The 57,671-nt window shown below is 71.9% G+C and carries 42 protein-coding genes (2 of these 42 running past the window's edge); 20 read left to right on the top strand and 22 right to left on the bottom strand.

Annotation, left to right across the window (positions count from 1 at the left end; genetic code table 11):
* The 4 genes from POL25_RS02020 to POL25_RS02005 form a co-directional block, all read right to left on the bottom strand.
* Positions 1–1,012, bottom strand: the 5' portion of a protein-coding gene (locus POL25_RS02020) for a DUF488 family protein (protein WP_272084073.1). It extends 476 nt beyond the left edge of the window; the window shows 1,012 of its 1,488 coding nt (coding positions 1–1,012); its start codon is at positions 1,010–1,012; its stop codon lies beyond the left edge, outside the window.
* 358 nt (positions 1,013–1,370) lie between these two features.
* Positions 1,371–2,573 (bottom strand): NADH:flavin oxidoreductase, encoded by a 1,203-nt coding sequence (locus POL25_RS02015; RefSeq protein WP_272084072.1) that lies wholly within the window; start codon positions 2,571–2,573, stop codon positions 1,371–1,373.
* Complete coding sequence (locus POL25_RS02010) at positions 2,570–3,370, bottom strand: SDR family NAD(P)-dependent oxidoreductase (RefSeq protein ID WP_272084071.1); 801 nt, start codon at positions 3,368–3,370, stop codon at positions 2,570–2,572. Before POL25_RS02010 ends, POL25_RS02015 begins: the two co-directional genes overlap by 4 nt.
* A 480-nt stretch (positions 3,371–3,850) precedes the next feature.
* Complete coding sequence (locus POL25_RS02005; protein ID WP_272084070.1) at positions 3,851–4,186, bottom strand: hypothetical protein; 336 nt, start codon at positions 4,184–4,186, stop codon at positions 3,851–3,853.
* Between the two features lie 651 nt (positions 4,187–4,837).
* Between POL25_RS02005 and POL25_RS02000 the strand changes: the two genes are divergently transcribed.
* Positions 4,838–6,220, top strand: a complete 1,383-nt coding sequence (locus POL25_RS02000; protein WP_272084069.1) for a right-handed parallel beta-helix repeat-containing protein — start codon at positions 4,838–4,840, stop codon at positions 6,218–6,220.
* 52 nt (positions 6,221–6,272) lie between these two features.
* Positions 6,273–6,881, top strand: coding sequence for an SGNH/GDSL hydrolase family protein (locus tag POL25_RS01995; RefSeq protein ID WP_272084068.1), 609 nt, complete (start codon positions 6,273–6,275; stop codon positions 6,879–6,881).
* 22 nt (positions 6,882–6,903) lie between these two features.
* Here POL25_RS01995 and POL25_RS01990 read toward each other — a convergent pair whose 3' ends face one another.
* The 3 genes from POL25_RS01990 to POL25_RS01980 all read right to left on the bottom strand — a co-directional run bounded on the left by POL25_RS01990 (position 6,904) and on the right by POL25_RS01980 (position 10,355).
* Complete coding sequence (locus POL25_RS01990; protein ID WP_272084067.1) at positions 6,904–8,700, bottom strand: protein kinase domain-containing protein; 1,797 nt, start codon at positions 8,698–8,700, stop codon at positions 6,904–6,906.
* A 3-nt stretch (positions 8,701–8,703) separates the two neighbouring features.
* Entirely contained in the window at positions 8,704–9,519 is an 816-nt protein-coding gene (locus POL25_RS01985) for an alpha/beta fold hydrolase (protein WP_272084066.1), read from the bottom strand.
* Between the two features lie 296 nt (positions 9,520–9,815).
* The gene (locus POL25_RS01980; protein ID WP_272084065.1) at positions 9,816–10,355 is read right to left on the bottom strand and encodes a tetratricopeptide repeat protein; all 540 of its coding nucleotides are present in this window, start codon (positions 10,353–10,355) and stop codon (positions 9,816–9,818) included.
* A 73-nt stretch (positions 10,356–10,428) separates the two neighbouring features.
* On the opposite strand from POL25_RS01980, the gene POL25_RS01975 reads away from it, so the two are divergent.
* Both POL25_RS01975 and POL25_RS01970 read left to right on the top strand, forming a co-directional pair.
* On the top strand, positions 10,429–11,544 hold the full coding sequence (locus tag POL25_RS01975; protein WP_272084064.1) for an SGNH/GDSL hydrolase family protein: 1,116 nt from the start codon (positions 10,429–10,431) through the stop codon (positions 11,542–11,544).
* 184 nt (positions 11,545–11,728) lie between these two features.
* Complete coding sequence (locus POL25_RS01970) at positions 11,729–12,877, top strand: thaumatin family protein (protein ID WP_272084063.1); 1,149 nt, start codon at positions 11,729–11,731, stop codon at positions 12,875–12,877.
* A 63-nt stretch (positions 12,878–12,940) separates the two neighbouring features.
* Here the strand turns inward: POL25_RS01970 and POL25_RS01965 are convergent, their stop codons facing one another.
* The gene (locus POL25_RS01965) at positions 12,941–13,219 is read right to left on the bottom strand and encodes a hypothetical protein (protein ID WP_272084062.1); all 279 of its coding nucleotides are present in this window, start codon (positions 13,217–13,219) and stop codon (positions 12,941–12,943) included.
* Positions 13,220–13,382: 163 nt separating this feature from the next.
* Positions 13,383–14,174 (bottom strand): CPBP family intramembrane glutamic endopeptidase, encoded by a 792-nt coding sequence (locus POL25_RS01960; RefSeq protein WP_272084061.1) that lies wholly within the window; start codon positions 14,172–14,174, stop codon positions 13,383–13,385.
* Between the two features lie 50 nt (positions 14,175–14,224).
* Here POL25_RS01960 and POL25_RS01955 point away from each other — a divergent pair, with 50 nt between their 5' ends.
* A complete protein-coding gene (locus tag POL25_RS01955; protein ID WP_272084060.1) occupies positions 14,225–14,755 on the top strand; it encodes a helix-turn-helix domain-containing protein in 531 nt (176 codons plus the stop codon).
* Positions 14,756–14,915: 160 nt separating this feature from the next.
* Positions 14,916–15,530: an RNA polymerase sigma factor gene (locus POL25_RS01950; RefSeq protein WP_272084059.1), complete on the top strand. Its 615-nt coding sequence runs from the start codon at positions 14,916–14,918 to the stop codon at positions 15,528–15,530.
* A gap of 116 nt (positions 15,531–15,646) precedes the next feature.
* Here the strand turns inward: POL25_RS01950 and POL25_RS01945 are convergent, their stop codons facing one another.
* The 5 genes from POL25_RS01945 to POL25_RS01925 all read right to left on the bottom strand — a co-directional run bounded on the left by POL25_RS01945 (position 15,647) and on the right by POL25_RS01925 (position 23,921).
* Entirely contained in the window at positions 15,647–16,198 is a 552-nt protein-coding gene (locus tag POL25_RS01945; RefSeq protein WP_272084058.1) for a hypothetical protein, read from the bottom strand.
* Positions 16,199–16,583: 385 nt separating this feature from the next.
* Positions 16,584–17,579 carry an ADYC domain-containing protein gene (locus tag POL25_RS01940; RefSeq protein ID WP_272084057.1) on the bottom strand — a complete coding sequence of 332 codons (996 nt, stop codon included), beginning with the start codon at positions 17,577–17,579 and terminating at the stop codon, positions 16,584–16,586.
* 87 nt (positions 17,580–17,666) lie between these two features.
* Positions 17,667–20,768 (bottom strand): protein kinase domain-containing protein, encoded by a 3,102-nt coding sequence (locus tag POL25_RS01935; RefSeq protein WP_272084056.1) that lies wholly within the window; start codon positions 20,766–20,768, stop codon positions 17,667–17,669.
* Positions 20,769–21,131: 363 nt separating this feature from the next.
* Entirely contained in the window at positions 21,132–22,664 is a 1,533-nt protein-coding gene (locus POL25_RS01930; RefSeq protein ID WP_272084055.1) for an alpha/beta hydrolase, read from the bottom strand.
* A 276-nt stretch (positions 22,665–22,940) separates the two neighbouring features.
* Positions 22,941–23,921 (bottom strand): NAD(P)-dependent oxidoreductase, encoded by a 981-nt coding sequence (locus tag POL25_RS01925; protein WP_373372062.1) that lies wholly within the window; start codon positions 23,919–23,921, stop codon positions 22,941–22,943.
* A gap of 498 nt (positions 23,922–24,419) precedes the next feature.
* Here POL25_RS01925 and POL25_RS01920 point away from each other — a divergent pair, with 498 nt between their 5' ends.
* The 4 genes from POL25_RS01920 (at position 24,420) to POL25_RS01905 (ending at position 32,332) form a co-directional block, all read left to right on the top strand.
* On the top strand, positions 24,420–27,203 hold the full coding sequence (locus POL25_RS01920) for a serine/threonine-protein kinase (RefSeq protein ID WP_272084053.1): 2,784 nt from the start codon (positions 24,420–24,422) through the stop codon (positions 27,201–27,203).
* A 2-nt stretch (positions 27,204–27,205) separates the two neighbouring features.
* On the top strand, positions 27,206–28,096 hold the full coding sequence (locus tag POL25_RS01915; protein ID WP_272084052.1) for a sigma-70 family RNA polymerase sigma factor: 891 nt from the start codon (positions 27,206–27,208) through the stop codon (positions 28,094–28,096).
* A 207-nt stretch (positions 28,097–28,303) separates the two neighbouring features.
* Entirely contained in the window at positions 28,304–29,539 is a 1,236-nt protein-coding gene (locus tag POL25_RS01910; protein WP_272084051.1) for a DUF4215 domain-containing protein, read from the top strand.
* A gap of 360 nt (positions 29,540–29,899) precedes the next feature.
* Complete coding sequence (locus POL25_RS01905; RefSeq protein ID WP_272084050.1) at positions 29,900–32,332, top strand: hypothetical protein; 2,433 nt, start codon at positions 29,900–29,902, stop codon at positions 32,330–32,332.
* 156 nt (positions 32,333–32,488) lie between these two features.
* Here the strand turns inward: POL25_RS01905 and POL25_RS01900 are convergent, their stop codons facing one another.
* On the bottom strand, positions 32,489–33,871 hold the full coding sequence (locus tag POL25_RS01900) for a sigma-54-dependent transcriptional regulator (RefSeq protein ID WP_272084049.1): 1,383 nt from the start codon (positions 33,869–33,871) through the stop codon (positions 32,489–32,491).
* Positions 33,828–35,276 carry a sensor histidine kinase gene (locus POL25_RS01895; protein WP_272084048.1) on the bottom strand — a complete coding sequence of 483 codons (1,449 nt, stop codon included), beginning with the start codon at positions 35,274–35,276 and terminating at the stop codon, positions 33,828–33,830. Before POL25_RS01895 ends, POL25_RS01900 begins: the two co-directional genes overlap by 44 nt.
* Positions 35,277–35,567: 291 nt before the next feature.
* Between POL25_RS01895 and POL25_RS01890 the strand changes: the two genes are divergently transcribed.
* The 3 genes from POL25_RS01890 (at position 35,568) to POL25_RS01880 (ending at position 39,621) form a co-directional block, all read left to right on the top strand.
* Complete coding sequence (locus POL25_RS01890) at positions 35,568–36,851, top strand: KamA family radical SAM protein (RefSeq protein ID WP_272084047.1); 1,284 nt, start codon at positions 35,568–35,570, stop codon at positions 36,849–36,851.
* Between the two features lie 4 nt (positions 36,852–36,855).
* Positions 36,856–38,466, top strand: coding sequence for an asparagine synthase B (gene asnB, locus POL25_RS01885; RefSeq protein ID WP_272084046.1), 1,611 nt, complete (start codon positions 36,856–36,858; stop codon positions 38,464–38,466).
* A 114-nt stretch (positions 38,467–38,580) separates the two neighbouring features.
* Positions 38,581–39,621: a pyridoxamine 5'-phosphate oxidase family protein gene (locus POL25_RS01880; RefSeq protein WP_272084045.1), complete on the top strand. Its 1,041-nt coding sequence runs from the start codon at positions 38,581–38,583 to the stop codon at positions 39,619–39,621.
* 195 nt (positions 39,622–39,816) lie between these two features.
* Here the strand turns inward: POL25_RS01880 and POL25_RS01875 are convergent, their stop codons facing one another.
* The gene (locus POL25_RS01875; protein ID WP_272084044.1) at positions 39,817–40,992 is read right to left on the bottom strand and encodes a cytochrome P450; all 1,176 of its coding nucleotides are present in this window, start codon (positions 40,990–40,992) and stop codon (positions 39,817–39,819) included.
* Positions 40,993–41,075: 83 nt separating this feature from the next.
* On the opposite strand from POL25_RS01875, the gene POL25_RS01870 reads away from it, so the two are divergent.
* The 5 genes from POL25_RS01870 to POL25_RS01850 all read left to right on the top strand — a co-directional run bounded on the left by POL25_RS01870 (position 41,076) and on the right by POL25_RS01850 (position 46,322).
* On the top strand, positions 41,076–41,603 hold the full coding sequence (locus POL25_RS01870) for a TetR/AcrR family transcriptional regulator (protein WP_272084043.1): 528 nt from the start codon (positions 41,076–41,078) through the stop codon (positions 41,601–41,603).
* Between the two features lie 67 nt (positions 41,604–41,670).
* Positions 41,671–42,315 carry a low-density lipoprotein receptor class A repeat-containing protein gene (locus tag POL25_RS01865; RefSeq protein ID WP_272084042.1) on the top strand — a complete coding sequence of 215 codons (645 nt, stop codon included), beginning with the start codon at positions 41,671–41,673 and terminating at the stop codon, positions 42,313–42,315.
* A gap of 215 nt (positions 42,316–42,530) precedes the next feature.
* Positions 42,531–43,937: a DHA2 family efflux MFS transporter permease subunit gene (locus tag POL25_RS01860; RefSeq protein WP_272084041.1), complete on the top strand. Its 1,407-nt coding sequence runs from the start codon at positions 42,531–42,533 to the stop codon at positions 43,935–43,937.
* Positions 43,938–44,237: 300 nt separating this feature from the next.
* A complete protein-coding gene (locus POL25_RS01855) occupies positions 44,238–45,461 on the top strand; it encodes a GAF domain-containing sensor histidine kinase (RefSeq protein ID WP_272084040.1) in 1,224 nt (407 codons plus the stop codon).
* A gap of 231 nt (positions 45,462–45,692) precedes the next feature.
* Positions 45,693–46,322, top strand: a complete 630-nt coding sequence (locus tag POL25_RS01850) for a hypothetical protein (RefSeq protein ID WP_272084039.1) — start codon at positions 45,693–45,695, stop codon at positions 46,320–46,322.
* A gap of 208 nt (positions 46,323–46,530) precedes the next feature.
* Here POL25_RS01850 and POL25_RS01845 read toward each other — a convergent pair whose 3' ends face one another.
* The 3 genes from POL25_RS01845 to POL25_RS01835 form a co-directional block, all read right to left on the bottom strand.
* Entirely contained in the window at positions 46,531–48,198 is a 1,668-nt protein-coding gene (locus tag POL25_RS01845) for an ATP-binding protein (RefSeq protein WP_272084038.1), read from the bottom strand.
* 5 nt (positions 48,199–48,203) lie between these two features.
* A complete protein-coding gene (locus POL25_RS01840) occupies positions 48,204–49,718 on the bottom strand; it encodes an ATPase domain-containing protein (RefSeq protein WP_272084037.1) in 1,515 nt (504 codons plus the stop codon).
* A gap of 257 nt (positions 49,719–49,975) precedes the next feature.
* Positions 49,976–50,908: a serpin family protein gene (locus POL25_RS01835; protein ID WP_272084036.1), complete on the bottom strand. Its 933-nt coding sequence runs from the start codon at positions 50,906–50,908 to the stop codon at positions 49,976–49,978.
* A gap of 213 nt (positions 50,909–51,121) precedes the next feature.
* Between POL25_RS01835 and POL25_RS01830 the strand changes: the two genes are divergently transcribed.
* Positions 51,122–54,178 carry a serine/threonine-protein kinase gene (locus POL25_RS01830; protein WP_272084035.1) on the top strand — a complete coding sequence of 1,019 codons (3,057 nt, stop codon included), beginning with the start codon at positions 51,122–51,124 and terminating at the stop codon, positions 54,176–54,178.
* Between the two features lie 161 nt (positions 54,179–54,339).
* Here POL25_RS01830 and POL25_RS01825 read toward each other — a convergent pair whose 3' ends face one another.
* Positions 54,340–55,203 (bottom strand): sigma-70 family RNA polymerase sigma factor, encoded by an 864-nt coding sequence (locus POL25_RS01825; protein WP_272084034.1) that lies wholly within the window; start codon positions 55,201–55,203, stop codon positions 54,340–54,342.
* A gap of 193 nt (positions 55,204–55,396) precedes the next feature.
* Entirely contained in the window at positions 55,397–56,488 is a 1,092-nt protein-coding gene (locus POL25_RS01820) for a calcium-binding EGF-like domain-containing protein (RefSeq protein ID WP_272084033.1), read from the bottom strand.
* A gap of 342 nt (positions 56,489–56,830) precedes the next feature.
* Between POL25_RS01820 and POL25_RS01815 the strand changes: the two genes are divergently transcribed.
* On the top strand, positions 56,831–57,671 hold the 5' portion of the coding sequence (locus POL25_RS01815) for a PAS domain-containing protein (protein ID WP_272084032.1). It continues 272 nt past the right edge of the window; the window shows 841 of its 1,113 coding nt (coding positions 1–841); its start codon is at positions 56,831–56,833; its stop codon lies off the right edge, out of view.

Genomic DNA, 57,671 nt, shown 5'->3' with positions numbered 1-57,671 from the left:
CGACGATGGCGGCGCCGGCGTCGAGGCTGACCTGCTGGAACGGCACGACGTTGGCGAACACCTCGAACCAGTCGGCGAACCGCGGCGGCCGCATACCTCGCAGGGCGAGCGCGATGGTCCGGAGCCTGCGGTCGGCGGTGGTGAGCCGGTGCAGCGGCTCGGGGTCGATGTCGAGGCCCAGGATCTTGCGCAGGGTGGTCGCGAGCTCAGGGCGCGTGAGGACGGCAGGGTCGCCGTGACGCACCACGGGATGCAGGTCGGGAGCGTCGACGGTGCCGCGATCTTCGACCTCGATCAGCACGGCTTCGCCCGCGACGTCCAACACCCGCAGATAACGGTCCTGCTGCCAAAGATCGACGCGATTGGTCGCTCTGCGCTGGAGCACGCGCACGGTCGCCTCGAGGTGAAAGGGAGCGCGCGTGGCGAGCGGCGGCGCAGGGTAGGTGACCCGCGCGCCGTGGACCTCGGCGAACGAGGTCAGGCGGTGGGGCGTAGCGCGCGAGGCGGCCGTGATGTGCTCGACCCGCGCGCCGCGGACCGTGAGCGCGTCGGCCACGAGCGAGCGGTGGCAGCGCCAGGGCACGGCCTCGGCGCACATCAGCGCGACCGGACCGCGAACCGTCAGGTCCCGCAGCGCGGCCAGGCCAGCCGTGAATTCGTCGGTCTCCATGTAGTCGGCGTAGCCGCGGAAGCTCGGATTGCGCCACGCCGTATTGAGAGAATCCTTGTGGGCGCGGCGGAGGCCTCCGAGCTGCGGCAGCGGCACATATCGCAAGCCACGGCGGCGCAGGGCCTCGGGCAGGGTGTCAGCGTTGAATTGCGGGTTGTGCCGCGAGCGGGGGATCGTCCGGATGTCCGCCAACACGGCGATGTCAAAGGAGCGCAGCAGGGCGACCAATTCGTCGAGCGTGCGGGTCGAGTGGCCGATCGTGTAGATCGGGACGCCGCTCCAGTCGGCGGCGAGAATGGCAGGCGTCGGCTTCACCCGCCGCAATGACTCGGTCGTGAGCATGTCATCGTCGTCGACGCCGGCGGGGCCAGGCCTCGACCGGTCGACGGGTGAACTGGCTCGTTCGCTCATGACGCCCTTCGCACGTCGCCCGGGTCTATCGAAACCCATGGCACTCAATGCTGCGACAAAAGTAGCACGCGCATTCATGCGAGCCAGCCGGACGGCGGCGGCGGTCGTGCGCGTGGAGGGATCGCGCAGGCCCAAGCATCCGGGCACCGAGCGCGGCCACGGTGCTCACGGCGAAGCGCGGAGGACGCTCACTCCGTCGCGTCGGTCACGTCAAACCCCGGAGCCGCACGCGATGGAGGTCGGACGAGCGTAGCGATGCCAGCGATGTCACCGGCACCTTCAGCCGTGCTCATGCACGAATCTGCCGGTCGTCGACGCGGCGAGGGCACCGCACCCCGCCGGGCCGGTCCATCTCGGCGACGCACTGGTTGCAAGGGACGCAGCCGCTGATCGTCGCCTCGCCGGCCTGGTAACGCGCGACGAGCCCGGGATCATGGACGAGGGCGCGGGCCATCGCCATGAGCTCGAAGCCCTCGCGGCGGGCCGTGCGGAGGTGGTCGAGCGCGGTCAGGCCGCCGAGGAGCACGAGCGGCAGGTCGACCGCGCGGCGGACCTCGCGGGCGAGCGGGAGGAAATACATCGGCTCGAACGGATGGGCCCGGATCACCAGCGGTCCGAAAAGCGCCAGCGCGACTTTCTGGGGGAGGCTCCGCTCGGCGGCGATCATGGCGCGTAACGGTCGCTCGCCGCGGAACAGGTAGAAGGCGTCGCGGCTGACGAAGCCGCCCGACAGCACGAGCGCGTCGCAGCCGCGGGCCGCGAGCCAGCGCGCCAGCTCGATGCAATCCGTCAGCTCGAGCCCGCCAGGAAAGCCGTCGCGGAGGTTGACCTTGGCCAGCACCGGGAACCCGGGCGGCAGGGCAGCCCGCACCCGCTCGACGACCGCGAGCGGGAACCGGGCGCGAGCCGCCGAAGAGCCGCCGAACGCGTCGGTCCTGCGATTGGTCGCGGGGCTGAGGAACTGGCTGAGCAGGTAGCCGTGCCCGAGGTGGAGCTCGACGGCGTCAAAGCCGGCCTCGCGCGCGAGGCCGGCGGCGGTCACGAATTGGCGCGTGACCTCCTCGATGTCGTCCGGCGTCATCGCGTCGGCGAACGGGAGGCCACCGAGGGCGCCGAGCAGATTGAGGGCGCGCGACGGGCCGAACGGGCGGCGGCGGATCAGGTCGTGGTTGTTGCTGAAGAAGCCGCAGTGGCCGAGCTGCAGCGAGGCCGCGGCGCCTTCGCGGTGAACGGCGTCGGTGAGGCCGCGCAAGTCCGCGACGATCTCCTGGCGCATGTGCAGCTGGTCGCGGAACGTGCGGCCGTCGGGAGACACGGCGCAGTAGGCCACGGTCGTCATCGCCGCGCCGCCGGCCGCGATGTCGCGGTGATGACGAACGAGCGCGGGCGTCACGGCGCCGCCGGGGCTCATGCCCTCGAACGTCGCAGCCTTGATCACGCGGTTGCGCAGCGGGAGGCCGGCGAGGCGGTACGGATCGAACGGGCTGGTCATGACTCGTCACGGCGCAGCCACGGGCCGCGGCGGCGCAGCAGGTCGATGGCCCACTGCGGCGCGAGCATCGCGCGGGTGAGGCGGCCGGGGATGTGCTCGGCCTGGCCGGCGAACATCGCGGCGAGCCCGGCCTCGGCGACGGCGTCCGCGTCCATCATCACGCCGAGCCGACGCGCGCGCTCGACGGGCACGGCGGTCGCGCTGTACAGGGCGGTCGCCGTGGCCCCGGGCGCGAGACACGTGACGTTGACGCCGTGGACCGCGAGCTCGCAGCGGAGCGCGCGGGCGAAGCCGCGGAGGTACTTCTTGCTGCTGCCGTAGTAATTGATGCCGGGGAGGTCGCGCCACGCCGAGATGCTGGCGACGATGAGGATGTGGCCCCGCCCCCGTGCGCGCATGTCGCGGCCGAACAGCGTGCACAGCAGCGAGGGCGTGACGACGTGGAGCTGCAACATTGCGGCTGCGCGCCCGGGGTCGGCGTCGACGGTCTCGCCGAAGAAAAAGAAGCCGGCGTTGTTGACGAGGATGTCGACCGCCAGGCCTCGGCCCGCGACGGCGGCGTGGAGCTCGGCGGCGGCCTCCGGCCGGGCGAGGTCCTTGGCGACGGTATGCACGGCGACGCGGTGCCTCGCGCGGATCTCCGAGGCGACGGCCTCGAGCGCGTCCGGTCGCTCGCTGACGAGCACGAGCGAGTGGCCACGGGCAGCGAGACGCTCGGCGATGGCCTTGCCGATGCCGGAGCAGCCCCCGGTCACGAGGGCCACACGGTTCGCAGGGTGCGCGTCCAGCGGGCTCACGCGGGTCACTCTACAGGAACCTCGCTACGCGTCGGCAAAATTGTGCCTGCCGCCTTCGTCGATGGCCGGACCCCGCGCTCCGACGACCGACGACCGCGACCGCCGCAGTGGGACCTCGAAGGCTCGCGCTCGCAATGCGCCCGCGGTGGCCTACGGACAATGGGTGCTGTCATTTCATGGGCCGCTGGCGTGCGCAGGGGTTACGAGCCGACACTCCCGGCCACGAGCGCCTCGCCGCCGCGCTCGCGGCAGCCCGCGGCGATGCGCTCGAGCTCGTCCGCGGCGCGCCCCGACCGCGACCCGCCAGCCGCCAGCTCGCACGCGGTGGCCCTCCCGAGCCGCGCCGGTGACGACCGCGACCTTCGATGCAACCGGGCGGCTCGTCGCCCGCGGCACCGCGGTGCCAGCGAGGTCGACAGGGCCACCCGCGGCGGACCCCACCGTCGACCGCGCTTCGGCGGACTCGCTGTCAGGTCTGGTTCACTCGCCGGCCAACTCGCGCAGGCGGACCGCGTGGGCCTCGTACTCTTTGCGGACCTTGCCCGGCTTCTCGCGCTCGGCGGCGCGGTCCCACTCGTGGGCGGCCTCGCGGTAGTGACGCGCGCGCGTGTTGTCGTCGGCCGCTTCTTCGGCCTTCTGCTCGGCGACTTGCGCCTTGGCAACATAGGGATTTCGGCCGAAGCCCATGGTGTTCGCTCTCCGCCCGGGAGAGTAGCGCACCGGCTCGCGCATCACACGGCATTCTCTTGCATGCGCAAGCACCGCCGGCTGCGCGGCAAAAGTCGGGGTTGAGAAGAACTCGATGACCAGCCGCATGCGTGCCCGGCGAGAGCTCGAGCACGCCGGGGCGTCGCTCGTCCCACGGTGAGCAGGCCGCATCGCGCGAGCTGGAGTTTGTGGAGTTGGACACCAGCGAGGCGCTCGACGTCGTGTCGTTCGAGCTGCGCATGACGAGGATGTCCGGCTACCGACAATGGGTGCTGTCATTTCATGAGCCGCCCGCCGGGTGCCTGGGCCGCGAACCATCACCCCTGGCCGCGCCTCGATGCTCGCTCGGGCGCCGTGGCGATCGCTCGCCGCGAACCGGGCCCGCCCCGTGCGACCTCCGCAGGGGGAGCCTTCGTTCACATGAGGACCGCACCGCCGGGCGAAATGGGGCATGACGGACTCGCGCCCATGCGTCGATCGCGGGTGATCGGTCGATCCCTCAGGGGGACACTCGGGTGGACTTTTGCGATTCGTCGATGCGCCTGTTCTCCGCGCATGCGATCCTCGTTTGTCAGTTCGACCCATCCACGAATCCTCGTTCAGCGCCCTCTCCCCGGCGACGCGTGGGACAATGGGGTCACCGGGCCCATCCTGTCGCGCGTTGCTCCCAAACGACAGTACGAGCATTGTTGCGGACTGTGGCACCCATGGCGATTGGATATTGACATCGATCCGCCGCCTCCATAGTTTCCCGCCGCCATGTCATTGCTGGACCGAAAGAGCCATACGCGGATCTGCACCTGCATGCTCGGCGCGACGCTGCTCGCGTGCGCGTCCTCGCCGGGCAGCACCGAAGGCGGCAGCACCGGTGGCAGCAGCACCGGCGACGGCGAGACGGACACCGCCGCCACCGGCAGCAGCACGGGCGACGACAGCCTCTCGCCGACGACCACCAGCGGCGACGGCGGCACCGCCGGCCCGACCTCCTCCACCAGCGACGGCGTCACCGGCACCACCGGCACCACCGGCACCACGACCGGCGACCCGGACAGCACCAGCGACAGCGGCAGCACGACCTCGGACGGCGAAGAGGAGCCGCCGTCGACCACCTTCGACGAGCGCCTCTGCACCCTCTTCGTCGACCAGTTCACCGGCAAGGACGGCAACTCCGGCGCGGCCAAGGACCAGGCGCTCGCCACCATCAAGGCGGCCACCGGCATCGTCGCCGCGGGCGACACCGTGTGCGTGTACCCCGGCGACTACGGCGCCTTCAAGAACACCGCCCACGGGACCGCGGACGCGCGCATTCACTACGTCTCGGTCGAGCGCTGGCAGGCCAGGGTAACCGCGCCCACCATCCCGCTGCAGAACGTCGGCGACTACGTCGACATCGACGGCTTCGAGGTCACCACCACCGAGGAGAGCGTCGGCCTCGGCATCTCCAACGGCGACGGCAAGCTCGCCAACCACTGCCGGATCTTCAACAATCACGTCTATGGTTTCGTCGCCAAGACCCGCGGCGGCAGCGGCGGCGCGGGCATCCTCTCGGCCGGCTGGGTGGCCGACAAGCCGTATCAGGGCGAGGACGTCGAGATCTTCAACAACTTCGTGCACGACATCGGCAACCCCGGCGAAAACGCCGGGTTCGTCCAGGGCATCTACGTCTCGCACCCGCACGCGAAGGTCTACAACAACATCGTCTACAACGTCTCGGGCTGGGGCATCCACGGCTGGCACAACGCCAATTACGTGACCGTCTCCAACAACCTGACCTCGAACACCAACGGGATCGTGCTCGGCAACGGCGACTCGCCGTGCGGCCAGATCACCTGCGAGTTCACCGATTATTACGTGACGAACAACATCCTGTACGACGACCGCAACGGGATCCAGCTGTACGACGGGCCGAATCACCTGATCGCCAACAACAATTTCTACCTGACCGAGCCGAGCGGCGACAACGCCACCACGGACGATCCGCAGCTCGTCGGGTATGCGCTCGACCCCGGCGGAGATTTCCACCTCGGCCCGATGAGCCCGATGATCGACGCCGGCAGCCCCGAGCACGCCCCGGCCATCGATTTCGAGGGCAAGGCCCGCCCGAAGGGCGCGGCGCCGGACGTCGGCCCCTACGAGCGATGAGTCGCGGGGCGACCGCTTGCACCTCGGCCGCGACGACCTACCCTGGGGTCTCGTGGCCATCCACTACGTCGCTCTCGGGGACTCGGCAGGCGCGGGCTTCGGCGTGCCCGCCGGCGCAGGTTATGTCGACCGCATGTACGCGCGCCTGCAGCAGCGAGACCCCGCGGCGCGGCTGCTGAACCTCGCGCGCAACGGCGCCACCGCCGAGGCGTTGCGCGCCGAGCAGGTCAACGCCGCCGTGCTCGCGCGGCCGACCGTGCTCTCGCTGTTCATCGGCGGCAACGATCTCTGGCGCGGCGTGACCCCCTCGCACTACGGTCGCAACCTCGAGGCGATCGCCGATCGCCTCGACCGCGCCCGCTGCCCGGTGGTGATCGGCACGCTGCCCAACATGTCCCATGCGCCAGCCGCGGCGCTCGCCGAGCGCTTCCTCGGGATCGGCCGCGCGCAGATCGAGGAGCGGATCGTCGCCTACAACGAGCGTGTCCGCCGGCTGGCGATCGACCACAGCTACGCGCTCGTCGACCTGTTCGGCGCGCACCGCCTCGACGAGCACGCCGAGTACTTCGCGGCTGACGGCTTTCATCCGTCCGCGGCCGGCCACGCGGCGTGGTTCGAGACGATCTGGCCGACCTTCGCCGCGGTGCATTCGCAGCCGTGACCCGCAGGGCGGCGAAGCGGCGTCACGGTCCGGGGCTCGCCGTCGCTGTCGTTCGCAGCGCGAGCGCGAAGGCGTCGGCGAGCTCCCTGGCGCTGGGCCGGAGCGCGGCGTCTTCGCAGAGGCAGCGGTCGAGGGTGCGCGCGAGCGCGGAGGAGAGGCCCCGGCTCTGCAATCCGAGCGGGATGAACGTCAGGCGGCCCGGGCCGCGCGCCGCGAGGATCAGCGGCGGCTCGTCGAAGGGCGCGATCCCGGTCAGGACCTCGTGGGCCGCGACGCCGAAGCTGAAGACATCGGAGGACGGGAGCGCGAGCTTGGCGCCCCAGGCCAGCTCCGGGGCCATGTAGAGCGGCGTGCCGAGGATCGCTCCGACCTGCGTCAGCTCGCTGGGCGAGCGAGACTCGTCGACCGAGCCCGGCGAGCCGGTGGTCGAGTCGTCCGGCGTCCTGAGAAACGGTGTCGGGCTGAACGTCGGCGCGTGGGCCCTGTCACGCAGGTTCGACGAGAGCGCGCTGAACAGCGCGTCGGCCTGCTCGCCGGGCCCGGGGCTCAATGGCGGCTCGATGGTCTCGGAGGGGCCCGCGAGCAGGCGCGACACCCCGAAGTCGACCAGCTTGACGCGCCGCGGCGCGCCCTCGTCGCCCTCGATCAGCACGTTGCTCGGCTTGAGATCGCGGTGGATGACGCCGGCGTCGTGGACCGCGGCCAGGACATCCGCGATCTGGTGCAGGATGGGCAGCATGAACCCGGCGTCGCCGTAGTGGCGCCGGTGATCGGCCAGCGTCGCGCCGCGGACCAGCTCCATGATGATGTAGGCGGTGCGATCGGCCGTCACGTTGACGTCGACGATGGTGAGCAGGTTCGGGTGACGCAGGCGCGCCAGCAGCTGCGCCTCGCGGGCGAAGCGGACCAGCGCCCGGAAGTCGGGCTTGACGGCCAGGACCTTGGCGGCGAAGCGGCGGCCGTCCAGGAGCCGCTCGGCCTCGTAGACCGTGCCCATGGCGCCGCGGCCGCAGACGCCGACGATGCGATAGCGCCGGTCGAGGATGGTGCCCTCGACCAGGTGCGGCTGCTCCTCGGCCAGGCGCAGGCCAGGGCTCGACGCCGCGGCGTTCATGCTCAACTCGATCATCAGCAGCGAACGCTGCTCGATCTGGTGGCGCAGCTCGGCGTTGAGCTGCTCGACCTCGACGTTGCGCTCGATCAGCGCGTGGAACTGGCGGTGGACGTCCTGGCGCATCCGCTCGAGCGCGGCGGCCAGCTCGGCCTGACACGGCGCGGCCGCGATCGGCGTCTCGAGGTCGCCGGCGGCCAGGCGCCCCACGGCCTCCAGCAGGGTGTGCAGCTCGGCCAGCTGGCGCTCGGCCAGGGCCCGGTGCCGGCGCACCTCGTCGGTGGCGGCCTCGGCCTGCTCTCGCGCCTGCTTCAGCTCGCGCTCGTACTTGCGGCGGGTCGGCGCGCTGAGCAGGGCGATGCGCAGCAGCTCCGGCGCTCCGTGGCTGTCACACTTGACCCGCGCGTTCAGCAGCACCGGCAGCGGCTCGCCGTCGCGGCCGACGACGTCGAGGGCGATCTCGCTGACCGACCCACGCAGCCGCAGGAGCGGCGCGCAGTGGGTCTCGTAGAGCAGGGCGCCGGGTTTGGTGAGCAGCGTCGAGAAGCGCCGCTTGTCGGTCAGCTCGTCGGCGTGAAAGCCGGTCAGCGTCAGGAAGGTCCGGTTGGCGCGGACGATGACGCCGTCGGGGCGCGTCGAGACATACCCGCACGGAGCGTCCTCGTAGATCTGCTCGGGGTCGTCGTCGCGGACGTATGGCGCGGACATGGCTCAGGCCTCGACGTCGGTGGATTTCAAGAATTCGCGGATCGCCGCGACGGTCTCCTCCGGCGCGCTCAGGTTGGGACAATGGCCGGTCGCCTTCATGCGGACGAGATGGCTGTTCGCAAGCTGGTGATGCAAGTATTCACCCACCGCCTCCGGCGCGATCGCATCCTCGGCGCATTGCAGGATGAGCGACGGCACTCGCACCTTGTGAAGGTCGCCGCGGTTGTCCGAGAGAAAGGTGACCCGCGCGAAATGCCGGGCGATGTCGGGGTCGGTGCGGCAGAAGCTGCGGGTCAGCTCCTCGCCCAGCTCCGGTCGGTCCGGATTGCCCATGATCTGCGGCGCGAGCAGGCTCGACCAGGCCATGAAGTTGCTGTCGAGCAGCTCCAGCAGCTCCTCGATGTCACTCTGCGCGAAGGCGCCGACGTAGCCGTCGTCGTGGATGTAGCGGGGTGACGGCGCGACCAGGATCAGCCGCGAGAAGCGCTCGGGGGCGGCCACCGCGGCGAGCACACCGATCATGGCGCTGACGGAGTGACCCACGAACACGACATCGTGAAGGTCGAGCGCCCGGCAGATGTCGAGCACGTCCTCGGCGTAGCCGGCGAGCGTGCCGTACTTGTCGCGGTCGTACGCCCGCGGATCGGAGCCACCGGCTCCGACGTGATCGAAGAGCACGACGCGATGGTCGCGCTCGAAGGACGGCGCCACATAACGCCACATGCTCTGGTCGCAGCCGAACCCGTGCGCGAACAGCATCGGCCGGGTGCCGGAGCCCATCGTCTGCACGTGGTTTCGCGTCCGTGGGTCTGGCTTCATCGCGGTGTCCCTCCTGCTCGGCGAACTGATAGCGCCCCCGCGTCGAGGCGTCCACAGCCCGATCTCCCTGCATGCGGAGCGACGACCGACCGGTGCTGTCGACGCTCGCTCGCAGATCCTGGGCCCAGGCACATCCCAATTTCAACGGTGGCCGCACGGTCCCCGGGCGAGCCCGCGAGGATGGGCAATTCTTCATCGAGGTCCCCAGGCTGCGGGGGCCGACATGGACTTCGGAAGTGCCTCTGCGGGGCCCTGCTCGCACGCCGGCGGCGATGTGCCGCCCGCGCGCTCGTGGTTCAGGAGGGCGCGCGTTTCTGGCCTTCGCGCGTCTCTGCGCCGGATTCGGGCGGGTTTGCCGGGCGACCGGCGAGGTCGCGCTGATAGCCGGACAGGGCCCGCTCGTAGCCGTCGAACGCGCCGGGGCGCGCGGCCTCGAGGGCGCACTGGAGCATCGTCGCCAGCGCTCCGGCGCCGCGGCCCGCGGAGTCGAGGGCCAGCGCGAGGAAGGCGACGAACGGCGGATAACCCGGGTCTTCCGCGACCGCCCGGGCGAACACAGCGACGGAGTCGGCGTGGCGACCGACGTTTCGCAGCGTCGAGCCGAGGCCGACGGTGAACGGGCGCCGCTCTTCCTCCGGCACCCCGAGGTTCAGCGCCGCCTCGTAATGCACGATCGCGCGCTGCTCCTCGCCCGCGCGGTCGAGGCCGTAGGCCGCCTCGACGTGGGCCCGCGGATCGTCCGGCCGCTGGGCGACCAGGCTGCGCGCGGCCGCGAGGTGCTCCGCGTGCCGGGCTGCGTCGCGCAACGCGCGTAGTCTGGAGATATCGTCGTTCATGGCGCTCGAAGTCACGAGTACCACGGAGGCCGGCGGTGCGCCTGCGGTCCGCCGAGGCTCGTAGACTCGCGCGGTGCCGGTCCTGCGCCTTTGCGTCTGCACGCTGTTCCTCGGGCTCCTCGTCGGTTGCACGGGTGACGACCCACTCGCCAGCGCCGGCCCGAGCACCGGGGCAGTGACTTCGACCACCGGCGCCGCGACCGAAGTGAGCACATCCCCCGCGACCACCGACGCTGCGACCACCGACGCCGCGACCACCGACGCCGCGACCACCGGCGAGCCCGACGACACCACGGGCGGCCCGGCGGACGATCTCAGCCCGAAGGTCTACCCGGCGGACGATCCGCGGATCCATTACACCGGCCGGATCGATTTCGGCGATCTGGCGAGCGCGACCTTCTCGGCGCCCGGCGTGTACGTCACGGCGCGCTTTCGCGGCGTGTCGGCGGCGGTGCACCTCGAGGACCAGTTCGTCTGGGACGTAAATCGCAACTTCTACGAGGTCGTCGTCGACGGCGCCGCGGTGATGAAGCTCGCCCCCGAGAAGGGCGTGACCCGCTACGTCGTCGCCACCGGCCTGGCGAACACGACGCACACGATCACGCTGGTCAAGCGGACCGAGTCGGCGCTCGGGTGGTGCAAGTTCAAGGGCTTCGAATTCGAGGGCGAGCTCGACGAGCCGCCGCCGCGGCCGGCCCGACGCATGGCGTTCATCGGCGACTCGATCACCGTCGGCTCCGGCAACGAGGCCGCCAACAATTCGCTCGAGTGCTCGGCGGGCGCATACGGCAATGCGGGCGGGTGGGGCCAGCCCTATCACAACAACTGGCGCTCCTACGGCGCGGTCGCGGCCCGCAGCCTCGGCGCCGAATACCACGTCACCGCGGTGTCGACCGAGGCCCGATGGATGGTCGCCAGCAAGGGGCCGCGCGCGACGCCGGCGCTGGTCGCCGCGGTCGAGCAGCACGCGCGCGCGGCAGCGCTGGACCGGCTCGCCGAGGTGTCGCGCCCGCGGCGGGAGCCCGCGAGCGAGGATGAATGGTGGGAGTTCAGCGAAGCGGCCGCGCGGATCGTCCCCGGGGCCGAGCTCTCGCGGTTCGGCGGGGTCCGCCGGACCTTGCGCCTCCGGGCCGCCGACCCGACCTGGATCGCACACATGGCCCCGCTGGGCGATTGGTGCCTGGGCTGAGCCCATTCGCCGGGTCGCTGCCACGAGCGGCTCGCGGGCCGCGAGGGTGGGGACCGGGCAATCACCATAGTCGAGAATCGCGTGATTGTCCCATCGGTGCCGGCCCGTCCGCCTGGGTCCGGTAGCGATTTCGCCATTCGCCCATGCGGCTTCTCGCCATCGGTCGTGCGTGTTAGCGTGACCCATGCGGTCCGATTTGTTGTTCATCTTCGCGCTCGTCCTCGGCTGCGGGAGCCCGGGCACCCAGACCTCGAACGCGAGCGAGACCGGCGGCGAGACGGAGCCCGGACCGCAGACCACGAGCTCGAGCGGTCCGACCTCGACCGCGAGCGAGACCACCAGCGAGGCCACCGGCGAGCCGGAGCCCACCACGAGCACCGGCCCCGGGACCACCAGCACGAGCTCCAGCACCGGGCCCACGAGCACGAGCGAGACCACCGGCGAGCCCGAGCCCGAGCAGACGGCGCGCCTGCGGGTCGTCAACGGCTGCGATCAGCCGATGTGGGTGCTGTCCCAGGTGGGCGCGGGCGGCGGCAACCTCGACGCCGCCAACCAGATCCTCCTCGCCGCGCAGGGCGACTACGTCGATTACCCGATCCCCGACATCGGCCTGGCCGCGACCCGCTTCTGGCCCGGCCTCGGCTGCGACGACACCGGCAACGGCTGCGCCATCGGCCAGAGCGGTGGCCCGGCGGAGCAGGGCTTCAATTGCCCCGCCGAGGGCTGCGCGCCGCCGATCGACTCCAAGTTCGAGGGCACCTTCGGTTGCCTGCCGGGTGTCGCGCCGGCCGACTGTCAAGACAACCCGTCCGCGCCCGGCATGAAGCTGCCCGCGAGCGACGGCTGGGACACCAGCATGGTCGACGGCTACACCGTCCCGTACGAGGTCGAATTGCTCGACGACTGCCCGGGCGGCCCCGAAGGCGGGGCGATCGATTGCAGCGAGCTGCGCATGTCCGACTGCCCGAGCGGCGAGGACATCTCGACGGACCAGCAATTCCCCGCGCTGTCCGCCGTCGACCTGCGCGCCGCTCACCCGACCACGCAGGAGCCTGCCGGCTGCTACTCGCCGTGCGGCAAGCTCACCTATGTCAATTGGGACAACGCGCCGATCTACGCCCCGGCCGCCGCGGAGGCGGAATACTACTGCTGCCCGACGCCGCCGATCGACGTCGAGGAGTGCCGCCAGGGCCCCGTGGTCGATACCCAGTACGTCGGGCTCATCCACGACAAATGCAAGCAGGTGTACTCGTACGCGTACGACGACGGGATCGGCAACTGGTCGTGCCCGGCGGGCACTCGCTACCGGGTCACCTTCTACTGCCCGCAGTGAAGCCGCGATGGCTCCCGGCCGACGCGACGAGTGGAGCCTCGCGGCCGTTCGCGCGGCCTGCCGTCAGGGCGCGGGCCGCTTGAAGCAGATCACGAGGTCGTCGGTGTTGCTGGCGTAGAGGGAGAGCGCGGCGAGCTCGAAGCCCTGGGCGCCTGCCGCCTGGGCGCGCTCGTTCGCCTCTTCGTCGCCGTCGACGTGTTCGCAGTATTGTTGCCACCGTGTGGCCGCCGGGTTCGCCGGGAACGCCGGCTGAGCCTGGGCGCCGCGCATGGCGTTGGCGCTGCATCCGAGGATGATGCCGGCGAGGACGAGGGCGATGGATCTCCACGAGGTGGGCTGCATATTCGCGTGCAGGGTCTCATGCGAACGAGCGCATGTCGACCCGGACGGCCCGTCGCCCGAGCTTCGCGGCGCTGGGCCCGATCGCGGGACGCGGATTTCAGCCCCGCGATGACCGTGACTGGGAATGGACGGCATCATGGTGCCGGGCGAGCTGCGCGTCGGGTCATGCCATCAGCGCCGGCGCGGCCACATGCAGCACGAGGTCGGCGGCGAAGTGCATCACGATCGCGTGCTCGAGGCCGTGGCGCACGTAAGCGGCGCCGAACATCACGCCGAGGACCCCGTTGAGCGCCAGCGTGCGGGCCACCACGAGGACAGTCAGCGGCCACACCTGCGCTGCCGCGGGCAGGTGCAGCGCGCCGAACAGCAGCGCGGAGCCGGCGACCCCGACGGCGAGCGCGGCCCGCCGCCCGAGCCACCGCGCCAGCGCCCACGCGAGCAGCGTGGCCATGCCGAGGCGGGTCATCACTTCCTCGGCGATGCCGCCGTAGAAGCTGGCCCAAAAGCCATCCCAGGGCGACGGCTGCGGCAGGGCTCCGGCGAGCGGCGGGGGCATCGACGGGATGAAGGCCAGATCGATCGCCGCGGCCAGGAGCCCGGCACCCAGACCGTAAAGCACCATCCGCCCGAGCGAGCGCGGTAGCGGCGGTCGTTCGCCGCGCAACCGGGCTTCGAGCCACGGGCTGCCGACACCGATCCGCCGCCCCGCCGCCGTGCCGGCCCAGGCCAACAGGAACGCCTGCAACCCGGCCTGAGCCACGAAGACGGCGGTGAGGACCGGCTCCGACATCGCCGACGTCTCGGGCAGCAACTTGAGGATGTAGGGCACGACCGTGACCGCCGCGAGCGCCGACAGCGCCGCCCACACCAGCGCCACACGCCAGGCTGGCGGCTGATTCGGATGGACAAATGTTCTCATTTTTGAGAACATTGCCGGGCGTGGCGAGGAACGCAAGCAAAAATCAGGGGCGGACGAGCCCTGGCGGCGCGCGAGAGCGCGCGGACGTGCTGCTCCACCCGCTCCGGCTGCGGATCGTCGAGACGGTGGCGGCCGCGGCCCGGCCGGTGACCGCGGCCACGCTGCTCGGAGAGCTGCCCGACGTCGCTCCGGCGACCCTCTACCGCCACCTCAACCTGCTGGCGCGCTCGGGCGTGCTGCAGGTGGTCGGCGAGCAGGCCAAACGCGGCGGGGTCGAGCGGAGCTACACGCTTCACGAGGGGGCCACCCACCTGGACGAGGCGGCCGCCCGCGAGCTCACCCCCGGCGATCACACCCGCGGCTTCGCGGCTTTCACCGCCCACCTGCTCGACGCGTGGGGCCGGTATGTCCAGCGCGCCGCGACGTCGTCGGGGTCGGTCGATCTGGCGGCCGACGGCGCCGGCTTTCGCTCGACCCTGCTGCACCTGGACGACGCGGAATTCGGCGAGCTGGTCGCGGCGCTTCAGGCGGCCTTGCGGCCGTTCGTCGAACGCGGCCCGGCGCCCGGCAAGCGCGCCCGCCTGTTGTCGACGATCGTCTTCCCGTTCGAACGCTGAATCGACCGCGACCGCTCGAGGGGCGATTGATAGTTGTCTCCCGGGATGAAACGCCAAAGGCGCGAGCGATCGAAGCGGCGGCAGGAGCCGCGTAGCATGACGTTCGGCAGCGGGGCGGCGCTTGGCAAATTCGGGCTCGTCGAGGTAGCATGAAGTTCCGATGTCCGACGACCGCACGTTGCTCACGGCCTGGCAGGGGGGCGACGAACGGGCCGGACGGACCCTCGTGGGGCGCCACTACGAGGCCGTGGCTCGCTTCTTCGCCACCAAGGATCGAGCCGCGGCGCCGGACCTGATCCAGCAGACGCTGGTGAAGCTGGTGGAGTCGGTGCCGCGGATCTCGCAGGACTGCAACGTCCGCGCGTATGTGCTGGGCATCGCCCGCCATGTGCTCTACGACCACTTCCGCGCGGTCTATCGCGCCCCGGCGCAGCTCGACTTCAGCGAGCGCTCGCTCGCCGATCTGCAGCCGGGGCCGAGCAGCGTGCTCGCGCGCGAGCAACAGACGCGGCTGCTGTTGCAGGCGCTGCGGCAGATCCCGCTCGAGAGCCAGTTGCTGGTCGAGCTCTATTTCTGGGAGGCGCTCACGGCCCGCGAGGTCGCCGAGCTCCTGGCGGTGCCCGAGGGCACGGTGCGGACCCGCCTGCGCCGGGCCCGACAACTGCTCGAGCAGGCGCTGGCACGACTGGCCGAGTCGCCCGGACTGCTGGCGAGCACGCTGGCAGACCTCGACGGCTGGGCCCTGCGAGTCCGCGAGGAGCTGCGCTCACCGTGAGCCCGGAGCGACGCGCCCGCGGACGGTGATTCCGCAGCTTCACGCGGATCGAGGGGCCCATGGAGGTGGGCCGCCACGGTCAGGCGGGCGAGGCCCGACCGTGGTGCGCCGAGCGTTCAGCCGACGGTGGCCAGCGCCAGATCGAAGCCGTGGAACGCGACATTCGAGCTGGTCGAGTCCCGCGAGATCGTCACCTTCACGAAGAACAGCGCGTCGGTGCTCGTATTGGTGGTCACGGCCGAGGACAGCGTATTGCTGGTCGTGACGCTGCTCGTGTTGGAGTTGACGCCGGCGGTCATCGGCCAGATGTTGTTCGACCCCTCGGTGCGGTAATACAGCTGCGCCGTCACCTGCGAGCCCGCGGCCGTCCCGTCCGGATCGCGGTACCACAGGCGGAGATAGTCGATCTCGAAGGGGCTGAAGCCGGTATACGGCTTGTCCGTCGCCACCGGGCACCAGAGCGTCATGGTGCCCGTCTCGGTGCCCGAGAGGATCCACGAGCCGTTGGAGAGCTGGAGGCTGGCGTCGTCGTCAGGGGTCTCGGGGCTGCACGCGGACGCGGGGACGCGGTTGGTGAGGTCGGCAGCCGCTGCTTCGGACGCGAAGCCCGGGGCTGCAGTGACGAGCGTGGCGGCGGCGAGCGAGAGGCACAGGGAATGGATTTTCATGGTGTTCATCACTTTCAGGGACAATATTTGTCCCGCATGCATCGTATCGATTGATGATTATGGTTATGGAGGATTGGGCCCAGCCTCGCGGTCGGCCGGGTCACGCCGATCGATTTTATGATGAGAGCGCCTGGATCCCAACTGGGGGGAGGATCCGGCTCGGCGACCGCGCGGCCCGTTTCGTGGCGCTCACGCGGTGATAGGGAGCAAGGCTCGCGGTGAAGATGCGTGAGGAGGTCCGGTCGGCCACGGAGCCTCCTCGAGGATCATGGCTGGTGGGTGCTCTTCCCCGATGCGCGTCCATACGGCGCTCCGCTCCGGGGCGCATCGATTCGGCAGACCTCGGCCGAATTCGCTGGAGACGACGTGCCGCGGCCCGGGCTTGCTACGGGATCGGGATCAGCCACGGGTTGCGCGACCAGATCACGCCCTGATTGTTGAAGAGCGTCTGGGTCTGCGCCGGCGTGCCGCACAGCGGCGGCTTCACGCCGAGGGGGCATTCGATCTCGTCGTAATCGTACACGCGCGGGTGGGCGCCGATGCACAGGGCCCCGTTCTGGCCCCACACCGCGTCGGTGGTCAGGCCGCCGCCCGCGCCGATGTTCCAGAGGTCTTGATAGTGGATGTTCGTCTTGTCCTGGGTCCACGAATGACCGTCGCCGCAGTAGTCGGCGAGGATGAAGCGCAGGGAGATCTCGAAGTTGGCGAGCCCGAGTTCGAAGGGCCGGAAGCCGAAGTTGAAGCCCTTGCCCTCGAGGGTGGCCTTCCCGGCCGCGCCGTGCAGGCACGCGAAATACACCGTGTTCGCGCGCGCGAACACGTCGCCGGTCGCGGTGTCGATGTCGAGGTCGTCGTGGACGATCGCCAGTTGTTCGCCGTTGACCTGGTCTTTGAGGCACGCGGGCGTGTCGTCGCCGGGGTCGGGGCCGTCGTCGTCCCACTTCAGGCCGTAGAGCCAGTGGGAGTCGCCCGCGGGTGGCGGCTGCACCGCAGAGATGGTGAGGTACCGCGGCTTGCCGTCGAAGGTCAGCGTGAACCGGGCGCCGAGGAGTTGCTGCCCCCAGAGCCTGATCGTGCCGAAGTGGGGGTTGGGGATGTCGGCCCAGAGCTCGCCTTCGAAGGCTCCGAAGCCGGCGGCGGTGTAGCCAGCCACCACGAGGCTTTCCACCTTGATACCCCTGTAGTCGTTGCCCAGCGTGTCGAGCGGCGAGATGGGATAGAGGCTGCCCATCCACTCGGTGTTGCCCGACGCCGGCGGGCAGTTGGGTGCGCAGCGGAGCTCGACCTCCTCTTCGGGTTGGAAGGCGGCGAGGTCCTGCGAATCGCAGGCAGCGACGAGGGACAGCGAAGCGGCGAAGAGAAGCTTATCGGCGGCGAGCATGGGTCGAAGTCTCCTTGAGCAGGTCCGCGCCCGGGCACTCGGCGGTCCGCGCGGTCTGTGCCGCTCCTTATCGGTGGGTCGGCGGTTTCAATTGGCCCGCCCGGTCGAATTCTTGAATTCCTGGCGGAGGAAGCCTTCCACGGCCTCTGCTTCGGGTTCGAAGCCGGGCGCGTGGCGGCGCAACGTGGCCAGGGCGCCGCGCGCGAGCGATTCGGCGCGAGGCCGTTCGCCCGCGGGTCCTTTCATCAGCGCCCGTGCCATGGCGAACTCGAGCCGCGCCAACCAGGGATTGTGGGGCTCGGCGGTCGCGGCGAGGTCACGGTGGGCCGTCTCGAACTGCTCGCGCGCCTCGGTGACACGCCCCGCGGCGAGCAGGAGGTCGCCGACCTCGAGCCGGAGCTCGGCCATCATCACGACGTGATGTCGCTGCGGGGTGGCGAGCAGCTGCGCCAGCGCGCGCGAGGCCAGCTCGAGGGCCGCGACGCGGTCGCCCGCGGCGCGCAAGGCGGTGGCGATCCGGATGTCTGTGGCCGCGAGGAGGTAGGGCATCGGGCTCGGCGCGCCCGCGTGGAGGACTCGCGCGCGCCGGAATGCGGCCAGCGCCCCGCCGGCGTCGCCGCGCTGCAGCGAGAGCCGCCCGCTCGCGTCGTGAATCCAGGCGGCGTGCGCCGGGCTGGGCCCCGCCTCGAAGACCGCGAGGCCCGCCTGGAGCTCCGCCGTGGCCTCCTCGGAGCGTCCCAGGCCTTCGAGGGCCGCCGCGCGCTGCATGAACAGGTTGACGAGGATCGGGTTGCCCTCGAGGTCGTGCGCGGCCCGGATCGCGGCAGCCTGGTCGGTGTACGCCAGGGCCCCTGCATGGGCGCCGCGCCGGTTGCTCAGGTCCGCGAGCTGCAAGAAACAGTTCAACAGGACCTCGGACGACGGGCCGTGGACGCGCACCAGCGACGCGATCGCCGCTCGCATGCCGGCCAGGGCCGCGTCGTAGCGGCCGGCGTGGAGCTCGACCGCGGCGAGGCCCAACCTGGCCAGCGCGACCCTGGGGTGGTCGGTGCCGAGCGCTCCCTCGTCGCGCTCGAGGCTGCGGGCGAGGTAGCCCCGCGCGCCGCGAAGATCGCCGAGCGCGAGCGACACCATGCCCACATTGGTGAGCGTCACCCCGTATTCGAAGTCGAGGTCGCCGAGCCTCTCCTTGGTCGCCAGGGCCGCGAGCATGCTCTCTTGCGCCTCGCTGTGCCGATCGAGGGCGTAGTAGGTCATGCCGGTGTTGTTGAGCAGCAGCCAGCGGAGCTGATCGTCCCCCGACCACTCGACCAGCGCTCGCGCCAGCGGCACGTCCTGGAGCGCCTCCTTGCCCCTGCCGGTCTGGCCCTGGACGAAGATCCGGCGGGCGAACGCCTCCGCCGCGACGGCCAGGTGACCCGCGCGCAGCGAGGTCTCCAGCGCCTGCGTCAGCGCCTCGACGGCGGCGCCGTAGCGCAGCGCGGTCAGCTCGACGGTGCCGAGCGACAGCCGGGCCTCGGCTTCCAGCGGCGCGTACGCCTTGACCTCTTGCGAGGCGAGCACCGGCGCGACCAGGGCGCGCGCGTCTTCGTGGCGTCCCAGCGCCTCGTAGGCGTCGGCCTGCGCCAGGGCGCCGCGGTGCACCTCGACCGCGCGGGCGACCGCCGGGTCCTCCGGGGGCGGCACGGCGGCCGCGAGCGCCTCGGTGTCGCCGCAGGCGGCGAGCGGGGGCAGGGCCGACGTTGCCTGCGCCATGTTCTCGAGGTCGGCGGGTCGCGCCTCGGCGAGCGCCGAGACCATCGTGGCGAGCGCGACGCGGCGGCGGACCAGGCACGCGGTCCGCAGGTCGTAGTGGCGATCGGACTCGAGCGCGTCGAAGTGCGCCCGGCACGAGGCGGCGCGCATGGCCGTCCAATCGTGGGCGTAGGCGTCGAGCGTCGGCGCGACGCGCTGCCAGGTGGCTTCGGCGTAGGGCAGCCCGGTCGCCTGGATCGCGGTCGTGATCGCGGCCTGGCGCTCGTCGCTCCACACCTCGGCGAGCTCGTGTGCGACCCCCGAGCACGGCGGCTCCGCCTCCGCGCCGCGACTCGCCAGGACCCAGGTCGCGGCCGAAGCGGCGAGCACGAGCCCGCCGACGGCCAGCCAGCGGCGCCGGGCGCCCGCCGGGTCGGCCGCGAGCGCCTCCAGCAGCCCGGCGAACGAGGGGTGACGGGCTTCCGGGCGCGCCGCCAGCCCGCGCATCAGCAGGCGACGGATCCGCAGCGGGACCGGCGACCCGGGCGGCGGCTCGCGGACGTGGCCGGCGAGCACCGCCCGGCGCAGCGCCTCCAGAGTCGACCCGCCGAACGGATGCTGGCCGTAGAGCGCCTCGTAGAGCGCGACGCAAAAGCTGAACTGGTCGCTGCGCTCGTCGGCCGGGATCCCGAGGTGCTGCTCCGGGGCCATGTACGTCGGCGTGCCCATCACGGCCCCGGTCTGGGTCAGCCGCTCGCAGGTCGTCGCGGCCTCGCGCTCGTGATCGTCCGCGGTCGTCGCTACGCGGTCGTCCTGCGGCGCCGCGCAGGCGAGGCCGAAGTCGAGGACCTTGACCACGCCGTCGCTGCGCACGATCACGTTCTGCGGCTTGAAGTCGCGGTGGACCAGCCCGGCGCGGTGAGCCGCGACCAGCCCAGCGCCGGCCTGGACGAACGGCCCGAGCAGATCGTGCCAGCGGGCCCCGCCGGTGCGCGCGCGACAGGCCGCGAGCCAGGCGTCCAGCGGCTGCCCGCGCACGAACTCCATGGCGATGAAGACCTGCCCCTCGTGTTCGCCGACCTCGTGGACCGTGATCACGTTGGTGTGCGACAGCTGGGCCATCAGCCGGGCCTCGCGCAGCATGCGGGCGCGGAGCCGGTCGGGCTGCGCGGTCGCCTGGGCGCGCAATACCTTGATCGCGACCTTGCGATCGAGGTCCTCGTCGTAGGCGGCGAACACCACCCCCATGCCGCCCTCGCCCAGCAATTGCAGGAGCGAGAAGCGGCCGATCCGCGGCGGGCCGGCCTCGCGGACGAACAGGCGCGAGAGGATGAGCTCCTTGAGGTGCGGGCCGCCGAGGTCGTGCTCGGGTCGCGGCCCCGGCGGCTGGCCGAGGGTGCTGCGGCTCGCCCAGGCCGACGGGGAGCCGAGCGGCGGCTCCAGAGTGCTTCGCATCGCCCAGCCGGGCTCGAGCTCCGCAGCGGTCGAGGTCGAGCCGCTCGCGCCCGGCGGCGACGGAGGTCCGTGGCCGTCCTCCGGCGCGCGGCCTGGCCCGACTCTCGGCGTGTCGCCCCGCTGCGGCCCACGGACCATGCGCATCGGTGTTACTTGGGCGCCGACCCGCGCGCAACCACGACGGAGCGCCGCCCCGAGGTCCAGGAAACGACCCGCCAGCTCCGCCCACCCCCGCCGGCGCGCCCGGCGGTCGCGATTTCGATCCTCGGTCATGGTGCGCATCGTCGTCTCGGCTGTGAAAGGATCATCGTCTCGCCAGGCCAAAAACCGGGACAATGAAAGGACCTCAGGGACTCGTGCGATTCAGGGCAGATCGTCGTCGCCGCTGAATTCGAGGCTGTCGAGGAGGTAGGTCTTTTCGACCGACCGGCCGCGGAAGATCAGGCGCACGCGATCGATGTCGTCGTGCGCGCCGAATTCGGCCAGCGGGATCCGCACCGTGCCGAGGTGGTGGAATAACCCGCTCGGCCAGCAGGCGGCGCCCGGACCGTACGGGATCTGCGACGGCGGGCACATCTCCATCGGCGTGGCGATCGTGCCGTGGTCGCCGACGATCTGCTCCGCCGACCAGACGTTGTCATTGCTGATCTGGAACCGCAGGTAGCTCGAGGCCGAGCCGTCGACCTGGGCGATGCGGAAGGACAGCCACGCGAAATCGGCGGTGTCGCGGTGCTCCTCGGGGATAAACCAGGTGATCGAGCTGCCCTCGGCGTTGCCGGACATCTCGAGCGCGAGGGTCTCGCCCTGGAACGCGTCGCCGGCGGCCTCGAGGTCGAAGATCGAGGTCACGGCGTTGCTCACGGTGACCGCGCCGTCCATCGCCGAGGCGCCGACGAGGCCGTCCTCGAAGTTGTCGACCACGTCGCGCTGGACGCCGTCGCTGTACTGGGTGACGACGCGCTCGGGCCAGCCGTACGGGATGGCATCGCCGCGAATGTATGCTTCGTACCAGGTCCAGTTGTTGCGCACGTGCGCGGCCAGGAACGCGAGGAGGTAGCCCTTGCTGACGTGCGCCTGCGCGTGGAGGCCGAGCGACTGCGAGAAGCGGTGGTGATGCCCGCCCTCGATCAGCTTCATCACCTTCGTCAGCCCTGACGGGCCCGCCGGCGGGATGGCGCCCTCGGTGCCGGCGAGGTCGTACACCTCGAAATTGGCGTCGGGCTCGACGTCGGAGTCCTCGGCGGCCTGCAGGATGAGCAGCGCGGGGGTCATGTCGGCCTCGACCTGCATGTCGGCGCGGCCGTTGCCCGAGAGGCTGACGACCGCGCGCACGGTCCATGGATCGGCGCCGCCCTTGAGCTGGTCGGCGACGTAGCGCGCGAGCTTGCCGCCCTTGCTGTGGCCGACGAGCGCGAGCCGCGTCGGGTCGATGAAGCCGGCCAGGGCCCACTCGTCGAGCAAGGCGTCCAGGAAGCCCTCGACCGCCAGGGCGGCATCACCGTACGCGGTGACGGTGTCGTTGGACGCGATCTCGGCGGTGCTGACGACGATGAAGCCGTTGGCCGCGAGATGGTCGAGCAGGTAATCGTAGGAGTCGTGAGGATAGCCCGTCCCGTGCATCACGAGCACGAGCGGGCTGTTCGGCACGGTGGTCAGGCAATTGCCCAGACCCCGCGGGTAGCGGATCACCGCCTCGGTGCCGTCGAAGGTGTCGGCGTCGACGCAGGGCACGTGGGTGGTGACGGTCGCCGGGTCGCTCGGAAGCAGGACGGGCCGCAGCGCGATCGCGTCGTCCTCGTCGGCGAACGAGTCCTCGAGTTCGCCGCAGCCCGCTGTCAGCGCGACGGTGCAGAGGAGAGAGGATAGGAGGGATGAGGGTGATTTCGTGAAGAGCATGGTCGCGCGCCGACCTCGTGGTTCGGCACCTCGACCGCGGAGTCGGAGACGGCGGGCGTTTCAATTCACCAGGACGTGAAAAAGATCGGCGCGGGGTCTGCGAGGGCGGGTGCGAGGGCCGGACGACGCGGGCTCGCGCCGGATCTGCGAAGTCGAGGCCGGGCTCGCGCAGCAGGCGGGGCTCGCCGCCGTGGGGAGGCCCGGCAGCGATCGTGAGCCGGGCCCCGGCGGGCGTATCGGTGTGGCGCGCCCGCGGGGCACGGCGCTCAGGATCGATCAGCGCCGGGTCGAGCCCTGGAGCGCGTTGAACACGGCGGCCATTTCATCGGTGCCGTGACCGAGCTGCAACGCCCGTTCGAAGTAGGTCAGGGCCAGCTCGGGGAGCCGCCCGTCGAGGTCGTTCTCCCGGTTGAGGCGCACGATGTGGCGGAGGGCGTTCGTATGAATGTCCAGCGTGCAATCGGTGCCCTTGAAGTTGCCGGTGGACAGCATCTTCTTGCACATGTCGGCGGTGATCGAGATGAGCGGCATGATCGCCTGGAACTTCTCGAAGTAAGCGTCGAGCGGGAACTCCTCCGACGCGCAGATCGCCGCGCCCTGCAGGACCGCCAGGGTGGCGCCGTAGTAGCTGCCCAGCAGGGCGCAGTCGAGCGCTGCCGCGGCCCCGATCGGCTCGCCGACGTGCGAGGTGGCGCCGCCGATGACCCGCAGCGTCGACTGGTGGCGCTCGTAAAGGTCCCTGGGGCCGGAGTAGAACACCGCCGTCCCCTCACCGCCGATGTAGCTGGGGTACGCCAGGATGCAACCGTCGAGGTAGTCGATCCCGAGGCTCGCGGCCCACGTGGCCCCGCTGCGGGCGTCGCTTGGCGTGCCGCTCGTCAGCTGGACCAGCGTGCGGCCCTTCGCGGCCGCCGCCACGAGGGGCGTGCGGAGGACCTGGTCGCACGCCGCGTAATCAGCCAGCGAGAGGATCGTCAGGTCGCTCGCGCCGCACGCCTGCTCGGGCGTCGCGGCCACGCTCGCCCGGCCCTGAAACGGCTCCGCTTTGCCAGGGCTCCGGTTCCATACGGTGACTGGATGACCAGCGTCGATGTAGGCGCGCGCCAGGGCGGCGCCCATTTGACCCAAGCCGAGAATGGAGACAGTCGCTTTGTGTGTCATGCGTGATTCTCTCTCTCTTCTTTCGCTGCCACGCGGGTATGCGCGCGCGCCGTGACCACGATTGTGCTGAACGACGAAGGCGTGACGACGCGCCACCCGCGAAGGGTAGCGCGGCGCTCGAGCGGGTCTAAGGGAGAATTTCGTCGATGCGACGGTGCAGAGGAGAGAAGGGATGAGGGAGCATGGCGTGGTCGCGCGCCGACGTCGTGGTTCGGCACGTCGACCGCGGGGTCGGAGCGGCGGGGGTTTCAATTCGAGGTAACATGAAAAGATCGGTGAGGGCCGCACGACGCGGGCTCACGCGCGATGCGCCGAAGTCGAGGCTGGGCGCGGCCGGCCTCGCGCGAGCAGGCGGGGATCGCCTCGGCCTCACCGCCCGTGGGGTGCACCCACCGGCGCCGCCTGCCGAGCTCCATGCTCGCCTCGTGGAGGCCGGAGCATGCGGCCGGGGTTCGTCGGAGCGGCCGCGGGCGCCCGGGAGGCGTGAGGGAACTGCCCGAGCACGCGCACCGCTGGAAGCGGTCCCGCGAGCGGACCCTTCGGCGCGCGAGGTAGCGATGGTCGACCTCGCGCGGCCTCGGTATAGGTATGCCCGTGCCCGCGGGGTGCATCGACGAGCAGCGCGCGCAGGCCTTCGTGGGCGCCACGCTCGCGGAGCCTGCGCGACTCGAGATCGAGGACCACGTCGACGAGTGCGCGTCGTGTCGGCGGCTGCTGGCGGCCATGATCCGCCTGCACTCGAGCCCGGCGCACGAGGGAGCCCGCAGCCTCGTCGGCGCGCAGATCGGCCGCTATCAGGTCCGCGCGGCGATCGGGCGCGGAGCCATGGGCGAGGTGTTCCGGGGCGACGATCTCGAGCTCGCGCGGCCGGTCGCGCTGAAGCGCCTGCACGCCAGGGTCGCCGAGGTCGCGGGCGGCCGCGCGTATCTCATCCGTGAGGCCCGCGCCGCGGCGCAGCTCCAGCACCCGAACGTCGTCGCGGTGCACGAGATCGTCGACGTGAGAGGCGAGACCTTCCTCGTCATGGAATGGATCGAAGGCGCGACCCTGCGGGCCTGGTTGCGCGAGCGAGCGCGGGGCTGGCGAGAGATCGTGCAGGTCGTCGCCGCCGCCGGTCGTGGCCTCGCGGCCGCCCACGCCGGAGGGCTCCTGCACCGCGACTTCAAGCCCGAGAACATCCTCGTCGATCGGGAGGGACGCCCTCGCGTGGCCGACTTCGGGCTGGCGCGCCCGATCGACGCGCCGATGAGCACGGGGCTGCCCGTCCCGGTCTACGCCCTCCATGCCACGACCGGCGCGCTCACCGGGACCCCCGCCTATCTCGCGCCCGAGCTGACCGGCATGCTCCTGCCGTCAGCGGGAGAGACGGGCACGCCCGTGGTTCGTGGTCACGACGCGCGCACCGATCAATACGCGTTTGCGATCACCCTGTACGAGGCGCTGCATGACAGCCACCCGTTCGCGGGCAGCTCGCCCGAGGCGATGTGGCGCGAGATGGCGGGCGGACGGATCCGCCGTGGTGCGCGACGGATCCCCGCGTGGCTCGATCGCGCCGTGCGACGCGGCCTCGCCGTCGACCCGGCGCGGCGGTGGCCCGATCTGGCGACCATGCTCGACGCGCTCGAGCGGGGCGTTCGTCGCACGCGTCGCAGGGTGATCTCGACGGCCGCGGCCGCGATCGTGGCGGGGGCGATCGGCGTGGGGCTGCTCGCTCCCCTCGCGCGACCTGAAGCGCCGTGCGGTGATGACCTCGTCGATACCGTGTGGCACGCGGAGGCGCAGGCGACCCTGGCGCGGCGGTTCACCGCGGCCGCGCCCGAGCGCAGCGCAGCGACGATCACCGCGATCACCGCGCAGATCGGGCAGTGGAGCGACGCGTGGCGGCTCCTGCGACGATCGGCCTGCGTGGCCGGGCCGGCCCGCGCGGCGCGGTCGAGCTGCCTCGACCGACAGCTCGGAGAGCTCCGCGCCCAGCTGGCGGTGTGGGAGCAGGCCGACGCCAGCGTCGTCGATCATGCGACCGCCGCCGTCGCCGCTTTGCCGAGCCCGGCCGAGTGCGTCGACGCTCGTGACACGACCTCGCCGGGGTCGGCCTCGCTGCTCGCGTCCACCGCGAAGATCGACGCGCTCCAGCGGTCGGGGCGCTGGGAGGAGGCGTTGGTGCACGCGCCCGAGGTGCTCGCGCAAGCCGAGCGCACGACCTCGCCAGGGCCGAGGGCCGCGGCCCTGCTGGCGGTCGCGCGGATCGAGCTCGATGCCCACGCGCGCACCGCAGCGCGCGACCACGCGAGGGCGGCAGCCCGCGCGGCGAGCCACGCGCGAGAGGACGACCTCCTGGTGGCGGCGCTGATGCTCGAGGCCCTGGTCCTGATCGACGATCATCGCGCCGCCGATGCCCTCGTCGTCTGCGACGCCGTCGAGGCGTTCGCAGCGCGGGGCTTGCCTCGCAGCGAGGGCATCGAGCTGTTGCGCGCCGATGCCCTGCTCCAGCTCGGGCGGACCGACGAGGCGATCGTGCATTATCGCCGGGGCATCGCGCGGCTCGAGCTCGCGGCCGGGCGCGATCCGTCGCGTCGCGTCGCCCTCGCCAGCGCCGTCGCTGCGCTCGGCACGGCGCTCGGCAGGCTCGATCGGATCGCCGAGGGGGCGGCCGAGCTCCGGCGTGCGCTCGAGATCGAGGAGGCCGCGCTCGGGCCCATGCATCCCACGGTCGGCCAGACGCTGCACGACCTGGCGCGTCTCGAGCGCGCGAGCGGCGAGCTCGAGGACGCCGAGCGTCACTTCGATCGCACGCGGAAGATCTTCGCCGCCGTCCATGGCGAGGCTTCGTTCGAGGTCGTGGTGGCGGACACCGCGTTGGCCGATCTGGCGTCGAGGTGGGGCGACCTCGAGCGCGCCCAGCGGCTGGCCGAGCGAGCGCTCGCTACGCTCGCGGGTACTCGCCTCGACGAGCCGGGGCTGCAGTCCCAGCTGGAGAATCAACTCGGCCTGGTCGAGCAGGAGCGAGAGCGCTGCTCGGCCGCGATCCCCCACTACGAGCGCGCGCTGGCCCTCTCGCTGCGCGCCGCGGAGCCGCCCGACCAGCAAGCGCTCGGGTACGTCAACCTCGCCACGTGCCTGTCCGACGTCGGCCGTGACGCCGAGGCGCGGAGCGCCGCCGAGCAGGCGCTCGCCGCCTGGACGCGCGCGCACGTCGAGCCGCCGGAGCGCGCCATGGCGTGGGGGATCCTGGCCGACATCGAGGCACGCGGCGGCGATCGCCGTCGCGCCGTCGCGCTCGCGGGCAAGGCGATGGCGGCGCTCGGCGACCGCGAGGACGAGCCCTACGCGGCGATGCGCGCCGTCCTTCACGAGCAGCTCCAGCGGTGGTCGGGTTGACGATGCACGCGCTCGCCCTGCAGCTCGCCGCGCGCACCGGGCACACGCTCGCTGCCACGGACGTCGCCGAGCTCGCCGCTCAGCTCGAGGCCGCCACAGCGGCCACGCGCGCGAAGTGGCCGGAGCTGGCGATCCGCGACGAGCACTGGTCAAGCGCCCTCGCGCCGCGACTCGACGGCGAGCCCGACCTCGTCGCCGCGTTCGCCGAGCTCGCCGCGTCCGACGTGTACCTCGTGGGCGCGTGCCTCGCGGGTGACAAGCCGGCGCTGGCGATCCTCGAGCGCATGACCCGCGCCACGGCCACCCACGTGGTCGCCCGGCTCGGCGGTCGTTTTTCGGTCGAGGACCTCGTGCAGGAGCTGCTGATGAAGCTCGTCGTCGGCGAGTCGCGCAAGCTCGCGGGCTACGGAGGGCGAGGCGCGCTGGCGGCGTGGCTGCGGATCTGCGCCGTGCGCACCGCGATCAGCCTCGGGCGCAAGCGCCAGGAGCTCGCCGTCGAGGACGAGACGCTCGAGGCGATCGCCGACGAGGGCGACGACCAGGCGCTCGCGTTCCTCAAGGCCAGCTACCGCGACGCGTTCAAGCGGGCGTTCGCGGCCGCCCTCGCCGACCTCAGCAAGCGGGGTCGCACGCTGCTCCGGCTGCAGATCCACGATCAGCTCACGCTCGAGGAGATCGGCGCGTTCTACCGGGTGTCGCGCGCGACGGCGGCGCGCTGGCTCGCCGAGGCCCGGGGCGACCTCGTGAAGCGGACCCGCACGCGCCTGATGACTTCCCTCGGTCTGCCGGCCGAGGAGCTCGGCCAGCTGATGCGGCTGGTCGCCTCGAACCTCTACGGGACGCTGCCTGGGCTGCTCCGCCAGACCCGCGGCGGGGACGACCCGGGGCCGTAGGTCAGGGCGCCCAAAGATTTCGTGAGACGGTCGGGCTCCTCGCTGCGTCCTTGCGGTGAGCGCCCGTCCGGCGCGTGGCTCGTCCATCCTTTCTCACCACCCCGGAGCCGTGCGATCACGGACAGCCCGGGTGTCCTGCAGCCCACCATGTCCAGCAACTTCCTCCTTCGCTCGTTTGCCCTCGTCGCATCGCCCTCTGCTCCGCGAATGCAGAGACACCGGAGCGGTGTGGCGCTCGGCGGCGTGATGCTCCTGGCCGTCAGCGGGGCCTGCGGAGACGGCGATGCGGGCACCGAGGGTCTCTCTCCGTCGACCACGACGACCGAGGCCACCGCCACGACGTCGACCACGACGAGCTCGACGGGCGTGCCGACCGCGACCTCGGGGATCGACACCGACCCGGAGAGCCCGACGACGGGCGACCCGTTCACCTCCACCTCGACCCCTGACCCCGCCAGCCCGGTCTGCGGCGACGGCAAACTCGACGACGGCGAAGCGTGCGACGACGGCAACGCCGACGACACGGACGCCTGCACCAGCGCCTGCGAGCACGCGACCTGCGGCGACGGCCTCCTCGGCCCGGGCGAGCAGTGCGACGATGGCAATGCGATCGACGACGACGCGTGCAGCAACCTGTGCGCCCCCGCGAGCTGCGGCGACGGCCTCGTCCAGCCCGGCGAGGACTGCGACGACGGCGACATGGACGACACCGACGCGTGCCTGTCCACCTGCAAGGCCGCGAGCTGCGGCGACGGCCAGGTCCGCGACGGCGCCGAGGACTGCGACGACGCCAACGCGGTCGACACCGACGCGTGCACCATCGCCTGCAAACACGCCGAGTGCGGCGACGGCCTGGTCTGGGCCGGCGCCGAGGCGTGCGACGACGGCAACGGGGCCGATGGCGACGGCTGCGAGAGCGACTGCAGCGTCACCGCGGCGCAGAAGCTCGTCTTCGTCACCAGCCAGATGTACACCGGCAACCTCGGCGGCCTCGCCGGCGGCGACGCCAGGTGCCAGCAGCTCGCCGACGCCGCCGGTTTGCCAGGGACCTACCTGGCGTGGCTCAGCGACGTCGCCGCCTCGCCCGCCTCGCGCATGACCCACGCCGACGTGCCCTACGTGCTGCCCAACGGCACCAAGGTCGCCGACGACTGGGCCGACCTCACCGACAATTCGCTCGACGCTCCCATCAATGTCACCGAGCTCGGCGGCCCGGCGCCGATCGGCGACACCATCTGCGCCGGTGGTGGTTATGCCACCGTCTACACCGGGACCTCCGCCGACGGCACGCTGTCGTGGATCCACGACACGTGCGAGAATTGGCAGTCGGAGACCGCGAATGCGTACTGGGGCCACGCCGACGCGGTCAACCAAAGCTGGACGAAGTGGTGCACGAGCGGAAAATGCTCGTGGAAATCGGCGCTCTACTGCGTGCAGCAGTGAGCGGGGCAGAGATTCGTCCTGTCATCCGACCACGTAGACGTGGGCGGAGGCGCGACGCCATCCGCTCTCCAGCGCCTTGAGCGCACGGGAGGATGCACCGAGTCGGTCCACGCATTGACTCGCGGCCGGCGACGGCCGCCACACCACCGCCGCCATCGCCCGCGCGCGATTCCGCGGCGCGGCGGGCCCGCGACGGTGAATATGCACACCCGGATTCGTGCATGCCACGCCTCGCGTCTGCGCGATTCGGCTCGCCGGCGCGCCGTGGCCCCCGCGCCGGCGATTTTTTTACCCGACCGCGGGAAGACGGCGGCGAATCGACGTTGTCGCGGCGGCCCCCGAGCGGGTCGAGGAGTCGACATGCGACGACGAATTGCGAGCAGTGGGTGGAGCGGCGTCGCGCTGCTCCTGGCGTGGACCGTGAGCGCGCGCGCCGAGGCGGCGCCGGCGAGCCTGGGCGAACAGGTGCAGCAGATGGAGGCGCTCGACCGCCAGATCGCCGGGTCGTTGCGCGGCTTCCCCGGCGCCAGGCCGATGACCGACGCCGTCAGGAAGCGCGTCAAGACCTACCGCTCGCTCGCGCGTCGGACCGTGCCCGAGGTCGCGCTGCAGGGCGACGCGGCGATGCAGCGGGCCGTCACCGGCCTCGACTTCTCGGCGCTGCTGCAGGGCGCGGCGCGCTACCGGCCGTGGGCGACCGAGCGGCTCGAGCTGCGCGACCGCGCCGAGTGCCGGGCCGAGGTCGGGCTCGGCCGCCACTTCGCGCGCTACGCCGCCGCGCTGGCGACGAAGGACGAGCTCGCGGCGATGCTCGTGCTGAGCGAGTACCAGAACGCGCTCAACTGCCTCACCGCCTGGCAGGTCGCCGCCTGGACCGACATCCTCGGCCACGCGCTGCGCCAGTACGAGGCGAGCCTGCAGGGCGACGGCTTCGGCAAGTCGGGCCTCGCCAACTTTCGCGTGGCCGTGTTCAACCTCGTGCTGCTCACGGTCGACCTGGCCAAGCACGCCGGCCCGAACGCCGCGCACCGGTGGGCCCAGGCGGTCGCCCCCGAGGTCGCCGCGGCGCTCGCGGGCGACAAGCAGAGCGTGTACCTGTTCGACCCGCTCCGCGGCGAGATGATCGGCCGGCGCGCCGACGTGGTCGACCTGCGCCTCGTCGAGCTGCTGCGCGACCGCAACATCGGCGCCGGCGCGTGCGGCTTCTCGGAGATGCTGGCGACGGCCGAGGCCGGCGGCAGCCCGGCCTGCGGCCGCGGGCTCGGCTGCGCGACGGGCGAGACGAAGCTGCCGGGCGGCCGCGGCGACCACACGCCCTTCGGCCTCAAGAGCGACGCCCTGCGGGCCAGCAACTGCTCGGGCGCGGGCGGCAGCGGCGGCGGCAAGGGCAAGGGGGGCGGCGGCGGCGGAGCGTCCGCCGGCGGCGGGAGTGGGCCCGGGCCCTTCGGCGCGACCGGCAAGGGCACCTCGATCGGGAGCTGCGCCGCCACGGCCGCCGTGGTCGCCTCGTGGCAGATGACCACGAGCGCCTGCACCCTGGCGCAGGCGATGAGCAAGAAGAGCTTCGAGGTCGGCAAGCTGCCGCAGGGCAAGGACCTGCCGGTGCGCGGGTTCTACGGCGAGGGCGGCTGCGGCGATCCCCGGACCGTCGGCGACCAACCGGCGGGCCCCGAGAGCAGCAGCGGCACCGTCGACGAGACCGAGCTCGACTTCGCGACGGCCCGCAAGCGCTCGGCCGACTGGCTGCGCACCAAGGAGGGCGAGAAGTACGTCGTCAAGGCCGCGCAGGACACCATCTCGGCGGCCGAGTCCCGCGAGCGCCTCAACCACGCCATCGACGGCTCGAAGTTCCCCAAGGAGCGCGCGGATTACTACCAGGGGCTGCGCGAGCGCGTCGCCAAGGACGGCAAGATCCTGGCCGAGGCCGCGGCCAGAGCGGTCGAGACCGCGTCGCTCGACCGGATCGCCGGCAAGGATGTCCACGGCGCGGCCGGGATCACCGACGACGCCACCAATCGGATCACCATCGACCGCGACGTGCACCCCGACGTCGGCACGATGCAGTCGACGCTCGAGCACGAGGCGGTGCACGTCGTCGCCAATACGATGAACGCGATGTACGCGGCCGAGCTCACCCAGGGCGACGTGCGGGTCCGCTTCAACGAGGCCGACGGGCACGCGGCCACCCGCGCGTCGCTGCGCGGGGGCTACGTCGAGCGCTACCTCGACCTCGTCGGCGAGGAGGCCGAGGCCGAGCAGCGGCGGCGGACGCAGGGCAAGGGCGGGCGCAACCGCCGGCCGGGGATCGATGGGCCGGGTCGCTGCGGCGCGGCGGCGGCGGCGGTCGCCGAGTTCATGGCCTGCCGCCCTGGCACGGACAAGCCGCTGCCGAAGAGCGGCGGGCTCACCCCCTCCCCGGGGCTCACGCCGCCCGCGGAGGGCCCGAGCACCGCCTCGGGGCAGGCATTCATGAGCTGCCTGCACGCCGCGGGGGTGGGCGTCGCCGTCGGCGACGCCGGCACGCTGCAGGCGCGGGCGCAGGCGACGTCCCCGACCGGCTGCGCGGCCATGAAGTGCAGCGACGGCGCGGCGAAGATGACCGGTGGGTCGGGCTGCCGCTGCACCGCCGCCGACGGCCTCATCCTGCCCGACCTCTTCTCGGCCCACCTGTGCCAGCACAGCGACGCGTGCGTGCGCCAGCCCGTGCTCGGCGGCGACGCGCCGAAATTCGACGCCCGGGCCATCCAGGCCCTCCAGGAGTGGGCCGGGCTCGCCCCGCCGCCGAAGCCCTGAGACCCGCACGGGCAGGCCGCGAGCGGCTCCGCAGGGGCCGCCGCGCGCGGCGCATCACGGCCCGGGAGCGAGACCTGCTCGTGGAGCTGCGCGCCGCCTGCGACGAGCAGAACATTCAGCCTGACCGATCGACCATGCACGCCGCTCGCGGCGCCGTCATTCTTTCATGTCGAGGTCCGCAGGCTCCTGCGCGCTGAGCAGCCGCCCCAGGGTCTTGACGTCGATGCCGAGGCGGCGGGCTGCGTGCGCGCGGATGCCGTCGACCTGCTCCAGCACCCAGGTGGCGTATCGGCGCTGCATCTCTCGCATCGGCACGATCGCGTCGAACGCCGGGTGCGCGTCCGGGGGCGTGTTGAAGCTGCGAGGCAGGTCGGCCACCTCGATCGTCGCCCCGTGACCGAGCAGGATCAGACGCTCGATGGTGTGGGACAGCTCGCGGACGTTGCCGGGCCACGGGTGGGCGAGGAGCCGCTCGAGGGCCGCGAGAGAGAAGCTGCGGACCGGGCTGTCGGGGTAGCGCGCCCGGGCCTTGTCGAGGAAATGGTCGATGAGCTCCGGCAGGTCCCCGGTGCGCTCGCGCAGCGGCGGCAGCTCGAGCACGACGAGGTTGAGGCGGTACAGCAGATCCTCGCGGAACCGCCCGTCGCGGACGGCCTGCTCGAGGTCGCGGTTGGTGGCGGCGAGGATCCGGACGTCGATCGGCCGCTCCTTTGTGCCGCCGATCGGGCGGACCGCGCCGCGCTCGATCACGTGCAGCAGCTTGGCCTGCATCGGCAGCACCATCTCGCCGATCTCGTCGAGCAGGATGCTGCCGCCGTCGGCGGCAGAGAACAGACCGGCGGAGCTGGAGGTGGCCCCGCTGAACGCCCCACGCACGTGACCGAACAGCTCGCTCTCCAGCAAGTTCTCGGGCAGCGCGGCGCAGTTCAGGGCGACCAACGGCGCCGAGGCGCGACCGCTGCGCTGGTGGATGGTGGAGGCGACCAGGGTCTTGCCGGTGCCGGTCTCGCCGGTGATGAGGACCGGCGCCGACGTCCCGGCGACGCGGTCGATGATGCGGAACAGCTCCTGCATCGCCGCGCTGCCGCCGAGCAGGCCGGGCGGCCCCGGCTGGACGCGCAGGGCGTGGCGCAGCACCTCGGCCTCACGGCGGAGCTGGGCGTCCTCGAAGGCGCGACGGACGAAGATGAGGAGCTCGTCGACGCGGAACGGCTTCGCCAGGTAGTGGAAGGCGCCGCGGCGCACGGCCTCGATCGCGGTGTCGAGCGCGCTGTAGGCCGTCATCACGATCACGGGCAGCTGCGGGTTGAGGGCCCGCGCCTGGGCCAGCAGCGTGAGCCCGTCGGCCCCGGTCATGCGCAGGTCGGTCACCATCACGTCGAAGTTCGCCTCCGCGAGGTGCACCAGCGCCGCCTCGGCCGAGCGCGCCGCCGCGACCTCGAAGCCCTTCTCCGTCAATCCGTCGCTGAGGGCCTCGAGCATGTCGAGGTCGTCGTCAACCAGCAGGATGCGCGTCTTGTGCTTCGTCGGCGAGAGCATCGTCGGACATGGGTTCGGCCGGCAAGCGTAGCACGGCGTTCGTTCCGCCGCCGGAGCGCTCGTCGAGCCGGAGCTCGCCTCGGTGCATGCGCATGACCTCGCTGGCGATCGCCAGGCCGAGGCCCGTGCCCTCCGCCTTGGTGCTGAAGAACGGCTGCATGCGGCCGCGGATGGCCGGATCGATGCCTCCGCCGCGATCGCTGACCACGATCTCGAGCTGCGAGTCGCTCCGCGACGCGCCGAGTTCGACCTCTCCGCGCACGCGCGACGCGTCGCACGCGTTGAGCAGCAGGTTCGTCAACGCGTGCTCGAGCAGCCGCGCGTCGCCGTAGATCCACGGCAGCCCGGACAGCGACTGGACGCGCAGCGAGACGCCGGCGCGCTCGAACCGGTGCTCGACGCGGGCGACCGCGCTGCGGAGGACGTCGTCGGCCGGGAACCGCTCGTGCAGCGGGGCCGCGCCGCGGGCGATCGCCAGGAAGCCGCGCGCGCTCTCCCGGATCTTCGCCACCTGCTCGGTGATCGCCCGCGCGCCGCGGCGCGCACGATCGTCGTCGGCGTTGTTCTCGAGCTGCTCGGCGCGCATGGCGATCACGCCGAGCGGGGTCGACAGCTCGTGGGCGATGCCGGCGGCGAACGTCAACATGGTCGCGGCGCGGCCTTCGCGGGCGAGCTGGACCTCCTGCTGGGCCCGCATCGACTCGCGCGCCAGCATGCGCTCGAAGGCCCGCTCCTGGCGCTGCGTGCGGAGGAGGACCAACCCGAAGCCGAGCACCACGAGGCTGGCGAGGCTGACCATGACGATGGTCCGGGCGTAGCGACGGGCCTCGCGTGCGCGCTGGCGTTCGGTCGAGCTGACGACGGCGACGATCCACTCGCCGAACCGCGGATCGTCGACGCGGGACAGGCCGGCGACCGCGAGCTCCTCGGGCAGCCCGAGGCGATGCGCCTCGCTCGGGGTCAGCCACGCGCTGCTCTCGCCCGCCGTCGCGGCGTGGGCCACGCTCGGGATGTCCACGCGCACACCGTCGATGGTCCGCGGGTCCCCCGTCGCGGTCGCCCACACCAGCAGGCGGTGATCGGCGTCGTTGGCGATCGCGTCCTCGTGGAGCAGTTGGCGCGGCTCGATCACCAGCGAGGTGTCCTCGAAGCGCCACGCGCCGCCCTCGGCGTGACCGGCGCCCGCGGGCTCGTCGCCGCCGAGCGACGACAGGCCGGCCCTGAACTCCGACGCCAGCACCTCCGCCAGCACGCGCGGCTCGCGAGAGCTCTCGATGCGCGTCGTCGACACCAGCGAACGCTCGTCCATCACCCCGAGAGCGGCGATGACGCCGATTGCGAGCACCATCGCGGTCGTCAGCAAGCCCGTACGCCAGCGCTTGGAGCCGAGCGGGGACGCGTTCATGGCGGCCAAGAGAAGCACGGTCCGCGCCAATTGGGAAACCGCGCCAGGACGGCGGGGAGCGCGGACAGGGCGGGCATATTGCCGGGCCGCCGGGAAAATTTCCCAGGGTCGCGCGACCCTCGCCGCGGCGCGTCCCCGACGCTCGACGATCCAGGCTGCTCCCGCCCGCGGCGTGGTCTCGAGACCCTTGGCACACCGCTTGCTCCGGGTCCTGTCCGCGCGGACCGCCGCGCGCACGGAGGCCTCGTGCTTGATTCCACACCGCCACGACCCACGTATGCTCCGATCACGTTGCGCGACCTGGCGACGATCCCCCAGATCGCCGCGCTGCCCGCCGACACTCGCCTGCAGTTGACCGCAGTGGCCCGCGTCCTGCCGTTCCGGGTCAACCGATACGTCCTCGAAGAGCTCATCGATTGGCGGCGCGTCCCCGACGACCCGATCTATCAATTGACGTTTCCCCAGCCCGAGATGCTGGACGCCGGCGATCTGCAGGTCGTCGCCGATCTGCTGCGCGCCGAGGCGCCGGGCAGCGAGATCGAGGCGGCGGTGCGGCGGATCCAGCGCGGCCTCAACCCGCATCCGGCCGGGCAGATCACCCTCAACGTGCCGACGATGGACGGCCGGGCGGTGCGAGGGATGCAGCACAAGTACCGCGAGACCGTGCTGTTCTTCCCGGCGCAGGGACAGACGTGCCACGCGTACTGTACGTACTGCTTCCGCTGGCCGCAGTTCGTCGGCCTCGACGATCTCAAGTTCGCCGCGCGAGAGGCCGAACAGCTGGTGGAGTACCTGCGCCGCCACCCGGAGGTGACGGACGTGCTCATCACGGGCGGTGACCCGCTGGTGATGCGCACGGCGGCGCTGCGCCGCACGATCGAGCCGCTGCTCGAGGCCCGACTGCCCGGGCTGACCACCATCCGGATCGGCACCAAGGCGCTGGCGTACTGGCCGTACCGGTTCACCAGCGACGCGGACGCGGACGACCTCTTGCGGCTGTTCGAGGAGGTGAACGAGCGAGGCATGCACCTGGCATTGATGGCTCATTCGTCGCACCCGCGCGAGTTCGAGACGTCGGCCGCGATCGCGGCGATTCGGCGCGTGCGCTCGACGGGCGCGGTGATCCGCTGCCAGGCGCCGCTGATCCGCCGGGTCAACGACGATCCGGGCGTATGGGCGCAGTTGTGGCGGGCGCAGGTGGGGCTGGGCGCGGTGCCGTATTACATGTTCATCGAGCGCGACACCGGCCCGAAGGAGTACTTCAAGGTCCCGCTCGCGCGGGCGCTGGCCATCTTCACCGACGCGCAGCGGCATGTGTCGGGCCTCTGTCGCACCGCCCGCGGCCCGTCCATGTCGGCCACCCCGGGGAAGGTCGCCATCGACGGCGTGGTCGAGTCTGACGGGAAGCTGTGCTTCTCGCTGCGGATGCTGCAGGGGCGCGATCCGGCGTGGGTGGGCCGCACCTTCCTCGCCGAGTACGACGAGCGCGCGGCCTGGCTCGACGAGCTGCGCCCGGCCGGCGGTGAGCCGGAATTCTTCTACCAGCGAGCGCTGCGCGACGCGCAACGGAGGTGACGACATGTGCGGAATCATTGCAGTATTCGGCAACGTCGACGGCCACGTCGCGGCCGCCGCGGAGTCGGCGGCGACGCGGCTGGCCCATCGAGGCCCCGACGGCAGCGGCTTGTGGATGCGCCTCGGCAGCGCGGTGCTCTGCCACCGACGACTCGCCATCATGGACCCCGCGCAGGGCAAGCAGCCGATCCTCGGGCGTGACGGCGCCGCGGTGATCCACAACGGCGAGATCTACAACTTCCGCGCGCTCGCTCGGGAGCTCGCCGGCTCGGGACGTCAGTGCGTCAGCGGCTCGGACAGCGAGGTCCTCGCGCATCTCTACGAGGAGCGGGGGGAGGCGTGCGTCGAGGCGCTGGACGGGATCTTCGCCTTCGCCGCCGTGCATGGCGACGATTGGCTCGTCGCCCGCGACCCGATCGGCATCAAGCCGCTCTACTACGGCCGCGACCGCGCCGGCAACCTGTGGTTCGCGTCGGAGCTCAAGGCGCTGATCGACAATTGCGTGTCGTTCGAGGTGTTCCCGCCCGGCCACCTCATGACGCGCAGCGGCGGCCTGCGTCGCTGGTACGCGCCCGCCTGGCTGCGCGGCGAGGGGGGCGAGGTCGGCGATCCGTCTCGGCTGCGCCAGCGGCTGAGCGACGCGGTCGAGAAGCGGCTGATGAGCGACGTGCCGCTCGGGTTGCTGCTGTCGGGGGGGCTCGACTCGAGCCTGATCGCCGCGCTCGCTACCCGGCTCGTGCGCGCCCGCGATCCTCGCGCGGAGGTCCATAGCTTCGCCATCGGCGTCGACAAGGACGCGCCCGACCTGTGCGCGGCCCGGCAGGTCGCCCAATTCCTCGGCACCACGCACCACGAGGTGTTGTTCCGCGTGGAGGATGGGATCGCCGCGCTCGACGACATCATCCGCCACGTCGAATCGTATGACATCCCCACGATTCGGGCCAGCATCCCGATGTATTTCCTGAGCCGCTATATCCGCGACCAGGGCGTGAAGGTCGTGCTATCAGGCGAGGGCTCCGACGAGATCTTCGGCGGCTATCTCTATTTCTATTACGCCGAAGATCCGGAGGAGCTGCGCCGCGAGACGATCGCGCGCGTCGCCAACCTCCACCTCAGCGACGTCCTGCGCGCCGACAAGAGCACGATGGCGCACGGGGTGGAGGCGCGGGTCCCGTTCCTCGACCTCTCCTTCCTCGACCTGGCGATGTCGCTGTCGCCCGAGCTCAAGCAGCCGCGGAGCGCGAGCCCCGGCGTCGAGGGGCGGGTCGAGAAGTGGCTGCTGCGCCAGGCTTTCGCCGACGAGGCCGATCCGCTGCTCCCCGCGTCGGTGCTGTGGCGACAGAAGGAGCAGTTCTCCGACGGCGTCGGCTACGGCTGGGTCGACGCGTTGCGGACGCACGCCGAGCGCGTGGTGACCCCGAGCGAGCTGGCGCGAGCCGCGGAGCGGTTCCCGTACGCCACGCCCGCCACCGCGGAGGCGTACGTCTACCGCGAGCGCTTCGAGGCGCTGTTCCCCGGCGAACACGCGGCGCGGTGCATCGTCCGGTGGACGCCGCGCTGGCAGGCCGACAGCGATACCTCGGGACGCGCCAACCCGTTTCATCGCGGCCCATGACCGCGCGAGCCCAGGACTGGGCGGCGTCGCTGAGGCCGTCGAGGCCCATGCGGCTCGACGCGCGGGCGAGCGCGCGTTGCTCGGCGCGCTCGCCCGGCGCACACTCGGGGGTGCATGGAGCGGATCACCTCGGTCGAAGGCCTCGAGCGCGTCGTCGGTTCGCGTCCGCTCGGTTCGCTGATGAAGTCGATCGACGCGCTCGACGACAACTGCGTGCGGCTGATCGCCGCGTGCACCTTCGTGGTCGTCGGCTTCGTCGACGACGAGGGCCGGCCGCGCACGACGGCGCTCGGCGGACCTGCGGGCTTCGTCGAGGTGCTGGACGCCGGGCGGCTGCGTCTGCCGCTGCACGAGCCGATCGCGCCGAGCTCGCAGGTCGGCTGCGGGCTGCTGCTGCTCATCCCCGGCCTCGGCGAGACCTTGCGGGTCAACGGGGTCGGCCGGCGCGACGGAGACGCGCTGCTGCTGGAGGTCGAGGAGGCGTTCGCCCATTGCGCCAAGGCGCTGCTGCGCTCGTCGCTGTGGGGCGAGGCCGCGGCGGGCGACGATGGCGGCCCGCTCGGCGAGGCGCAGCGCGGGCCGCTGGCGGACGCGGAGGTGCTGGCGTTCCTGGCCCGCGCACCGCTGGTGACGCTGAGCTCGTGGGACGCCGCTGGGGCGGCCGACGTGAGCCCCAAGGGCGACCCCGCGGGCTTTCTCCGGATCGTCGGCGACAGCGGCCTGGCGGTCCCCGAGCGCCCGGGCAATCGCCGCACCGATACGTTTCACAACGTGATCGAGCAGTCGCGGGTGGCCTTGCTGGCATTGGTGCCGGGCGACGGCCGCGTGCTCGAGGCGAGCGGGTCGGCCTGGCTCACCGCCGATCCACCGCTGCTGACGAGCATGCGCGTCGCCGGCAAGACGCCGAAGCTGGCGCTGGTGCTCGCGGTGACGGCGGTCCGCCTGGCCGAGAGCCCAGCGATCGTGGCGTCGGGGCTGTGGGACCGCTCGCGCCACGCGGACCGGGCGGCGCTGCCCGAGATGAGCCGGGTGTTCGTCGAGCACGTCAAGCGCAACAAGGAGCGCGGGCTGGCGGCGAAGCTGCTGCGCAAGCTGGCGTCGCCGTGGGTGATGAACGCGGCGCTCGCCCACGACTACGAGAAGAATCTCTATTGAGGGGGCGCGGACCGACCTGTCCGAAGCGACAGGCCATGTCTCGAGAGACTGGTTAATTTCGGGTAGCGAGGGTCGAATTTCGAAGGACGTCGTCCTCGACATGTCCCGAGGGACATGTAAAGCCCGAGACACGCGAGTCGCTCTCCGAAGGATGATGCGCGATCGACATGTCCCGGGGGACATGACACGCCCGGCTCACGCCGGGTCGCAGGTCACGACCGCGTCGCGCAGCTCGTAGCTGAGCAGCATCTCTGACCAGCCGACGTCCGGGGCGCGGGCGAGGCGGACGCCGGGGACGCGCAGCAGGGCGTCGAGGAACATGCGGGTCTCGTGGAGCGCGACCTGCTTGCCGGGGCAGTGGTGGGCGCCGGCGCCGAAGCTGAGGTAGGCGCCGTTGGTCTTCATGCGCTGGGCCCGGTCGGGATCGAGGGTGCGCGGGCATGGGCCAACGGCGGCCTCGTCCTCGTGGATCGCCCGCAGGTCGAGCGCATACTTGTGCCTGTCCGCGCCGGCGGCGTCGCCGTCGCGGCGGTAGAGCAGCGAGGCGATCGGCTCGAGGCGGAGGATCTCGTTGAGGATGGCGAACTGACGCGCCTCGTCGCCGGCGAGGAAGTCGGCGCGCAGCTCCGGCCGATCGAACAGGTGCCAGGCGCACATGACGATGAACTCGCGCGTGGTCACCATGCCGGCGGCGGCGTAGGTCATGCACTCGGTGAGGATGGCCCGCTGCGTGGCGCCCCGGGCCAGCAGCTCGGAGAGGAGGTCGTCCTTTGGCGCCTTGCGACGGGACCGCAGGGCAGGGGTGATGTCGTGGACGTAGAAGCCGAGCATGGCCCGGCCCTTGCGCAGGCCGGCGGCGACCCTGCCGAGCAGGTTGATGCGGTGGTGCCAGCCGGCGGACAGCATCATCGAGAGCCGGCGCGCCATCTTCGGCATGTCGCTGTCGGTGAGCCCGACGATGTTGGCCGCGACCGCGACCGTGAGCTCGAAGCTGATGACGTCGAGCTGGGCCCGGCCGTCGCGCCGGAGCTGCCCGAGCAGCCGCGCCGTCTCGCGCTCGATGATCGCGTGGTAGCGGCTGGTGATCGCCTTGGGCGTGAAGAAGCGGGCGATGCTGGTGCGCTTGTCCCGGTGCGGCGCGCCGTCGAGGAAGAACACCGGGGCCTTGTCCGGGTCGCTGGTGTCGACGAACTCCGCGCCGGCGCCGCCCTGCAGCAGGTCGCGGTCGAGCAGGACCTCGCGCGCCCGCTCAAAGGCGCGGATATGCTCGGCGCCGCTCTCGATCTTCATCCGCCGGGTGACGACGGCCGCGCTCTTGCTGTCGTTGCGGGTGGAATTGAAGGGACATTTCGCAGCAGAATCCACGCTCATCGCCAGCCAGCTCCCCGTCTCGGGTTATGAGACACACTGTATCATAAATGGTCTCCGACGCCTCAGCAACCGATGCCCGGCAGGTGCGCACCCGCGCCAAGCTGCTGCGCGCGATGCTCGCGCTGCTCGAACGCGAGCCGTTCGAGGCCATCACGGTGCGCGCGCTGGCGGCCGAGGCGGGGGTCGGCTACGCGACCTTCTTCCGCCACTACCCGGACAAGGAGGCGCTGCTCGACGACCTCGCGGCCGACGAGATCGCCGGGCTGCTGGGGGCCGCGATGCCGCTGTTTTCGGCCGAGAACACGGGCCGCGCCTGCGTCGCGCTGTTCGAGTTCGTGTCGCGGCGGCGGGCGCTGTGGCGGGCGCTGCTGACGGGCGGGGCGGCGCCGCGGCTGCGCGAGCAGTTCGTGGGCCAGGCGCGCGCCCTGGCGGCGGATTTCGGGGCGCCGGCGACGGGCGACAGCCCGATCGATCTGCGGGTCACGTTCGCGACCTCGGCGACGATCGAGATCATCGGCTGGTGGTTGCGCCAGCCGGAGCCGCTGCCGATCGAGACGATCGCGGGGAGCCTCGATCGGCTGGTCATCACGCCGACCGTCGCGGAGCGCTAGCGTGCCGGGGCCGCGAGCCTCGAGCTACGATGGCGCCATGACCCGGTCGTATGGATTGATTTGCGCTGTGGCGACATGCCTGGGCGTCGCGGCCTGTCCCGGTTCGACGAAGCAGGAGCCCACCACGGAGGGCCCGGGCGATTCGACGACGACGACGAGCGCGGGCGGCAGCGACGGCACCACCGCCGACGCGCCGACCACCGACGGCTCCACGAGCACCACCGGCGGGGCGATGGCGCGGGCCTGTGATCGCTACGCTGCGGCCGCGCGCGCTGGCGTCGAGCAATACTGTCCGTGCGCCGTCGAGTTCGGGTTCGACCCCGACGTGGCGACCTGCGAGGAAGGGCGCGACCCCGACAGTGACGGGTATGTCGCCTGCCTGTGCGAGCTCGAGGCGGCGGAGCCGATGCACGCGGCGTACGTGGATTGCCGGACGGCCGCCGAGCTCGCCTATCACGAGTGCATGGCGCCCGTCACGTGCGAGCAATACGACACCCAGCCCGAGTGGGACTGCTCCGGCGCGTTCTCCGGCGCGTACAGTGCCTGCGGCAAGCAGTTCCCGGCCGCCACGGTAGCGATCGAGGGGCAATGCGAGGACTCGCCGCCCTTCACCTGCGAATCCGGCGATGTCGTGCCGGGGACGTTCATCTGCGACGGCGAGGCGGATTGCGCGGACATGTCCGACGAAGCCGAGACGCTGTGCCAGTTCTGAGGTGAGCCGCGGCCGGTCCGCACGAGCGGGCGCGAGCGCAGCGTGCGGCCTCTCGGGCTGCGCGACCGTGAGGCGTGCGGCGGGCCTCACGCGGACGAGGCCCGCGGGCGTGACTGCGCGTGCGCGTGACGCACGACGCGGGCGCGTGACGGCGGGGCGGCTGTGCTGGTATGGGGACGGCCCGCCCGATGCAGCCGCCGCCCGAAGAGCCGCGCGTGACCCGCTTCTGGCCGTTCATGTTCGCCCTGTTCGTCGGGTCGTTCATGTCGGTGCTCAGCTCGAGCACGATCACGATCGCCATCCCCGAGCTGCAGCGCTACTTCGGCGCCGAGCTGTCGCTGCTGCAGTGGACGCTGACCGGCTTCATGCTGGCGATGGGGACCAGCGCGCCGCTGACCGGCTACCTCGGCGGGCGCTTCAGCTTCAAGCGGCTGTACGTGGCGAGCCTGGTCGGCTTCACGCTGACTTCGGTGCTGTGCGGGATGGCCTGGGACACGCGCTCGCTGGTGGCGTTTCGCTTCGTCCAGGGGGCGTTCTGCGGCGCCATCATGCCGGTGACGATGACGCTCATCTACCAGCTTTTGCCGCGCGAACGGCAGGCGCTGGCGGCCAGCCTGTGGAGCCTTTCGGCCAGCCTGGCGCCGGCGTTCGGGCCGACGTTCGCCGGCTGGCTGATCACGCTGGCCGACTGGCGCTGGCTGTTCTTCATCAATGTGCCGCTCGGCGTGCTCGCGGTGGCGCTGGCCAACCGGACCATCCCGTACTACCGCCTGCAGGCGCCGCAGGCGTTCGACCTGCCGGGGCTCGTCACGGTGATCACGGGCACGCTGGCGCTGCTGATCGCGCTGAGCCAGGGGCGCGAGTGGGGCTGGACGAATGGCAGCACCGTGGGGCTGCTGCTGCTCGGGACGCTGTCGCTGGTGGGGTTCGTGGTCCGCGAGCTGCGCACGCGCCACCCGCTGCTCGACCTGCGGGTGCTGACGAATCGCCGCTATCTGGTGACGCTGATCGTGGCGTCCATCATCACGATCAGCCTGTACTCGGGCGCGTTCCTGGTGCCGGTGTTCCTGCAGACGGTGCAGGGGGTGACGCCGCTGGCGACCGGGCTGATCCTGCTGCCGGCGTCGCTGGCGATGGCGCTGCTGATGCCGGTGGTCGGGCGCGTGTACGGCCGGATCGGTCCGCGCGCGCTGATGACGGCCGGGGTGCTGATGATCGCGGGCGGCACGTTCGCCCTGAGCCGCCTGACGCCCGAGGTGTCGCAGACCTACGTGCTGCTGTGGATGCTGGTGCGCAACGTGGGCATCTCGCTGGCGATGATGCCGGCCAGCAACGCGGGGATGGAGGAGATCCCGCGCGAGCTCAGCGGCCACGCGTCGTCGATCAGCAACTGGCTGCGCAACGTGTTCGGGGCGTTCTCGATCGCCATCTTCACGTCGCTGCTGGCGCTGTTCTCGGCCCGGGCGGCCGAGTCGCTGGCGGGGCAAGGGGTGACGGAGCCCGGGAGGATCGCCGAGCTGTCGCTGGTGGCCGGCATCAACGATGTGTACCTGGTGGCGACGATCGTGGCGCTGGTGGCAGTGCCGCTGAGCCTGGCGATCCGCAAGGCTCCCGCGCGGTGAAGTCATTGCGCCAGTGACTGACTCGGGGTCGCCGCAGGGGGGCGCGGAGCGGGTGGCAGTCACCGCGGTCCGGGGACCGACGCGATCGGCTGCGCTCGAGATCACGTCGCCGCGGGCTCGACCCGGGTGTGCGCGAGAATGATGGCTGTCGGCGGGACGATGACAGCGTCGACGCCGGTCGAAACGATGTTCGTCGATGGACCGGCGCGGGCTCCCGGGGCGCGTACGGCGGGCTGTGCGCTGGTGCGGCCGAGGCGCCGCAGCGCGGGCTTGCGCGGCCTCTGTTAGTGTTCTCGACTGGTGAACGCTCCATTCGAGTCCCCTCGTAGCGACAGCATGGACGCCACGCTGGCGGCGGATATCGCCGCCGTGGCGGCCATCCCCATGGTGGCGCCGATCTTGCGCGTCATCGCCGACGTCACGGGGATGCGCTTCGTCTGCGTCGCGCGCGTGACCGAGGACTCGTGGGCCGCCTGCGCGGTGCTCGATCGCATCAAAGTCGGCATCAAGCCCGGCGACCCGCTCGACGTGACGACGACGCTGTGTCGCAAGGTACGGACCCAGCAGGCGCCGGTGGTCATCAATCACGCCTCCCTCGACCCTGAATATTGCGATCACCCGACACCGAAGCTTTACAACATCGAGAGCTACCTGTCGTTCCCGCTCTACCGGGCCGACGGCAGCTATTTCGGCAGCCTGTGCGCCATCGATCCGCTGCCCCGCACGGTGTCGGATCCGGCGATCCTGCGAACCATGTCGATGTTCGCCCAGCTCATCTCGCTGCAGATCGACGGCGAGAAGCGGCACGCCGGGGCCCGCACGCCGGTGCAGCACGAGCGCGAGACCGCCGAGCTGCGCGAGCAATTCATCGCGGTGCTCGGCCACGACGTTCGCACGCCGCTGGCGTCGATCGTGACGGGCGCCGAGCTGCTGCGGCGGATGGCGCTGGCCCCGGAGTCGATGCAGGTGGTCGAGCGGATCGGCCGCAGCGCCGGGCAGGTCGCGGCGCGGATCGACGATGTCCTCGACTTCACCCGCGGGCGCATGGGCGGCGAGATGGCGGTCGAGCGCCGCGCGAGCGGGCAGCTGCGAGCCGAGCTGTACCAGGTCATCGCCGAGCTGCAGAGCGCGCACGCCGAGCGGTCGGTCCAGGCCCGCATCGAGGTGCCCGTGCCGGTGATGTGTGACAGCCGGCGCCTGGCCCAGCTGCTGGCGAACCTGCTGAAGAACGCGCTGGTCCACGGGGCCCCCGACCAACCGGTCGATGTGCTGGCGTTCGCCGACGAGGCGAGGTTCGTGCTGTCGGTGACCAATCGCGGGCCGGCGATCCCGGACGACGAGCAGGTGCGGCTGTTTCAGCCGTTCCGTCGCGGGGCCCGCAAGCGGCCGGGAGAGGGCCTCGGGCTCGGGCTCTACATCGCCGCCGAGATCGCGCGGTCGCACGGGGGGCGGCTCGACGTGCACTCGGACGAGGAGTCGACCTGCTTCACGTTCACGATGCCGACGGCGAGCGGGGCCGGCTGACCGCCGGCGCTGTGGGCAATGACTGCGCGAGAGAATGCCAGGTCATGGACAGGACCGCGGGGCGAGCGAGCCCGGCTGGAAACCCAATGGATTCGGATCGGGATAGCGCTATCGGCGCATACCTGCGGCGAGCCGCGAATGGAACGGCAAATTCCCCCGCCGCGGGCCCCACGGGGGTCGTCGGCGGGGCGGGCGATTGCCAGTCCGTACATACCCGCCACAGTTCGGCGCATGAACCAGGTTTCCGAGGAGCAGGCGACGGACGTTCGCGCCTGGCTGGGCAATCTTTCGCGTGAGCTGTTCCAGACCGAGCAATCGGCGCAGCGTCACCCCATCATCGAAGCGGAGCGCCTGGGCGATGTCCCGCCGGCGCGGATCTTCCGAGCGATCGCCGCGCACGCCGAGTCGGCGCTGGCGGAGCTGCCGGGGCTGATCGAGCGCCACGAGCTGCCGGTCAGCACGGGCGGCCGCGCGGTGGGCTCGGCGTTCTCGGTGGTCCGCAATCAGGTCGCGGACCTGTTCCTCAGCCTCGAGCGCTCGTATCGCGGCACGCTGCTGGGCGTGCGCCACGGGATCGATCTGGTGACGCTGTTCGAGCAGGTGGCCCGCCGCGACGGCGCGGTCGAACTCGCCGACTGGTGCGTCGCCTGGCTCGAGCGGCGGCAGGCGCTGGTGGTCGAGGCCGAGCACGCGCTCGAGTGGTTCGCGGCGCATCCGGAGCGGGCGCTCGAGGCGGCGACGCACCGGCCGCTGGCGCGAGCGTTCCGGGCCGCGGTGGCGGGCATCGAGCACATCGCCGAGTACACGCGCCGGTCGACGCGGCCGCGCGCGCCGGTCACCGCCGCGGAGTCGCGGCACTGACAGTGGCGCGCGCGACTGTCCGGGCCGCGGAGTCGCGGCATTGACGGCCGCGCGCGCGATTGTTTGTGTTGCGGAGTCGCGGCATTGATGGTCGCGCGCGCCGGTCCGTGCCGTGGAGTCGCGGCATTGACGGTCGCGCGCGCCGGTCCGTGCCTCGGAGTCGCGTCTCGGACAATCGCGCGAGCGCCGGCGCCTCACGCCGCGGCGTTCAGCGGTCGGCGAGGGCGCCGGCGACGACGCGGGCCATCGCGGCGATGTCGAACGGCTTGCTCAAGAAATGCCGGGTGTCGATCAGCCGCTCGACCTCCTGCATGTCGGCGTAGCCGCTGGCGACCACCACCGGCATCGCCGCGCCGCGCCCCCGCGCGGCCAGGATGAACTCGGCGCCGTTCATGCCGGGCATGGCGTAGTCGACGAACAGCAGGTCCGGCATGCCCTGCTCGAGGCTGACCAGGCCATCCTCGGCGCTGGCGACCGCGCACACGCCGTAGCCGAGCGAATGCAGGCCCTCGACCACCGCGCGCCGGACCTCCTCGTCGTCCTCGACCACGAGGATCTGGAAGCGCCGGGCCGGCCGCTGCGAGCCCGAAGTCGGCTCGGGGCGCGTATCGACCTCGTCGGGCTTGGCTTGCAGCGGCAGCAGGATCTCGACCGTCGTGCCCGCCCCGGGCGCGCTCCGGACCCGCGCCGTGCCGCCCGACTGCTTGGCGAACCCGTAGACCTGCGACAGCCCCAGGCCGGTGCCCTTGCCGACCGGCTTGGTGGTGAAGAACGGCTCGAAGATCTTGCCGAGCAGGTCGGCCGGGATGCCGACGCCGTCGTCGCGCACCGAGATCACGACGTAGCTGCCGGTCGGCAGCTCGGTGCCCGCGCCGTCGCTCGCGCCCGCGTGCACGTGGAGCTGGCCGCCGCCCGGCATCGCGTCGCGGGCGTTCATGCTCAGGTTGAGCACCGCCATCTCGAGCTGGTTGGCGTCGACGAACGCGTGCAGCTCTTCGGGGCCGGTCGTCATCTCGAGGTTGATGTTCGAGCCGAGCGCGAGGGTCAGCAGGTCGCGCATGTCGAGCAGGACGGCGCGGATGTCGTTGGTGCGCGGCAGCATGGACCGCCGGCGCGCGAACGCCAGCAGCTGGCCGGTGAGGCGGGCGCCGCGGCTCACCGCGTCCTTGGCCCGCTGGTTGGTGGCGTGGATGTTCTCGTCCTCGGTCATGAGGTCGACGAGGTCGAGGTTCATGCTCACGACGTGGAGCAGGTTGTTGAAGTCGTGGGCGATGCCGCCGGTGAGCTGGCCGAGCGCCTCCATCTTCTGCGACTGGGTCAGGGCCGACTGGGCCCGCTCGCGCTCGGCGATCTCGGCGGTCAGGCGGTCGTTGGCGCTGGCGAGCGCCGCGGTGCGCTGGGCGATCCGCGTCTCGAGCAGGGCGTTGGCCTGATCGACCTCGGCCCGCGCCGCGGCCAGCTCGCTCCAGTGCGAGCGCATCGCGTACTGCCGCTGGCGCGCGCGCACGGCCGACTTGGCGGCGCTGACCAGGGTCTCGGCGTTGAGCGGCCGCTCGAGCAGGACGAGGTTGCCGAGCTCGCGCAGGGCCGCCGATGCGCCGGCGGTGCGGCCCCGGGCGTGGCCCACGGCGAGGATGATGAACGGGAAGTCGGACCACGCCGGCTGCCGCGCCAGCCAGTCGCGCAGGCCGACGTGCGACCCCGCGCCCATGGCCTCTTCGGTGAGGATGGCGCACGCGGCCCCCTCGTCGAGCCGCGTCAACAGCTCGCCCTGGTCCGCGCACACCGCGACCTCCAGGGCGCCCGACCGCAGCACCCCCGTCACGACCTCGGCGTCGCGCCCCCGGGGTGTGTAGATGAGGACGCGCTGCTCCAACCCGCTCAACCCTTGGCCGCGCCCTTGCCGTCGCGGTCGGCCAGCAGCGGACGCACGCCGTCGTAGTGGGGGACGCCGCCGAGCACGCCCTGGAAGTCGAGCAAGATGTCGCCGATCTCGATGCCGCGGGCCGTCAGCCGGAACTCGCGGATCGTCGACTCGTGGGGGTTGGTGCGGCTCTTGGTGACAGACATCGCCTTGAGCAGCCGCCCGCGCGCCTCGAAGTAGCGGAACAGCAGCATCGAATCGCTGAGATAACTGAGGTCGACGTCCGTGCGGCCCTCGCCGAGCACGCCGTGCTGGCCCAGGATGAGGAGCGTGATGACCCCCTTCTGGTTGAGGTAGGCGAGCAGCTCGTGCATCTGCAACACCAGGAAGCGGCTGCCCGGCATGGCGTGCAAGTAAGCGTTGAGGCTGTCGATGACCACCGTCTGCGCGCCGGCCTCGACGGCCTCGCGCACCCGGTGGGCGAACTCCCCGGCCGACATCTCCGCCGGGTCGAGCTGGACCAGCTCGAGCGTCCCGGACTCGATGTACTTGCCGACTTCGATGCCCAGCGCCGTCGCCCGCTTCAGCATGATCGACAGGCTCTCGTCGAAGAGATAGAAGGCGCACCGCTCGCCGCGCTCGAGGGCCGCCTGGACGCAGGCGAGCGCGGTGGTGGTCTTGCCGGCGCCGGCCGGCCCGCTGAACAGGACGCTCGTCCCGCGGCTGAGGCCGCCGCCGAGGAGGCTGTCGAGACCCCGGTTGCCGCTCGAGACCATGGTGTGCTCGACGCCGGCGCGGTGCTCCGAGGCCACGAGCCGCGGGTAGACCTCGATGCCGCCGGTGCGGATCTCGTAGTCGTGATCGCCGCCGCGATACTTGAGGCCCCGCAGCTTGCTCACCCGCAGGCAGCGGCGCTCGGGCCCGTACTGGTGGGTGTGCTGCTCGAGGCCGAGGACGCCGTGGGCGATGCTGTGCAGCTGCAAGTCCTGCTGCGCGCTGGTCCGGTCGTCGAGCATGATGACGGTGCACTGCTTGCGGGCGAAGATGTGCTTGAGCGCGAGGATCTGCCGGCGATAGCGCAGCGGATCTTGGGCCAGCATCCGCATCTCGGACAGGCTGTCGAACACGACCCGCGTCGGCTGCTCCCGCTCGATCGCCCGGAGCACGCCGTCGACGGTCTCCCCGAGCTCGACCTCGGACGGGTGGAGGATCGTCTGCGCCGCGTCGGGGCTCAGATGGTCGGGCGAGAGCAGCTCGAACACGCGGATGCCGTCGAGCGACCAGCCATGCGAGGCGGCGACGATCTCGAGCTCGCTGCGTGTCTCGGACAGGGTGATGTAGAGCCCGACCTCGCCGCGGTCCCGGCCTTCGAGCAGGAACTGCAGGCCGAAAGTGGTCTTTCCCGAGCCCGGCGCCCCCTCGAAGAGGTACAGGTGATCCCGCGGGAGACCCCCGCCGAGGATGTCGTCGAGGCCGGAGATCCCGGTCGGCGCGCGCGGCTGCGAGAAGGCTGTGGGGACGGTTCGGCTCATACGACCAAGCGGGTGGTACTCGCTGTATGATGCGTTCGGCAACGCGAGCAACCCCGGTTCTTCGTCACGCTGCACGTCCTCGACAGTGAGCGGACGTCCCGCGTGGCGGCATGCGTTCGCGGGCATCGCGCTGGCAAGCGAACCGGGATCCTCACGTGCCGAGGCGGGAAATGCCCCACGTTCCGCGGCCGTGGGTGAGGTGGGCGCTGGCCTGCAGGCGCGGGGCGACGATAATTCCGGCAGCAAGAACGATCGATTCATCCACGCGTCGTCGGCCGCGCGGACGCGAGCGAGGGACGCATCGCCGTGACCGCGACGCGCCCCCGCTGGCGGGCCGCGAGGCTCAGAGCGCGGTCGGGTCGAGCACGCGGCCGAAGAACAGCAGGCTGTCGGTCTTGCGGTCGCGGACGGCGAACAGGAACGGCCGGTCGGCGGTGAAGGTCGCCTCGGGCCAGACGCCGCCGTCGGAGTCCTCGACCGTCGAGGGCTTCGACGTAGGCGTCGAAGGTGCCGGCGTCGGGGAGGATGAAGGCCATCGACAGCGATTCGCCGCGCAGGGGCAGCTCGAGGGCCTCGAAGCCGGCGCCCTTGTGGTACCAGGCGTCCTCGGTGGCGACGCGCATCATCGCCACGTCGACCGCGACGCCGTCGGCGCGGGTGAACGGCACGCCCTCCTGGACCTCGTCGAACGCGAACTTCCACGGCGCCTTGAGGTACATCGCGTTGATCAGGACGCCGGTGACCGTGGGGTAGATCGACATCGGCGGCAGGAGCTCGAGGATCTTTTCATGGGTCTCGCCCGCGACCCATTGATTGATGGCGAGGCGCGCGCCTTCGGGGTCGCCGCCGATGTCGAGCAGGCGCAGGCCGCTGCCGTAATGGACCGCGAGGACGTCGAGGAATTCGGCGAGCCATTGGACCTCGAGGCGGCCGAACATCTGCTGGACCGATGACAACTGGACCGAGTCGTCGCCGTCGACCTCGCCCGAGGGCGGCAGGTCGCGGGAATTGAGCTCGAGGTCGATCTTGTTGAAGGCGGTGTCCAGCCGCGGCCTGTCGAGGCTGAAGCGCAGGGCGCCCTGGATCTCGGTCTCGCTGATGGTGCGCGCGCCCTCGCGGAGCATGCCGAAGGCGAGCCATGGGGCCTTCGCCCGGTCAGGCGGCGACGGAGGTCGTGGCAAGGGCGACATCGTCGCGCAGGGTGGTGACAATGAGAGGCGTGGCGAATGCATGGAGGAGAGAGGGCGCTGTCATTCGCCGACAGGGGATTCGTCGCAGCGTGGCGATCGCTCGATTCGCGCGCCGGGGGGCCCGGCAGGGAGCGAGGTGGCGCGCGGGGTCGGGCGAGACGGGGATCGCCGGCCTCGACGGCGGCGGCGGGCGTGCACTATCCTCCGGCGCGGGTGCCTGCGAGCGCGCGACATGCCGGGGCGGGCCCGGGCGGCCCGGGAGGGGCGGGGGCTTGCCTCGACGAGACGGCGCTGGCGCAGTTCGTCGAGGGGGCCGGCAGCGAGGGGTCGCGCGCGGCGGTCGAGCGCCACATCGACGCGTGCCCGGACTGCTTCGAGCTGGTCACCCGCTACGCCCAGGCGTACCTGAGCCACGGCGAGGAGGGCGAGGCGGAGGCCGTGGCCGCGGCGCCGCTGCTGCGCGGCGACAGCGTCGGCCGCTACGTGGTGCTCGACTGCGTCGGCATGGGCAGCATGGGCACGGTCTACTCGGCGTTCGACCCCGAGCTCGATCGCCGGGTCGCGCTCAAGCTGCTGCGGGTCCGCCCGCAGGCCGACGCCGGCTGGCGGGTGCTGCAGCCGCGGCTGCTGCGTGAGGCGCGGGCGCTGGCCCAGCTGTCGCACCCGAACGTGGTGACGATCCACGACGTCGGGGCGCTGACGCAGCGGGTGTTCATCGCCACGGAGCTGGTCGAGGGCTGCACGCTGCGCGCGTGGCTGGGGCAGCAGCCCCGCGGCTGGCGCGAGGTGATCGAGGTGTTCCTGGCGGCGGGCGAGGGCCTGGCGGCGGCGCACGCGGCGGGGATCGTGCATCGCGACTTCAAGCCGGACAATGTGCTGGTGGGGGCCGACGGGCGGGTGCGGGTGGCGGATTTCGGGATGGCGCGGGTGTTCTCGGCCGCCGATGCGCCGCCGGTAGCGACCGACGATCCCGACGCGCTGGCGGTCACGGGGGCGCTGGTCGGCACGCCGGCCTACATGGCGCCGGAGCAGCTCGAGGGGCGGCCGGTCGACGCGCGCAGCGATCAGTTCAGCTACTGCGTGGCGCTGTACGAGGCGGTGTGCGGGGTGCGGCCGTTCGCCGGCGGGACGCTGACCGAGCTGGCGGAGCAGGTGCGCCGCGGGCAGCTGCGACCGCCGCCGCCGGAGCGCATGCCGGCGTGGCTGGCGGCGATCGTGATCCGGGGGCTGGCGGTCCAGCCGGCGCAGCGCCACGCCGACATGCGGGCGCTGCTGGACGCGCTGCGGGCCACGCCGCGCCGGTTGAGCCGCCGGCGCTGGCTGATGGCCGGGGCGCTGGTGCTGGTGGCGACGGCGGTGGGCGGCTATGCGGTGGCCCAGCAGCTGGCGCCGGCGGCCGAGTCGCGGCTGTGTCGGGGGGCGCAGGACAAGCTGCAGGGGGTCTGGGACGGGCCGACGCGGGCGGCCGCGCAGGCGGCGTTCGAGGCGGTGCGGGCGCCCTACGCGGCCGGGGCGTGGGCGGTGGTGCGGGCGCGGCTCAACGCCTACGCGGCGGCCTGGACGACGGCCCACACCGACAACTGCCTGGCCACGCGGGCCCGCGGCGAACAGTCCGAGGCGGCGATGGACCTGCGGGGCGCGTGCCTCGACCGCCGGCTCGACGGGTTGCGCGCGCTCACCGGGCTGCTGGTGAGCGCCGACGCCGAGGTCGTGCTGGCGGCGCCGGCGATGGCCCAGGCGCTCGGCGGACCCGAGACCTGCGGCGACGTGGCGGCGCTGCAGGCCCGCGGAAGGCCCGATCCGGGCCGGCCCGAGACCGCGGCGCTGCAAGCCGAGGTGGCCACCGCCCGGGCGCTGCGCCAGGCCGGCAAGCTGGCGCAGGCCCGCAGCCACGCCGAGGCCGCCCACGCGCGCGCGGAAGAGCTCGGGCTGACGTGGCCGGCCGCGGAGGCGCAGGTCGAGTCAGGGCGGGCCCAGGCCGAGCTGCGCGAGGATCTGGCGGCGGCCGAGCAGACGCTGGTCGACGCGGTGTGGGCGGCCGAGGCGAGCGGCGACGTCGAGGCGGCGGCCGACGGGTGGACCGAGCTGGTCGAGGTGCGCCGGGCCCGGGCCGCGTACCCGGCGGCCGAGGAGGCGGCCCGGCGCGCCGACGCTGCCGTGCACCGAGTGGCCGACCCGGCCCGCGCGGCCCTGCTGGCGGCCCGCGTCGGTCAGCTCCACAGCACCCGCGGGCAGTTCGAGGCGGCCCTCGCCAGCCACCGGGCGGCCCTGGCCGGGTTCGCGGCGCTGGGCCCTTCGCACGTGGCCGACGCGGCGCGGGCGCAGAACGACATCGGCGTGGCGCTGCAGAACCTGGGTCAGCCCGAGGCGGCGCTGGTGCCCCTCGGTGAGGCCGCGGCGGCGCTCGAGCGCGCGTTCGGGGCCGACCACCCGGACGTCGCGGCGGTCCGCAACAACACCGCCTCGGCGCTCAGCCGGCTCGGTCGCCGCACCGAGGCGGTGGCGATGTTCCGCCAGGTGCTGGCGGCCCGCGAGCGGGCGTTCGGCCGCGGCCACCCGCGCACGCTCACCGCCCTGCAGAACATCGCCGCGGTCCAGGGCGAGCTCGGGGTGTACGGCGAGGCCCACGACCTGCACCGCCAGGCGCTGGCGATCCAGGAGCGCACGCTCGGCCCGGACCACCCCGACATCGGCGTGACGCTCGGCAACCTGGCGCTGACGCTGCGCGAGCTCGGGGCCCGCACCCAGACGCGCGCGCTGCTCGAGCGCGCGGTCCGGCTGCAGGAGCGCGGCTTCGGGCCCGACCACCCGGCGCTGGCGACGTCGCTGATCTCGCTGGCGGGCGAGCAGAAGCACGCGGGCGAGCTCGAGGCGGCGCTGGCGGGGTACGAGCGGGCGCTGGCGATCCGCGTCAAGCGCCTCGGGCCGGACCACGAGCTGGTCGGGCGGGCCATGAAGCGCGTCGGCGACTGCCAGGCGCGCCTCGGCCGGACGGACGAGGCGATCGCCAGCTTCGAGCGGGCGCTGACGATCGTGGCCCGCGGCTCCGATCCGTTCGGCCTGCTCGAGGCGCGCATGTCCCTCGCCGGCGTGCTGTGGTCACGACCGAGCGAGCGCGCCAGAGCGGCCCAGACGATGGCCGAGCTGCGCGAGCAGCTGCGGACGATGAAGGACCCGAGCCCGCAGGCCCGCGCGGGGGTCGAGGCGTGGTTCGCCGCCCACCCGGAGGCGGAGGCGCTGATCGGGCCGGCCGCGGCGGCGCCGGGGTGAAGCGGCGTCGTGAGGCTCTCGCGCGTCCGCGAGCCCGAAGCCGCGAAGGAGAGAGGGCTTCGACGGGCATGTCCCGAGGGGCATGCTTCGAGGGACATGACCCTCGGGGCATGTCTTCGAGGACCGGTCCGCGAGGACATGTCCTCGAGGACCTGTCCGGCTCAGCCCGACAGCAGCCGCTGGACGCTGACCTCGAGCATGCTGTCGATGAGGCGCATGATGCTGGCGTACTCGCCCTCGCTCAGCCGCAGGCGCGCGCGCAGTTGGTCGCGGGTGCCGGCCAGCAGGGCCTCGCGGCTGCGGGCGATCCAGCGGGCGGCGGTGGCCCGGTGCACGCCGTGGAGGGCGCCGATCTGGTCGATGCTGAGCTGATCGACCAGGTGGTGGCGCAGGGCGTTGCGCGCGCGCGGGTCGAGCTCGGCCAGGGCGGCCGCGAAGGCGTCGCGGAAGGCGTCGCGGTAGTGCTGCTTGAGGTAGTCGAGCTCGGGGTCGGTGGTGGTCGCCAGCGCCTCGAGCTCGGCGGTCGGCTCGGCCGGCTCGGCGACGATCCGGCGCGCCTGGGTCCGCTCGAGGTCGATGCCCGCGCGCACGACGGTGACGCGGACCCACGCCCGCAGGCCGCCCTGGCCGCCGAATTCGGCCAGCCGCGGCGGCTGCTCGCCGCGCGGGGCGAGCAGCTTCTCGAGCACGAGCTGGACCATGTCGTCGGCCGCCGGCCCGCCCCGGCGCGCGCGCGAGGCCGCGGCGACGCTGACCTTGACGAACCGCTCGGTAAAGGCGGCGATGGCCCGCCGGTCGCCGAGGACGCAGGCGCAGGCGAGGTAGAGGTCCTCGAGCGCCATCGCCTCGAGGGCCGCGGCCGGGTCGACCTCGGGCACGCGCGCGGCGAGGTAGTCGCGGAACAGCGCCGGCGTGACTTCGAGGCCGGGCCAGGCCGCCGCGCCGCGGATCACGGCGCGGTCGAGGGCGGCCGCGAGGTCGCGCGCGCCGGCTGGCTCCGGCGGACTGGACGGGGGCGTGGACACGGCGCGAGCGGCATCCTGCCACAAGTCCGCGTCCAGGGGAGCGCCGGGGCGAGGCCCGCGCTGCCCGGGTGACGGGCCGCGTCGACGAAGCTCGCGCTCGAGCGGGACGTGAAGGTCGCCGACGCGAGCGCCTCGCCGACGCCGGACCTCCCCGGCCGCGTGGCGCGGGGATCCGCCCGAGCTGCGCGTCGGGCTATTGCTTGACGACCTCGATCGAGTAGCCGCCGTTGCTGGCGCCGATGTTGCGGGCGACCACGAAGAACACGCCGGGCTGGGTGGTGACCACCGCGGACTCGACCTGGCCGATGCCGAACATGTTGGCGGTGCCGAACTCGGAGGCGTCGGCCTGATAGAAGTCGAGCTGGATGTCGTCGTCCGGGTCGGGGGTGGCGTAGACGGCGTAGTCGCCGGCGATGACGATGTTGACCAGGAACACGTCGGCGTCGGTCTTGGTCTGGAACACGCGCGCGACCTTGTCGCCGGCCTGCAGGACCACGTCGTCCTTGTCGGCGCCGAAGGTGAGGTCGCCGGCGCAGGCGTATTGGGCGTTGCCGACCTCGACGCACAGACCGGTCACGCCCTGGGCGCCGCAGTCGTTGGCGACTTCCTGGGTGCAGGTGACGGTGCACATGTCGAACTCGCCGGCGAGGCACAGGCCGGTCGCACACTCTTCACCGGCCACGCAGCTCTCGCCGAATTGCTTGCTGCCGTTGCAGGTGAAGCCGTCGCCGGTGAAGCCGTCGTTGCAAGTGCACTTGTAGCCGCCGTCCTGGTTGGCGCAGGCGGCGTTCGGGCTGCACATGTCACGGTCTTCGGTGCACTCGTCGATGTCGCTGCAGGTGAAGCCGTTGCCCTTGTAGCCGTCGTTGCAGGCGCAGTCGTAGCCGCCCGGGGTGTTGTTGCAGGTGGCGTCGACGGCACAATCGTTCTTGCCGGCGCACTCGTCGAGGTCGGTGCAGGTCTGGCCGTCGCCCTCGAAGCCCTCGTCGCACACGCAGGTGTCGCCGCGACAGCTGGCCCCGTCGCCGCAGGCGTCGCACGGATCGACGCCCATGGTGGTGGTCGTGGTGGTGGGATCGTCGGGCGTGCCGGTGGTGGTGTCGTCGTCGTCGCCGGTGGTGGTGCCGTCGTCGCCGGTGGTGGTCTGCGGCGCGGTGTCGCTGGTCGGGCCGGTGTCGGTGGCGGTGGCGGTGGTGGTGGCAGTGAGGGGGTTCTCGCCGTCGCCGCAGGCGGCGAGCGCGAGGACGAGCGACAGGGACGAGAGGGGGCGCGATGCGAAGTTCATCTCGCGGAGGAAGGACGACACCTTCGGGCCCAGGTCGCAGCGAAGATCGCAGAGAAAATGCGGGTCCGCAGATGCGGAGCCCGGGCGCGCGCGCGAACACGCCGGGCTCGGGCCGAGCGGCCGAAATGAGGGCAGGTCGCCGGGGCCCGGGTCAGAGGGATGGGTAAACCTGTCCGATCGGCCATGCCGGCGGCGGTGATGCGCGCGATGGATCGTGGATGTCCCAAAGGACATGTTCGAGCGCGGCCGTCCCATGTGCGCCGACCCGCACGCACACCGGCGACATGTCCCGCGCTCGAGAAGTCCTTGGAAACCCCGTTCCCACGGCGTTACCCTGGCGCCGTGGATGATCGCAGCGACGCCGGGCCCCTCGTCACCGTCGAGGTGGACGCAGCTCTTCGCATCACCGGCTGGAACCGCCGCGCCGCGCGAGTGTTCGGGATCGACGCAGCCCTGGCGATCGGGCGCCCGATCGCCGAGGTGCTGCCGGTGGCCGGCGATCCTGCGGCCTGGAGCGGGGCGCTGAGCGACGTCGAGGAGCCGCAGATCCGCGTGCTCGAGCGCCCCGAGGGCCCGCTGCACTTCGAGGCCTGGTCGCAGGTGATACGAGACGGCGACGGCCGGGTCGTCGGGGCGACGCTGTGCGGCCACGACGTGACCGCGCGCCAGCGCGAGGCCCGGCGCCTCGGGGTCGATTCGCGGCTGCTCGCGGCGCTGCTCGAGAACCTCGACCTCGCGGTGTGGGCGATCGACAAGCAGGCCAATTTCGTGCTGCAGCGGGGCAAGGCGCTGCAGACCGCCGGCCTCCGCCCCGATCATTTCGCCGGCCAGAACTACTTCGACGTGTACGGCGACCTCGAGAACGTCGAAGACATCCGGCGGGCGATCGCCGGCGAGGCCACGCATGCGCTGCCAGCCGAGGTCTACGGGATCCACTGGCTCGGCTGGAACCTGCCGACGCCGAGCGACGCGGAGCTGTCGCTGATCTCGATCGCGCTCGACGTCACCGCCAGCAAGCGCACCGAGCTCGAGCTGCGGGCCAAGCTCGAGCTGATCGAGCGCCAGCAGGACGTCATCCGCCAGCTCTCGACGCCGATCATCGAGGTGTGGGACGGCGTGCTGTCGCTGCCGATCATCGGCCTGGTCGACACCGTGCGCACGGCGGAGATCATGGACAACCTGC

This window comes from Nannocystis bainbridge, assembly GCF_028368995.1.
Lineage (GTDB): Bacteria > Myxococcota_A > Polyangia > Nannocystales > Nannocystaceae > Nannocystis > Nannocystis bainbridge.
Note: the sequence above shows the minus strand (reverse complement) of the source record. Positions and strands in the feature narration are given on the sequence as shown.

Coding starts and splice junctions, on each gene's coding strand:
- POL25_RS01900 (WP_272084049.1), bottom strand. CDS start 33,871: ATGCTCTCGCCGACGAAGCACAAGACGCGCATCCTGCTGGTTGACGAC.
- POL25_RS01905 (WP_272084050.1), top strand. CDS start 29,900: ATGCGACGACGAATTGCGAGCAGTGGGTGGAGCGGCGTCGCGCTGCTC.
- POL25_RS01985 (WP_272084066.1), bottom strand. CDS start 9,519: ATGAAGCCAGACCCACGGACGCGAAACCACGTGCAGACGATGGGCTCC.
- POL25_RS01895 (WP_272084048.1), bottom strand. CDS start 35,276: ATGAACGCGTCCCCGCTCGGCTCCAAGCGCTGGCGTACGGGCTTGCTG.
- POL25_RS01980 (WP_272084065.1), bottom strand. CDS start 10,355: ATGAACGACGATATCTCCAGACTACGCGCGTTGCGCGACGCAGCCCGG.
- POL25_RS02005 (WP_272084070.1), bottom strand. CDS start 4,186: ATGCGGCTGGTCATCGAGTTCTTCTCAACCCCGACTTTTGCCGCGCAG.
- POL25_RS01910 (WP_272084051.1), top strand. CDS start 28,304: ATGCAGAGACACCGGAGCGGTGTGGCGCTCGGCGGCGTGATGCTCCTG.
- POL25_RS01970 (WP_272084063.1), top strand. CDS start 11,729: ATGCGGTCCGATTTGTTGTTCATCTTCGCGCTCGTCCTCGGCTGCGGG.
- POL25_RS01950 (WP_272084059.1), top strand. CDS start 14,916: ATGTCCGACGACCGCACGTTGCTCACGGCCTGGCAGGGGGGCGACGAA.
- POL25_RS01820 (WP_272084033.1), bottom strand. CDS start 56,488: ATGAACTTCGCATCGCGCCCCCTCTCGTCCCTGTCGCTCGTCCTCGCG.
- POL25_RS01990 (WP_272084067.1), bottom strand. CDS start 8,700: ATGTCCGCGCCATACGTCCGCGACGACGACCCCGAGCAGATCTACGAG.
- POL25_RS01930 (WP_272084055.1), bottom strand. CDS start 22,664: ATGCTCTTCACGAAATCACCCTCATCCCTCCTATCCTCTCTCCTCTGC.
- POL25_RS01935 (WP_272084056.1), bottom strand. CDS start 20,768: ATGCGAAGCACTCTGGAGCCGCCGCTCGGCTCCCCGTCGGCCTGGGCG.
- POL25_RS01835 (WP_272084036.1), bottom strand. CDS start 50,908: ATGTCGCCCTTGCCACGACCTCCGTCGCCGCCTGACCGGGCGAAGGCC.
- POL25_RS01840 (WP_272084037.1), bottom strand. CDS start 49,718: ATGAGCCGAACCGTCCCCACAGCCTTCTCGCAGCCGCGCGCGCCGACC.
- POL25_RS02000 (WP_272084069.1), top strand. CDS start 4,838: ATGTCATTGCTGGACCGAAAGAGCCATACGCGGATCTGCACCTGCATG.
- POL25_RS01940 (WP_272084057.1), bottom strand. CDS start 17,579: ATGCTCGCCGCCGATAAGCTTCTCTTCGCCGCTTCGCTGTCCCTCGTC.
- POL25_RS01965 (WP_272084062.1), bottom strand. CDS start 13,219: ATGCAGCCCACCTCGTGGAGATCCATCGCCCTCGTCCTCGCCGGCATC.
- POL25_RS02015 (WP_272084072.1), bottom strand. CDS start 2,573: ATGACCAGCCCGTTCGATCCGTACCGCCTCGCCGGCCTCCCGCTGCGC.
- POL25_RS01875 (WP_272084044.1), bottom strand. CDS start 40,992: ATGAGCGTGGATTCTGCTGCGAAATGTCCCTTCAATTCCACCCGCAAC.
- POL25_RS01945 (WP_272084058.1), bottom strand. CDS start 16,198: ATGAAAATCCATTCCCTGTGCCTCTCGCTCGCCGCCGCCACGCTCGTC.
- asnB (WP_272084046.1), top strand. CDS start 36,856: ATGTGCGGAATCATTGCAGTATTCGGCAACGTCGACGGCCACGTCGCG.
- POL25_RS01850 (WP_272084039.1), top strand. CDS start 45,693: ATGAACCAGGTTTCCGAGGAGCAGGCGACGGACGTTCGCGCCTGGCTG.
- POL25_RS01915 (WP_272084052.1), top strand. CDS start 27,206: ATGCACGCGCTCGCCCTGCAGCTCGCCGCGCGCACCGGGCACACGCTC.
- POL25_RS01880 (WP_272084045.1), top strand. CDS start 38,581: ATGGAGCGGATCACCTCGGTCGAAGGCCTCGAGCGCGTCGTCGGTTCG.